The 56069-nt window shown below is 72.2% G+C and carries 52 protein-coding genes and 1 pseudogene; 24 read left to right on the top strand and 29 right to left on the bottom strand.

From position 1 onward, the window contains the following. Positions 1-56: 56 nt before the first annotated feature. Positions 57-809 (bottom strand): glycoside hydrolase family 75 protein, encoded by a 753-nt coding sequence (locus ACIRDU_RS36765; RefSeq protein ID WP_403588261.1) that lies wholly within the window; start codon positions 807-809, stop codon positions 57-59. A 457-nt stretch (positions 810-1266) separates the two neighbouring features. On the opposite strand from ACIRDU_RS36765, the gene ACIRDU_RS36760 reads away from it, so the two are divergent. Continuing rightward, positions 1267-2199, top strand: a complete 933-nt coding sequence (locus ACIRDU_RS36760) for a fibronectin type III domain-containing protein (protein ID WP_403588259.1) — start codon at positions 1267-1269, stop codon at positions 2197-2199. A 170-nt stretch (positions 2200-2369) separates the two neighbouring features. Further along, complete coding sequence (locus ACIRDU_RS36755) at positions 2370-2912, top strand: hypothetical protein (protein ID WP_403588257.1); 543 nt, start codon at positions 2370-2372, stop codon at positions 2910-2912. A 225-nt stretch (positions 2913-3137) separates the two neighbouring features. Here the strand turns inward: ACIRDU_RS36755 and ACIRDU_RS36750 are convergent, their stop codons facing one another. The 3 genes from ACIRDU_RS36750 to ACIRDU_RS36740 form a co-directional block, all read right to left on the bottom strand. Next, entirely contained in the window at positions 3138-3722 is a 585-nt protein-coding gene (locus tag ACIRDU_RS36750) for a PadR family transcriptional regulator (RefSeq protein WP_403588255.1), read from the bottom strand. A 28-nt stretch (positions 3723-3750) separates the two neighbouring features. Then, positions 3751-5766, bottom strand: coding sequence for an FAD-dependent oxidoreductase (locus tag ACIRDU_RS36745; protein WP_403588253.1), 2016 nt, complete (start codon positions 5764-5766; stop codon positions 3751-3753). 681 nt (positions 5767-6447) lie between these two features. After that, on the bottom strand, positions 6448-6816 hold the full coding sequence (locus ACIRDU_RS36740) for a hypothetical protein (protein WP_403588313.1): 369 nt from the start codon (positions 6814-6816) through the stop codon (positions 6448-6450). Positions 6817-7066: 250 nt separating this feature from the next. Here ACIRDU_RS36740 and ACIRDU_RS36735 point away from each other — a divergent pair, with 250 nt between their 5' ends. Then, the gene (locus ACIRDU_RS36735) at positions 7067-9145 is read left to right on the top strand and encodes a SpoIIE family protein phosphatase (RefSeq protein ID WP_403588251.1); all 2079 of its coding nucleotides are present in this window, start codon (positions 7067-7069) and stop codon (positions 9143-9145) included. Between the two features lie 23 nt (positions 9146-9168). On the opposite strand, the gene ACIRDU_RS36730 is transcribed toward ACIRDU_RS36735, so the two are convergent. Beyond that, positions 9169-9972 (bottom strand): putative protein N(5)-glutamine methyltransferase, encoded by an 804-nt coding sequence (locus ACIRDU_RS36730; protein ID WP_403588249.1) that lies wholly within the window; start codon positions 9970-9972, stop codon positions 9169-9171. A gap of 229 nt (positions 9973-10201) precedes the next feature. Here ACIRDU_RS36730 and ACIRDU_RS36725 point away from each other — a divergent pair, with 229 nt between their 5' ends. From ACIRDU_RS36725 to ACIRDU_RS36690, 8 genes are all read left to right on the top strand, one after another. After that, complete coding sequence (locus ACIRDU_RS36725; RefSeq protein ID WP_403588247.1) at positions 10202-10678, top strand: MarR family winged helix-turn-helix transcriptional regulator; 477 nt, start codon at positions 10202-10204, stop codon at positions 10676-10678. A gap of 83 nt (positions 10679-10761) precedes the next feature. After that, positions 10762-11367 carry a sulfite oxidase-like oxidoreductase gene (locus tag ACIRDU_RS36720; protein ID WP_403588245.1) on the top strand — a complete coding sequence of 202 codons (606 nt, stop codon included), beginning with the start codon at positions 10762-10764 and terminating at the stop codon, positions 11365-11367. Further along, positions 11360-12115: a ferredoxin reductase gene (locus ACIRDU_RS36715; protein ID WP_403588243.1), complete on the top strand. Its 756-nt coding sequence runs from the start codon at positions 11360-11362 to the stop codon at positions 12113-12115. The genes ACIRDU_RS36720 and ACIRDU_RS36715 overlap by 8 nt, the downstream gene beginning before the upstream one ends. A gap of 213 nt (positions 12116-12328) precedes the next feature. After that, on the top strand, positions 12329-12913 hold the full coding sequence (locus tag ACIRDU_RS36710) for a hypothetical protein (RefSeq protein ID WP_403588241.1): 585 nt from the start codon (positions 12329-12331) through the stop codon (positions 12911-12913). A 252-nt stretch (positions 12914-13165) separates the two neighbouring features. Continuing rightward, a complete protein-coding gene (locus tag ACIRDU_RS36705) occupies positions 13166-14134 on the top strand; it encodes an acetylxylan esterase (protein WP_403588239.1) in 969 nt (322 codons plus the stop codon). Positions 14135-14246: 112 nt separating this feature from the next. Beyond that, on the top strand, positions 14247-15413 hold the full coding sequence (locus ACIRDU_RS36700) for a serine hydrolase domain-containing protein (protein ID WP_403588237.1): 1167 nt from the start codon (positions 14247-14249) through the stop codon (positions 15411-15413). Positions 15414-15543: 130 nt separating this feature from the next. Next, positions 15544-16353 (top strand): GntR family transcriptional regulator, encoded by an 810-nt coding sequence (locus ACIRDU_RS36695; protein WP_403588235.1) that lies wholly within the window; start codon positions 15544-15546, stop codon positions 16351-16353. Between the two features lie 53 nt (positions 16354-16406). After that, positions 16407-17228, top strand: coding sequence for an alpha/beta fold hydrolase (locus ACIRDU_RS36690; protein ID WP_403588233.1), 822 nt, complete (start codon positions 16407-16409; stop codon positions 17226-17228). Here ACIRDU_RS36690 and ACIRDU_RS36685 read toward each other — a convergent pair. Further along, entirely contained in the window at positions 17194-17961 is a 768-nt protein-coding gene (locus ACIRDU_RS36685) for a class I SAM-dependent methyltransferase (protein ID WP_403588232.1), read from the bottom strand. The genes ACIRDU_RS36690 and ACIRDU_RS36685 overlap by 35 nt on opposite strands. A 4-nt stretch (positions 17962-17965) precedes the next feature. Then, positions 17966-18529: a PadR family transcriptional regulator gene (locus ACIRDU_RS36680; protein WP_403588230.1), complete on the bottom strand. Its 564-nt coding sequence runs from the start codon at positions 18527-18529 to the stop codon at positions 17966-17968. Between the two features lie 69 nt (positions 18530-18598). On the opposite strand from ACIRDU_RS36680, the gene ACIRDU_RS36675 reads away from it, so the two are divergent. The 4 genes and pseudogenes from ACIRDU_RS36675 to ACIRDU_RS36660 form a co-directional block, all read left to right on the top strand. Next, entirely contained in the window at positions 18599-18997 is a 399-nt protein-coding gene (locus ACIRDU_RS36675; protein WP_403588228.1) for a nuclear transport factor 2 family protein, read from the top strand. Between the two features lie 69 nt (positions 18998-19066). Next, entirely contained in the window at positions 19067-19894 is an 828-nt protein-coding gene (locus tag ACIRDU_RS36670) for a class I SAM-dependent methyltransferase (protein WP_403588226.1), read from the top strand. Positions 19895-20144: 250 nt separating this feature from the next. Then, positions 20145-21287: a transcription termination factor Rho gene (gene rho, locus ACIRDU_RS36665; RefSeq protein WP_403588224.1), complete on the top strand. Its 1143-nt coding sequence runs from the start codon at positions 20145-20147 to the stop codon at positions 21285-21287. Positions 21288-21375: 88 nt separating this feature from the next. Continuing rightward, positions 21376-22209, top strand: a pseudogene (locus ACIRDU_RS36660) (D-alanyl-D-alanine carboxypeptidase family protein); the annotation flags it as partial. A gap of 59 nt (positions 22210-22268) precedes the next feature. On the opposite strand, the gene ACIRDU_RS36655 reads toward ACIRDU_RS36660, so the two are convergent. The 15 genes from ACIRDU_RS36655 to ACIRDU_RS36585 form a co-directional block, all read right to left on the bottom strand. Continuing rightward, positions 22269-23648 carry a glycosyltransferase family 87 protein gene (locus ACIRDU_RS36655; protein WP_403588222.1) on the bottom strand — a complete coding sequence of 460 codons (1380 nt, stop codon included), beginning with the start codon at positions 23646-23648 and terminating at the stop codon, positions 22269-22271. Beyond that, positions 23645-25042, bottom strand: coding sequence for a polyprenol phosphomannose-dependent alpha 1,6 mannosyltransferase MptB (gene mptB / locus ACIRDU_RS36650; RefSeq protein WP_403588220.1), 1398 nt, complete (start codon positions 25040-25042; stop codon positions 23645-23647). The genes ACIRDU_RS36655 and mptB overlap by 4 nt, the downstream gene beginning before the upstream one ends. Before the next feature lie 200 nt (positions 25043-25242). After that, positions 25243-26175 (bottom strand): glutaminase, encoded by a 933-nt coding sequence (locus ACIRDU_RS36645; protein WP_403588218.1) that lies wholly within the window; start codon positions 26173-26175, stop codon positions 25243-25245. Between the two features lie 35 nt (positions 26176-26210). Continuing rightward, a complete protein-coding gene (gene aspA / locus ACIRDU_RS36640) occupies positions 26211-27620 on the bottom strand; it encodes an aspartate ammonia-lyase (RefSeq protein WP_403588216.1) in 1410 nt (469 codons plus the stop codon). A 123-nt stretch (positions 27621-27743) separates the two neighbouring features. After that, positions 27744-28760: an asparaginase gene (locus ACIRDU_RS36635; protein ID WP_403588214.1), complete on the bottom strand. Its 1017-nt coding sequence runs from the start codon at positions 28758-28760 to the stop codon at positions 27744-27746. Positions 28761-28792: 32 nt separating this feature from the next. Continuing rightward, complete coding sequence (locus tag ACIRDU_RS36630; RefSeq protein ID WP_403588213.1) at positions 28793-30235, bottom strand: amino acid permease; 1443 nt, start codon at positions 30233-30235, stop codon at positions 28793-28795. Further along, entirely contained in the window at positions 30232-30909 is a 678-nt protein-coding gene (locus tag ACIRDU_RS36625; protein ID WP_403588212.1) for a FadR/GntR family transcriptional regulator, read from the bottom strand. Before ACIRDU_RS36625 ends, ACIRDU_RS36630 begins: the two co-directional genes overlap by 4 nt. Before the next feature lie 165 nt (positions 30910-31074). Further along, on the bottom strand, positions 31075-31911 hold the full coding sequence (locus ACIRDU_RS36620) for an undecaprenyl-diphosphate phosphatase (RefSeq protein WP_403588210.1): 837 nt from the start codon (positions 31909-31911) through the stop codon (positions 31075-31077). A gap of 81 nt (positions 31912-31992) precedes the next feature. Further along, entirely contained in the window at positions 31993-32340 is a 348-nt protein-coding gene (crcB, locus tag ACIRDU_RS36615) for a fluoride efflux transporter CrcB (RefSeq protein ID WP_403588208.1), read from the bottom strand. After that, positions 32337-32717 carry a DUF190 domain-containing protein gene (locus ACIRDU_RS36610; RefSeq protein WP_403588206.1) on the bottom strand — a complete coding sequence of 127 codons (381 nt, stop codon included), beginning with the start codon at positions 32715-32717 and terminating at the stop codon, positions 32337-32339. Before ACIRDU_RS36610 ends, crcB (ACIRDU_RS36615) begins: the two co-directional genes overlap by 4 nt. Beyond that, the gene (gene crcB, locus ACIRDU_RS36605; protein ID WP_403588204.1) at positions 32714-33169 is read right to left on the bottom strand and encodes a fluoride efflux transporter CrcB; all 456 of its coding nucleotides are present in this window, start codon (positions 33167-33169) and stop codon (positions 32714-32716) included. The genes ACIRDU_RS36610 and crcB (ACIRDU_RS36605) overlap by 4 nt, the downstream gene beginning before the upstream one ends. A 198-nt stretch (positions 33170-33367) precedes the next feature. Then, positions 33368-34327, bottom strand: coding sequence for an SMP-30/gluconolactonase/LRE family protein (locus ACIRDU_RS36600; protein WP_403588202.1), 960 nt, complete (start codon positions 34325-34327; stop codon positions 33368-33370). A 49-nt stretch (positions 34328-34376) separates the two neighbouring features. Next, entirely contained in the window at positions 34377-34634 is a 258-nt protein-coding gene (locus tag ACIRDU_RS36595; protein ID WP_403588199.1) for an ArsR/SmtB family transcription factor, read from the bottom strand. A 183-nt stretch (positions 34635-34817) separates the two neighbouring features. After that, positions 34818-36377 (bottom strand): arabinogalactan endo-beta-1,4-galactanase, encoded by a 1560-nt coding sequence (locus ACIRDU_RS36590; RefSeq protein WP_403588196.1) that lies wholly within the window; start codon positions 36375-36377, stop codon positions 34818-34820. A gap of 109 nt (positions 36378-36486) precedes the next feature. Then, positions 36487-38508: a beta-galactosidase gene (locus ACIRDU_RS36585; RefSeq protein WP_403588192.1), complete on the bottom strand. Its 2022-nt coding sequence runs from the start codon at positions 38506-38508 to the stop codon at positions 36487-36489. Between the two features lie 183 nt (positions 38509-38691). Between ACIRDU_RS36585 and ACIRDU_RS36580 the strand changes: the two genes are divergently transcribed. The 5 genes from ACIRDU_RS36580 (at position 38692) to ACIRDU_RS36560 (ending at position 43334) form a co-directional block, all read left to right on the top strand. Further along, on the top strand, positions 38692-40011 hold the full coding sequence (locus ACIRDU_RS36580; protein WP_403588189.1) for an ABC transporter substrate-binding protein: 1320 nt from the start codon (positions 38692-38694) through the stop codon (positions 40009-40011). Next, on the top strand, positions 40008-40934 hold the full coding sequence (locus ACIRDU_RS36575) for a carbohydrate ABC transporter permease (RefSeq protein ID WP_403588186.1): 927 nt from the start codon (positions 40008-40010) through the stop codon (positions 40932-40934). Before ACIRDU_RS36580 ends, ACIRDU_RS36575 begins: the two co-directional genes overlap by 4 nt. Further along, complete coding sequence (locus ACIRDU_RS36570) at positions 40931-41842, top strand: carbohydrate ABC transporter permease (protein ID WP_403588183.1); 912 nt, start codon at positions 40931-40933, stop codon at positions 41840-41842. Before ACIRDU_RS36575 ends, ACIRDU_RS36570 begins: the two co-directional genes overlap by 4 nt. After that, the gene (locus tag ACIRDU_RS36565; RefSeq protein ID WP_403588180.1) at positions 41839-42870 is read left to right on the top strand and encodes a LacI family DNA-binding transcriptional regulator; all 1032 of its coding nucleotides are present in this window, start codon (positions 41839-41841) and stop codon (positions 42868-42870) included. The genes ACIRDU_RS36570 and ACIRDU_RS36565 overlap by 4 nt, the downstream gene beginning before the upstream one ends. Positions 42871-42944: 74 nt before the next feature. Further along, entirely contained in the window at positions 42945-43334 is a 390-nt protein-coding gene (locus tag ACIRDU_RS36560) for a MarR family winged helix-turn-helix transcriptional regulator (RefSeq protein ID WP_403588179.1), read from the top strand. Positions 43335-43384: 50 nt separating this feature from the next. Here ACIRDU_RS36560 and ACIRDU_RS36555 read toward each other — a convergent pair whose 3' ends face one another. Next, positions 43385-43783 carry an SseB family protein gene (locus ACIRDU_RS36555; RefSeq protein ID WP_403588176.1) on the bottom strand — a complete coding sequence of 133 codons (399 nt, stop codon included), beginning with the start codon at positions 43781-43783 and terminating at the stop codon, positions 43385-43387. A gap of 327 nt (positions 43784-44110) precedes the next feature. Between ACIRDU_RS36555 and ACIRDU_RS36550 the strand changes: the two genes are divergently transcribed. The 4 genes from ACIRDU_RS36550 to ACIRDU_RS36535 all read left to right on the top strand — a co-directional run bounded on the left by ACIRDU_RS36550 (position 44111) and on the right by ACIRDU_RS36535 (position 50577). Continuing rightward, positions 44111-45244: an MFS transporter gene (locus ACIRDU_RS36550; RefSeq protein WP_403588311.1), complete on the top strand. Its 1134-nt coding sequence runs from the start codon at positions 44111-44113 to the stop codon at positions 45242-45244. A gap of 34 nt (positions 45245-45278) precedes the next feature. Beyond that, entirely contained in the window at positions 45279-47045 is a 1767-nt protein-coding gene (locus tag ACIRDU_RS36545) for a glycoside hydrolase family 35 protein (RefSeq protein WP_403588173.1), read from the top strand. Then, positions 47039-49426, top strand: a complete 2388-nt coding sequence (locus ACIRDU_RS36540; RefSeq protein ID WP_403588309.1) for a beta-galactosidase — start codon at positions 47039-47041, stop codon at positions 49424-49426. Before ACIRDU_RS36545 ends, ACIRDU_RS36540 begins: the two co-directional genes overlap by 7 nt. Before the next feature lie 86 nt (positions 49427-49512). After that, a complete protein-coding gene (locus ACIRDU_RS36535; protein WP_403588170.1) occupies positions 49513-50577 on the top strand; it encodes a LacI family DNA-binding transcriptional regulator in 1065 nt (354 codons plus the stop codon). Positions 50578-50587: 10 nt separating this feature from the next. On the opposite strand, the gene ACIRDU_RS36530 is transcribed toward ACIRDU_RS36535, so the two are convergent. From ACIRDU_RS36530 to ACIRDU_RS36505, 6 genes are all read right to left on the bottom strand, one after another. Further along, the gene (locus tag ACIRDU_RS36530) at positions 50588-52555 is read right to left on the bottom strand and encodes a heavy metal translocating P-type ATPase (RefSeq protein WP_403588167.1); all 1968 of its coding nucleotides are present in this window, start codon (positions 52553-52555) and stop codon (positions 50588-50590) included. A 95-nt stretch (positions 52556-52650) separates the two neighbouring features. Then, positions 52651-52905 carry a hypothetical protein gene (locus ACIRDU_RS36525; protein ID WP_403588164.1) on the bottom strand — a complete coding sequence of 85 codons (255 nt, stop codon included), beginning with the start codon at positions 52903-52905 and terminating at the stop codon, positions 52651-52653. Positions 52906-52928: 23 nt separating this feature from the next. Beyond that, on the bottom strand, positions 52929-53351 hold the full coding sequence (locus ACIRDU_RS36520) for a hypothetical protein (RefSeq protein WP_403588162.1): 423 nt from the start codon (positions 53349-53351) through the stop codon (positions 52929-52931). Positions 53352-53416: 65 nt separating this feature from the next. Further along, a complete protein-coding gene (locus ACIRDU_RS36515) occupies positions 53417-53677 on the bottom strand; it encodes a hypothetical protein (protein WP_403588159.1) in 261 nt (86 codons plus the stop codon). Continuing rightward, positions 53674-55113 carry an NAD-dependent succinate-semialdehyde dehydrogenase gene (locus ACIRDU_RS36510; RefSeq protein ID WP_403588157.1) on the bottom strand — a complete coding sequence of 480 codons (1440 nt, stop codon included), beginning with the start codon at positions 55111-55113 and terminating at the stop codon, positions 53674-53676. The genes ACIRDU_RS36515 and ACIRDU_RS36510 overlap by 4 nt, the downstream gene beginning before the upstream one ends. Next, positions 55110-56069, bottom strand: a 960-nt coding sequence (locus ACIRDU_RS36505) for a (Fe-S)-binding protein (RefSeq protein WP_403588154.1), incomplete at its 5' end; no start/stop codon positions are given. The genes ACIRDU_RS36505 and ACIRDU_RS36510, both read right to left, overlap by 4 nt.

The raw sequence follows: 56069 nt of genomic DNA, 5'->3' as shown, positions 1-56069 counted from the left end.
CGCCGCGCCGACGGTGTGCCCGGCCGCAGGCGTGTCCATGACGCGCCGTCAGCCGCTCAGCGTCCGGCTGCCCGATTCGCCTCGACGCGTCCGTCCGCCTGATTCGCCTCGACGCGTCCGTCCGCCCGATTCGCCTCGATGAACTGCTCCGCCGCCCGCTCCCCCGTCGCCACGGCCGCGGCGCGGTCCTCGATGGGCGACACCTTGATGTCCTTGAAGACGATGTAGGTGACGCCGGAGCGGGCGCCGCCGCCGTGCGGGTGGGGGCGGATGCCGAGGGCCTTGGCGGTGGCGTAGGACGCCTCTCCGATGATGCCCTGAGGGCCCGTGTCGCCGACGACCGCGTACCGCACTCGGTCGCGGTACACGACGGCCACCACCGAGCCGCCGCCGACGCCGTGGTCCCGGTAGTCCCAGATGCCGCTCGGCGCGGGCACGACGACGAACGGCAGGCGTTCGGCGCTCAACGGACGGCCGTCGGACTGTGTGTAGGCCGTGCTCGCCGCGAAGTACGGGTCGGTGCGGTGGTTGCAGCGGGGCCCGGGGCGGCCGTCGCAGTCGATGTCCATGTCCGCCTTCCAGAACACGGCGTCGCGGGTGCCGCAGACCGGGATGTCAGCGGGGGCGCCGTTGTCACTGCGGTAGCGGCCTCGGGAGACAGGAGTGCAGTCCTGCACCGCGGCGAGCAGCTCGGCGGCGCTCACCGTGCTGTCGCGCCACACCGCGAGCTGGGCAGGGGCGGCGGGGGGTGTGGTCGGGGCGAGCAGGGCGGCGCTGGCCGCGGCCAGCGTGAGCGACTGGACACGCACGATACGGAGCCTCTCCTCGGGGACCTGACGGGCACTCAGCCCAAAATGACCCCGCGACGATCACCCGGCCACCCGTGAGGGGCCGGACGGTGCATGTCCCAAAGTCCGGCAGGGGCCGGGGGCCTGAGTCCGTGTAAGACTCCGGCCCCCGGCCACCCGCGCCGGCGCGGGATCTGCGACGACAGCGGTCCGCGCGACAGGTCCCGAACTCCCTGGTCTCCACCAGGAGTTCGGCCGTGAGGAACGTCAGCATACGTAACTCTTCCGGGTGGTCGCACACGGCGGGGTGACGCCCTCCCGCAAGCAGGACCCGCGCTCGGCCGACGCCCTCTTGATGTGATCGCACCAACGGCGTCATATTGGTCCGGACCATTCCCGTGTGCCACCCCCGGGAGGCAGTGTCGTGCGAAGTCGTTCCGCTTCCTCATCCCTCCTTCGCCACCTGGCGCTCTTCGGGATGCTCTTGCTGGTCGCCTCCTGCGGCCGGGCCGGAGCGGAGGGCGGGAACGGCGGTGGTGCGCCCGGTCCGCCCACGGGCGTCACCGCCGCGGCCGGCAGCGCGACGAGCGTGCACGTCATGTGGAACGCGACCGCACGGGCCGATGCCTACGAGGTGTATCGCGGCACCACGAAAGTGAGGGAGGTGCCGGGTTCGAAGCACATGGTGGATGTCACCAGGCTGCGGCCCTCGACGCGGTACGTCTTCTCCGTACGGGCGCGGGACGCCGACGGGCGGCTCGGGCCCCCGAGCCGCCAGGTCCGGGCGAAGACACCCGCCGCCGTCGCGGACGACCGCTCCGCACCGACCCGCCCGTCGACACCTCGCGGGCGGGCGGCCGGGAGCCGGGCGGTTCAGCTGTCCTGGTCCGCCTCGACGGACGACCGGGGCGTGGTGTCGTACGACATCCACCAGGGAGCCACGAAGATCCACAGCGTGAGCGGAGGCCGGACGGCGACCGTGCTCACGGGGCTGCGGCCCGGCACGGACTACGCGTTCACCGTCCGGGCCAGGGACGCGGCCGGCAACGTCTCCCCCGCCGGCCCCACCGTCCGGCTCACCACCCCGGGCACGGACGACGGCCGCGCCACAGCCCCCACCGGCTTCCGGGCGACGAGCCACCGCGAGGACGGGGCGTACCACGTCGACCTGAGCTGGGTGCCGCCCCGCGTGGACGGGGAGGTCACCGAGTACCAGATCCATCTGGACGGCCGGCCGGCCACGTCCCTCGTGTACGGCGGCGAGGCCCCCCGCGAGCGGGCCACGTACAGCTTCTACGTCGGGCGGACCACCGGTGTCACGCACCGGGTCCGGGTCCGGGCGATGCTCCCGGACGGCACCTGGGGAGGCTTCTCGGCGGAGCGGGCGGTGACGACGGGCGCGGGGCGCTGACGTGCTCCTCGGCGTCGGCCGGCCGACGTGACACGTCACCTGCACGGGGGCGCTTGAAGTGCGGCCGGGGCCGGGGAGGCCTTGGCTGACCCTGAGGCAGCACGGACGTTCCCCGACCCTCGGCGGCGCAAGGGATGTACCGCCAACCGTGCCGCCGGAGGGCAGTCCACATGCGCAACTCATCGCCAGTTCTCCGCTCCGGCCTGACCGTGGCGGCCGCGGCCGCGCTGCCTCTCTTCCCGGCCGCGCTGCCCGCTGTCGCGGGGCCGGGCATCTCCGTGAGGACCACGGGGTCCACGGTGTCGGTCACGACCAGCTCGTGCACCCAGATCAACGGGAGTTGGGGCAGCGCCTCGCTCCTCACCAGCAGCCAGGGCAGTTTCGCCCAGGGCCGCCAGGTGACGCTGTCGGGGACGCAGGTCAGTCAGTCCGCCGCCTGGTCGGGCGTCTCCCCGGGGACGTACACCGTCATCGTCGTCTGCTCGGACGGCACCACGGCGGGCACCCAGTCCATCGTGGTCTCCACCGCCCCCTCCCCCACGCGGTCACCGTCCCCCTCGGCCTCGCCGTCCCGCGGTGTCATGGGCGGGGTCGGCGGCAGCTCGACGGACTACGGAACCGTCACGCTGGTGGCGGGCGGCACGCTGGTCGGGGCCGGCCTCCTCGCGACGGCCTGGTACCTGCGCCGGCGCAACAAGCCGTACCGGCTCTGACCCGGTGCGGACGGCGGCCCGCTCTCCCGAAGCGCTCCGGTCGGGCGGGCCGCCGTCATGTCGTGGACGGGTCCGGCGGAACGGACCGCCTCAGGCCGTGATCGCCCGGGGGGGCCGCCCGACCCCGGCGGACGGGGCGGAGCGGCGGCACACCGCGTCGGGCTCGAGCGGGCGCCCTCACACCCCGGTCACCCCGGCGCGGCCGGCGCCCCGCCCCGGTCGGGCTCACCCCTCACCGTCACGCCGGTCAGGTCCCGGCCCTGTGGGGGCGCCGTCCGGGAGCTCGGCGAAATCCGCCAGGGCGCGCCTGAGCCACTGGGTCCAGAAGGTCTCCAGGTCGATGCCGGCCCGCAGCACCAGATGCCGCAGCCGGACCTCGGCGCCGTCCCGGCCGGGCGGGAAGTCGCGCTTCTCGATCTCCTCGTACTCCGCCAGCTGCCGTTCGTGCAGCTCCAGATGGCGTCGCAGATCGGCCTCCAGGCCCGCCGTGCCGACCACGGCCGCCGCCCTGAGCCGCAGCAGCAGCACGTCGCGGTGCGGCTTGGGGTCCTGGGAGGCGGAGGTCCAGCGGGCCAGTTCGGCGCGGCCCGCGGGCAGGACCTCGTAACTCTTCTTCTGCCCGCGGGCCGGCTGCTCGGCCGGCAGGGCCCTGATGAGGCCGTCGGCCTCCAGTTTCCCGAGCTCGCGATAGATCTGCTGGTGCGTCGCCGACCAGAAGTACCCGATCGACCGGTCGAACCGGCGCGTCAGCTCCAGCCCGGACGACGGCTTCTCGAGCAGGGCGGTGAGGATCGCGTGCGGGAGTGACATGGCCTCATCCTAGGGACGCGTTACCGCACTACAGGGCGGCCGCCAGCTCCGTGCCCTGCTTGATGGCGCGCTTGGCGTCCAGCTCGGCGGCCACGTCGGCACCGCCGATGAGGTGCGTGCTGCGCCCGGCGGCGAGCAGCTCCTCGTAGAGGCCGCGGCGCGGTTCCTGGCCCGTGCACAGCACGATCGTGTCGACCTCCAACACCGTGCTCTCCTCGCCCACGGTGATGTGCAGGCCGGCATCGTCGATCCGGTCGTAGCGCACGCCCGGGACCATGGTGACGCCGCGGTGCTTGAGCTCGGTGCGGTGGATCCAGCCGGTGGTCTTGCCGAGGCCGGCGCCGACCTTGGACGTCTTGCGCTGGAGCAGATGGACGGTGCGCGGCGGGGCGGGCCGTTCGGGCGCGGCGAGCCCTCCGGGGCCGCGGTAGTCCATGTCGACGCCCCACTGGCGGAAGTACGTCGCCGGGTCCTCGTGGGCCTTGTCCCCGCCGTCGGTGAGGAACTCGGCGACGTCGAAGCCGATGCCGCCCGCGCCGAGGATCGCGACCCGGTCGCCGACGGGGGCGCCGTCGCGCAGGACATCGAGGTAGCCGACCACGCTCGGGTGGTCGACGCCGGGGATCTCGGGGGTGCGCGGGGTGACGCCGGTGGCGACGACGACCTCGTCGTAGCCGTCGACGTCCGCGACCGTGACCAGGGTGTTCAGCCGGATGTCGACGCCGTGCCAGTCGAGCTGGGTGCGGAAGTAGCGGAGCGTCTCGTCGAACTCCTGCTTGCCGGGGACCTTGCGGGCGACGTTGAGCTGGCCGCCGATCTCGCTCGCCGCGTCGAACAGTGTCACGTCGTGCCCACGCTCGGCGGCGGAGACCGCGCAGGCCAGGCCGGCCGGGCCGGCGCCGACGACCGCGACACGCTTGCGCAGCCGGGTCGGGGAGAGCACGAGCTCGGTCTCGTGGCAGGCGCGCGGGTTGACCAGGCAGGAGGTGATCAGACCGCTGAAGGTGTGGTCGAGGCAGGCCTGGTTGCAGCCGATGCAGGTGTTGATCGCATCGGGCCGGCCGGCGGCGGCCTTCGTGACGAAGTCGGGGTCGGCGAGCATCGGGCGGGCCATCGACACCATGTCGGCGGCGCCCTCGGCGAGCAGTTCCTCGGCGAGTTCGGGGGTGTTGATGCGGTTGGTGGTGACGAGCGGGACGGACACCTCGCCCATGAGCCGCTTGGTCACCCAGGTGTACGCGCCGCGCGGCACGGAGGTCGCGATGGTGGGGATGCGGGCCTCGTGCCAGCCGATGCCGGTGTTGATGATCGTCGCGCCGGCGGCCTCGACAGCCTTGGCGAGGGTGATGACCTCGTCGAGCGTGGAGCCGCCCGGGACGAGGTCGAGCATGGAGAGCCGGTAGATGACGATGAAGTCCTCGCCGACCGCCTCGCGCACCCGGCGCACGATCTCCAGCGGGAAGCGCATGCGGTTCTCGTACGAGCCGCCCCAGCGGTCGGTGCGCTGGTTGGTCTGCAGGGCGATGAACTCGTTGACGAGGTAGCCCTCGGAGCCCATGATCTCGACGCCGTCGTAACCGGCCTGCCGGGCGAGGCGGGCGGCGCGGGCGTAGTCGTCGATGGTCCGCTCGATGTCGGCTTCGGTGAGCTCGCGGGGCGGGAAGGGGCTGATCGGCGCCTGGACCGGGCTCGGGGCCACGAGGTCCTTGTGGTAGGCGTACCGGCCGAAGTGCAGGATCTGCATCGCGATCCGCCCGCCCTCGCGGTGCACGGCGTCGGTGATGACCCGGTGCTGCTCGGCCTCCGCGTCGGTGGTGAGTTTGGCGCCGCCCTCGTAGGGCCGCCCCTCGTCGTTGGGGGCGATGCCGCCGGTGACGATCAGGCCCACTCCCCCGCGGGCGCGGGCGGCGTAGAAGGCGGCCATGCGCGCGAAGCCGCCCTCCGCCTCCTCCAGGCCGACGTGCATGGAGCCCATCAGGACCCGGTTGGGCAGGGTCGTGAAGCCCAGGTCGAGGGGGGTCAGCAGGTGCGGGTAACGGCTCATGGGGCCCTCCGTGCGCGGTGTCGTGCCTGTAGTTGTAGAGGACTACCGACGGTTTATGCAACTAGTTGCACAAGGTGATGGAGGGCACAGTGGGTCCATGACCAGGGAGCTTGGGCCGCTGACCGCCGTGGTGGACCGCGAGCGTGCGTGCCGGGCGTCGCGACGCTGCGGAGATCCATCAGAAGGCCGCAAGACGCCGACGAGCAGGGGCGGCTTCGGGGGCGCCCGGGCCTGCCTCGCCGACCCGGACACCGGTCCGCCCGGCCGGGGTGATGATCGGCTACCCGGGTCTCGACGAGGTCGTGGTCGGCGGGCGTGGGCTGTGGCGGGCCGGGACCGCCGTGCACGGGACGTCAGGGCACCCCGGGTCACGCCGGACGGTGGTCGGCGCGGTGTCGCGGGCGGCGCATCTCGTCCGGCTGCTGGACGCGCGCGTCCCCGCTGCCCGGGGCGAGCGGGGAGTTCCCGCTGCCGCCGAAGCTGACGGTGACCTACTGCCACGGCGGTGAGGGCTTCTCCGTCCTCCCGGACCGGTGCGAGGTCGGCGCGGACGTGTCCGCGCGGCCGAGGACCCGGTCCGGGCTCCTGTGCGCCGCGGCCGGGCAATCCTGGCGGACCTGCCCGTGGTGCACGCCGTCTACCGGCGGGCCGTCCTCGACCCGCTGACGGGGTGAGGGGCGGTCACCGGCTCTGCAGACGCACGTGCAGTTCCTTCTCCTGGTCGCCGGAGGCCGTGCTCAGATCGTGCACGTCGAACAGCGAGTCCAGGGTCGTGCGGAACCGTTCGATCGCCCAGTAGCCGCCGTGCAGGTCGGCCTCGACGGAGGACGACAGGTGAACGGGTCGCGCGCCTTCGTGCTCGTCGGCGACGTCGAAGGTGCCGAGCCATACGGTCGGGCGGGTCTCGTGCAGTTCCTCGGGCACGTCGTCGGCGCACCGGTCGGACTCGAAGCAGGAGCACAATGCGTCGAACACGATCCGGGCGTCGTACTTGCTGCACCCGCTGATCTCCACCGAGACGGAGTGCGGGTGCGGTCGCTCGTGGTCCATCGCCATCGTGATCGCTCCTCTCGTGGCCACCACATGCCGTGTCCGCCCCTACCCCAGCAAAGCACCACCTTCCGGCGAGCACTACCGGCGGTGCCCGTCTCCCGGTGACGGTTTTGCGGGGCGGCCCGCGCCGTGGTGGGAGATGGTGGAAGGTGACGGAAGGGGCCTCGGACAAGCGGCTCCGCGCGGTGGAACATGGGGTGTCGGCACACGACGGCGTGCCGCGAGGACGGCGAAGGCGGGGCGTGGGATGAGTGCAGCCGGGTCTCCCGAGTCCGCAGGCGACGGTCCGGTACGCGGGTCGGCGCGCCCGAGCGGGCTGCTGGACGTGCTGCGCGTGGCCTCGGTGGTCCTGGACGCCGAGGGCCGCATCGTGCTGTGGAGCCCGCAGGCCGAGGAGCTGTTCGGGTACGAGGCCCAGGAGGCGCTCGGCCAGTACGCCGCCCGGATCATGGTCCACGAGCAGCACGTCGACCTCGTGGTCAAGCTGTTCGCCGACGTCATGGGCACCGGGCAGAGCTGGGCGGGGGCGTTCCCGATCCGCCGCAAGGACGGCGGCACGCGGCTCGTGGAGTTCCGCAACATGCGGCTGCTGGACGACCAGGGCGACGTCTACGCGCTGGGATTGTGCGCCGACCAGGGCACCGTGCACCGGCTGGAGCGGGAGGTGGCGCTGTCGACGCGGATGATCGCGCAGTCCCCGATCGGGCTGGCCGTGCTGGACACCGAGCTGCGGTACGTCTCGGTCAACAGGGCGCTGGAGGAGATCAACGGCGTGCCGGCCGACGAGCACCTGGGCCGCACGGTCCGCGAGGTGGTGCCGCAGATGGACGTCGACGCCCTGGAGACCGCCGCGCGCCGGGTCCTGGACACCGGCCGGCCCGTCGTCGACCAGTCCACGATCGGCCGCACCCCCGCCGACCCGCACCAGGACCACGCCTGGTCGATCTCGCTGTACCGGCTGGAGAACGCCTTCGGGACCGTGCTGGGCGTGGCCGTCTCGATCGTCGACGTCACCGAGCAGTACCGGGCGGGCATCGAGGCCGAGGCGGCGCGGCGGCGCCTGGCCCTGATCGCCGACGCCTCGGGCCGGATCGGTACCACGCTCGACCTGGACCGCACGGCCCGCGAGCTGGCCGAGGTGGCCGTGCCGGAGCTCGCCGACATCGCGGCCGTCGACCTGCTGGACGCGGTGGTGCAGGGCCGCCGAACCAGTCTCGGCCCGGCCGAGGCGGCCGTGATCCGGGCGCTGGCGGTCCAGGGGTACGACTCCGCCGAGGCGCTGGAGGCGGCCGACCCTCCCGGGCAGGTCGCCCGGTACGCCCCCGACCGGCTCGTCACTCAGTGCGTGCGCACCGCGAGCCCGGTGATGCTGCCGGAGGTCAAGGACGAGGACCTGGACCGCATCGCCCGTTCCTCCGAGGCGGCCGAGCTGCTGGGCCGGGCCGGGGTGCACTCCTATCTGGCGGTGCCACTGATCGCGCGCGGCGAGGTGCTGGGCGCCCTGGACCTCAAGCGCACCCGCAATCCGCTGCCGTTCAGCCAGGACGACCTGCTGCTGGCACGGGAGCTGGCCGCCCGGGCCGCCGTGCAGATCGACAACGCCCGCTGGTACCAGAGCGCCCGCGAGACCGCGCTCACCCTCCAGCGCAGCCTGCTGCCCAGCCATCCACCGGTGACGGGCGGACTGGAGGTCGCCTCCCGCTACCAGCCGGCCGGAGCGACCAGCGAGGTCGGCGGCGACTGGTTCGACGTGATCCCGCTGGACGACGGCAAGACGGCGCTCGTCGTGGGTGATGTGATGGGCAGCGGAATCCCCGCAGCGGCGGCCATGGGGCGGCTGCGCACGGCGACCAACACCCTCGCCTCCCTCGACCTCGATCCGCACGTGCTCCTGGAGCACCTCGACAAGATCACCGCCGGTCTGGAGCAGGCCATCGCCACCTGCGTCTACGCCGTCCACGACCCGCATCTGCGGCAGTGCCGGATCGCCAACGCCGGACATCTGCCGCCGGTGCGCGTCCGGGCCGGCCGGCCGCCGGAGCTCCTCGACCTGCCGACCGGGGTGCCGCTCGGCGTGGGCGGTGTCGCCTTCTCCACGACCACCGTCGGCCTCGAGCCCGGCGACCGGCTGGTGTTCTACACCGACGGCCTCGTCGAGACCCGGCGCGACCCGCTCGACGAACGGCTCGACACACTGCTGTCCCTGCTCGACGGGCCGGACCGGCCACTGGAGGAGGTCTGCGACCTGCTGCTGCGCACGCTGCACGAGCCCGACAACTTCGACGACGTGGCACTGCTCATCGCGCGGGCGACCGCACCGGACTGAGGGGCTGAGAGGCGGACGAGGCCCTACGGCCTGACGCCGATCACCACGTGGGCGTACCACTCCTGCGACACGGCCAGCTCGGTCGTGAGGCCGTTGCGTTCGAAGGCCTCGACGGCGGCCGGGGCCTGGTGCCGGCTCGTCTCCACCAGGACGCAGCCGCCGGGGGCGAGCCAGCTGGACGCCCCGGCCGCGACCCGGCGCAGCACGTCGAGGCCGTCCGTGCCGCCGTCGAGGGCGACCAGCGGCTCGTGGTCCCGGGCCTCCTGCGGCAGCAGGCCGATCTCGTCGCTGGGCACGTACGGCACGTTGGCCGCGAGGATGCCGACGCGGCCGCGCAGCGCGGCGGGCAGCGCTTCGAACAGATCGCCCTGGTGGACGTGGCCGCCGGCGGCGGCGATGTTGCCGCGGGCGCACCGCACGGCGGCCGGGTCGATGTCGGCGGCGTGCAGTTCGACGCGGCCGAGCGCGGCGGCGAGCGCCGCTCCCACCGCACCCGAACCGCAGCACAGGTCCACGACGACGGTGGTGCCGTGCGCCCGCTGAAGGGCCTGCTCCACCAGGAACTCGGTGCGTCGGCGGGGCACGAAGACGCCGGGGGCCACGGCGATCCGCAGGCCCCTGAACTCGGCCCAGCCGACGACGAGTTCGAGCGGCAGGCCCGCGGCACGGCGTTCGGCCATGGCGGCGGCTTCGGCCGGGGTGCGCGCGGTGGCGAGGATCAACTCGGCCTCGTCCTCGGCGAAGACGCACCCCGCGGCGCGCAGGGCGGCGACGACGGAGTCACGGGAGGGCGGGGTGGACGGGGGGACGGCGGACACAGACGGCATGAAGCCAAGAGCCTTTCGAGAACCGAAGGGCGCTCCGGCGATCGCCTACGACCGGCGATCCGCGCGACATCGGGAGGAGAGCACCCGCGCTGACACAGCGGTAATGGGTCTCACCTCCTCGGCTTCCGACGGCCGGGTCCCTGCCCGGCCGGACGGCAACCCTACCCGACGGGCCGGCCGCCCGTACGGTGACCGGCCCCGCCCCGTCAAGTGGTTGAGTTATGCAACCATGGAAGGAGCTGAGCCGTATCCGGTGAGGGAGGTCCCGTTGCACACCGCCGACGCCGTGGAGACCATCCAGCGGGAGATGACGGTCTTCGCCCGTCGCGCCCGTGCCGCCGCGGGCCGGATGCACCCCGAGCTGTCGCTGGTGTCGTACACGCTGCTGGGGCACCTGGAGGAGCGCGACGGGTGCCGGGCCACCGACCTGGCCGCCCACTACGCCCTGGACAAGTCCACCGTCAGCCGCCAGGTGGCCGGACTGGAGCGCGCCGGCCTGGTCGAGCGCCGCCCCGACGCGCAGGACCAGCGCGTCCAGGTGCTGCACCTGACACAGGCCGGGCGGCACATCCTGGCTCAGGTCACCGAGAGCCGCCGGGCGGCCTTCCGGGAACGTCTGGCCGACTGGCCGGCGCAGGACCTGAGCCGCTTCGCGGACTACCTCGTGCGCTACAACGCCTGGCCCGGTCCCGGCCCGCGGGACTAGGGGACCACGTACGGTTGACTGCGCACACACTGATCACACCGGTCCGGCGGGGCACCGTCGGCCCGGCCCGGAGGCACCCCCGCATGCACATCACCCGAGGCTTCACCGGGCGCCCACGCGTCGCCGACCCCGGCCTGCCGCCCGGCCAGTACGACGCGGGCGACGACTGGCCCGTGCTGTCCGCCGAGGTCACTCCCGAGCTGGCACCCGCCGACTGGACCTTCCGCATCGACGGGCTGGTGGCCGAGCCCCGCACCTGGGACTGGGACGAGGCGCACCGGCTGCCGCCGTCGGCGTACGAAGGCGCCATCCACTGTGTGACGAGCTGGTCGAAGTTCGGGGTGCGGTTCTCGGGCGTGTCCCTGGACGCGTTCCTGGACGTGGTCCGGCCCCATGGGTCGGCCACCCATGCCGTCGCCTACTCGCACACCGGCTACACCGCCAACCTCCCGCTCGCCGACCTCACGGGCGGGCGGGCCTGGATCGCCTGGGAGTACGACGGAAGGCCCCTCGCCCCCGAGCACGGGGGCCCGGCCCGGCTGCTGGTGCCGCACCTGTACTTCTGGAAGAGCGCCAAGTGGATCGCGGGCCTGCGGATCCTCGACCACGACGAGCCGGGCTTCTGGGAGCAGAACGGCTATCACGAGCGGGGCAACCCGTGGGAGGAGCAGAGGTACTCCGGTGACTGAGAGCTTCGTGCCTCCCTCACGGTTCGCCGTGCCCGGGCGCATCGAGGTGAGCGGGCAGACCGCCTCCGAGTGGCAGTCCGCCACGCTCATCGAGATCCGCCGGGAGACCCCGCGCGCCGCCACGTTCCGGCTCGCCGTGCCCGGCTGGCCGGGGCATCTGCCCGGCCAGCACCTGATGGTGCGGCTGACCGCCGAGGACGGCTATACGGCCCAGCGCCACTATTCGATCGCGTCCGCGCCGGACGACTCGGGGCATGTCGAGCTGACCCTGGACCACGTCGAGGGCGGCGAGGTCTCGGGCTGGTTCCACACCGTCGCCCGGCCCGGCGACCGGGTCGAGGTGCGGGGCCCGGTGAGCGGCTTCTTCGCCTGGCCGGGCGACCGGCCCGCGCTGCTCATCGGCGCCGGCTCCGGCGTCGTACCTCTGATGTCGATGATCCGGCACCACCGGGCCCGGAACCTGGCCGTGCCGCTTCGGCTGGTGGTGTCCGCGCGGAGCCCCGAGGAGCTCATCTACGCCCGGGAGTTCGGCGCCGAGACGACACCCGTCTTCACCCGGAGCGCACCGGAGGGTGCGGCGGTGGGACGTATGGCGGCCGCACATGTGGCGCCGCTCCTGACCGAGCGGCCTTCCGGTGGGTGGGAGGCCTATGTGTGCGGCTCGAACTCCTTCGCCGAGCACGCCTCCCGGCTGCTGGTGACGGCCGGTCAGCCGGTGGACCGGATCCGCATCGAGCGTTTCGGCTGACCTCGGCGTTTCGCGGCAGTCGCACAGGGCACCCTGCCGGCGTGTTCCGGCACGCCGTTCCCGCCGTGCATCAGGCCCTGGAGCGATCGACGGGCGCCGGAGGGGGTACCCCGAGAGTGTGGGCACTCGCACGTGTGGCGTGACGTGGAGGGAGCGGCGCCGTCACCGCGGCCGGTCCGGACCTCCGGCCGCGGTGACGGCGAGGAGGTGGGCATGCGAACCCGGGTGCGCGGCTGGCGTTGGCGGCGCAGTGCGCTGCGGCGCCGGTCGGATGTCGTCGAAGCGTGGACGGTGCTGGTGGTCGCCGTCCTCATCCTGGTGGGCGCGCCCCTGGCGGGGGCGGCGGCCGCCTCGTGGGCCCATGGCGAGGCCCGTTCGGTGTCGATGGAGCAGCGGGCCGAGCGGCATCGCGTCCGGGCCGAGGTGGTCGGCAGGAAGGGCGACTCGCTGCCGTCGGTGCAGGCCGGCGGGCAGCACGCGTACCGGGCGACCGTGCGCTGGACGGAGCCGGGCGAAGGCACGCGCACCGCGACGGCCCGGGTCCCCGCGGACGCCCGGCGGGGCGAGAGAGTGGACGTCTGGTTCGACGACCAGGGGCGGAACGTGATGCCGCCGGTGGACGAGGCGGCGGTCCGGCAGCACACCCTCACCATCGGCACCTTTGCAGCGGGCGGTGCGGTGCTGGTGGTGCTCTTCGGTCACTTCCTCGTGCGCCGGGTGGCGCTGCGCCGCCGGCTGGCCGAGTGGGACCGGGCGTGGGCCCGCACGGAACCGCAGTGGACCCACCGCCGTGCGTGAGGCGCGGCGGCGTCCGGACGGGCCGCACCCAGTCATGAATGCCAGGTGACCCGACCACCCACGCTTGACACCAGCCTCGGAACCCTCGCCCGTGATGGCGCTTTCCACGCCCGTGACCAGCGCCTCACCCGCTCCGAGCGGACAGCGCCCGACAGACGGACCACATCAAAACCCTGGCCAGTCCTCCGACCACCCCCGTAGTGTGATCGTCCGCACTGCCCCGTAGCTGCTCCTCACCCAAGGCGGTCCTGCATGGCCCTGTTCGACCTTCCTCTCGACGAACTCCGCGAGTACCGCAGCGCGGCCACCGAGCCCGAGGACTTCGACGCGTTCTGGTCCAAGACCCTCCAGGAGGCGCGCGAACACGACCTGGACGCCCGTTTCGAACCGGTCGACACGGGCCTGTCCACCGTGCAGGTGTTCGACGTGACGTATGCGGGCTTCGGCGGTCATCCGGTCAAGGGCTGGCTGACCCTCCCGGCCGGGGCGGACGGCCCGCTGCCGCTGGTCGTGGAGTTCATCGGCTACGGCGGAGGGCGCGGGCTCCCGCACGAGCACCTGCTGTGGGCGTCCACGGGCCGGGCCCACTTCGTGATGGACACCCGCGGGCAGGGCAGCGCCTGGGGCGGTGGCGGCGGCACGGCGGATCCGGTGGGTGGTGCGCCCGCGTACCCCGGTTTCATGACGCGCGGCATCGACGCCCCGGAGCACTACTACTACCGCCGGGTCTACACGGACGCGGTGCGCGCGGTGGAGGCGGCCCGCTCGCACCCCCTCACGGACCCGGCGCGCACGGTGGCTGTCGGTTCCAGCCAGGGCGGCGGCATCACGATCGCGGTCGGCGGCCTGGTCCCGGACCTGGCGGGCATCGCGCCGGACGTGCCGTTCCTGTGCGACTTCCCGCGCGCGGCGACGATCACGGACCGGCACCCCTACCGGGAGATCGGCCTCTACCTCAAGACCCACCGCGGCCGCACCGAGGACGCCCTGCGCACGGTGAACTACTTCGACGGCGTCCACTTCGCCGCCCGCGGCCGGGCGCCGGCGCTCTTCTCGGCCGCCCTGGAGGACCAGACCTGCCCGCCCTCGACCGTCTTCGCGGCCTTCAACGCCTGGGGCCACGAGGACAAGGCCATCGAGGTCTACGACTTCAACGACCACGAGGGCGGCGGGCCCTTCCAGCAGGCGGCCAAACTGCGCTGGATGCGCTCGTACATCTGATCCGGCCGTTCACCCCCCGCGGGCTTCCACCCGGTCCGACCAGTCGGTACGTTCATCGCGCCCGGGCCGCGACACTTCGACCCGGGCCGGAGACGGTCGGCGGAGGGGGCTCATGTCCGGGAACGGGACACAGGTGCACGGTCACTGCGACGCGCGGTTCACGGCGGTACGCACGGCGTTCGAGGATAACTTCCGGGAGCGGGGCGAACTGGGCGCCGCGGTGGCCGTCACCGTCGGCGGCGAGACCGTGGTGGATCTGTGGGGCGGCTGGGCGGACGCGGCGCGCTCCCGGCCCTGGGAGCGGGACACGCTGGTCAACGTCTGGTCCACGACCAAAGGGCCGGTGGCGCTGTGCGCGCACATCCTGGCCGACCGGGGACTGCTGGACCTGGACGCGCCGGTGGCCGTGTACTGGCCCGAGTTCGCCGCGGCGGGCAAGGAGAAGGTCCTCGTCCGGCATCTGCTGTCCCACCGCGCCGGTCTGGCCGGCCTGCGGGAGCCGCACTCGCTGGAGCAGCTCTGCGACTGGGAGCTGACCACGCAGCGGCTCGCGGCGACCGAGCCGTGGTGGGAACCCGGCACCCGGTCCGGCTACCACGCGCTGACCTACGGCCATCTGGTCGGCGAGGTCGTACGACGGGTGTCGGGCCTGCGGCCGGGGGCCTTCCTGGCGCGGGAGGTGACGGGGCCGCTCGGCATCGACTTCCGCATCGGCCTGCCGGTGCGGGACTTCGGCCGGGCGGCCGAGCTGGTCCAGCCGGCGGTCACTGCGAGCAGCGAACAGGCAGCCGTCTTCGCCCAGTTGGCGCCCGCGGCGATCGCCGCGCTGACCAACCCGGCGGTGTCAGCCGCGGCGGCCGGCACATCCGAGTGGCGGGCCGCCGAGATCCCGGCGGTGAACGGGCACGGCACCGCACGTGCGGTGGCGTCGCTGTACGGCGTCTTCGCGGGGCTCGGCTCCTACGGAGGGCACCGTCTGCTGTCCCGCGAGGCGGCCGAGCGGGTGCGCGAGGGGCAGGGCGGCTGCCGGGACCTGGTGCTCGGCGCGGGGTTCGAGCACGAGACGGAGGTGGGGCTCGGGCTCTGGCTCAGCGGACCCGACGGCTCCTACGGTCCCAATCCGCGCGCTTTCGGACACGACGGCTTCGGCGGCTCCTGTGGGCTCGCCGACCCGGAGGCGGGGGTGTCCCTCGGCTATGTGATGAACCGGATGGGGTCCCGCATCGCCAATGATCCACGGAAGACGGCCCTGGTCGACGCCCTGTACGGCGTGCTGTGAGGGCGGTCGTGGGCGGGCCGGTTTCAGCCGAACCGTCCGGCTGCCCTTCCCTGCTGGTTTAGACCAATGCTAGATCTGGTGGCGCACCGAGCCCGTACGGCTACCGCACGTCACCAACAGGAGGGGCGGCATGGCCCGCACCACCCCGCACGACCACCCGCCGGCCGAGGGAGAGCCCCTGTACCGGCGGATCGCGACGGAGTTGCTCGGCGAACTGCGCGACGGCACCGTCCCGCCCGGGGAACGGCTGCCCGGGGAACGGCGGTTGGCCGGCCACTTCGGGGTCAGCCGGGAGACCGTACGGCAGGCGCTGGAGCTGCTGCGCCGCGACGGCCTCGTCGCCACCGACCGGCGCGGCAGCCACGCCACCCTGCCCGGTGCGCCGGTCGGGACCCCGGCGTCGCTCACCTTCCCGGTCGGTGCCCGGGCCGCGACCCCGGGCACCGTCGCCCGCGCCACCGTCGCCTGGGAAGCTCCCCCGGCGGACCACGCCGAAGCCCTGGGTCTTGCCCCGGGGCGCCCGACCCTGATCCACCGCTACCGTTGCGCGACCGCCGACGGACAGGGCCTGCGATCGGCCGTGACCTCGTTCTCCGCCGTGGCGCTGGCGGAGGTGGAGGAGCTGGCCCGCTACCGCGACCGTGCCGACGGCACCGCCGCCGCACATCTTCGGCAGGCCTACGACTGGATGCGCCGGGCCGGTCTCACCCTGCACCACCGCGATGCGATCACCCCTCTCGCGAGCACGCCGTCGGTGCGGGTCACCCGGCGGGTGCACGACCAGTACGCCCGCCCGCTGGAGATCACCGACCTCGTGGTCGACGCCCGACAGGACGCACTCGTCTACGAGTTCACCCTGCCGGGCCGGGCGGCGCCGCCCGCAGCCGACAGCCGTCGGTCACTCGTTCGGCGGACTGCCGGCGCCGGTTCCCGCAGATGACGGAGACCATCGAGACACGGCACGGCTCCCCCACGACTCCCGAGAGGACCCCCATGACCACCTTCACGACCTCCGACGGAACCGAGCTCTACTACAAGGACTGGGGCGAGGGGCAGCCCGTGGTGTTCAGCCACGGCTGGCCCCTCAACGCGGACGCGTGGGACGGCCAGGCCCGGCTGGTCGCCGAGCACGGTTTCCGGGCGATCGCGCACGACCGCCGCGGGCACGGCCGCTCGGGCCAGCCCTGGCGGGGCAACCACATGGACCGCTACGCCGACGACCTGGCCGAGCTGATCGAGGCGCTGGACCTCACAGACGCGGTCCTGGTGGGCCATTCGACCGGTGGCGGCGAGGTGGCCCGCTACATCGGGCGGCACGGGACCGCGCGGGTCGCGAAGGTGGTGCTGCTGGGTGCGGTGCCGCCGCTGATGCTGCGGACCGAGGCCAATCCAAAGGGCACACCGAAGGACGTCTTCGACGGGATCCGCGCCGGCGTCGCGGCCGACCGTTCGCAGTTCTACTGGGAGCTGAGCGAGAGCTTCTACGGCTTCAACCGGCCCGGTGCCGCCGTGTCGGAGGGCGTGCGGCGGGCGTTCTGGATGTGGAGCATGCAGGCCGGACTGAAGGGGGCCTACGACTGCGTCGCGCAGTTCTCGGAGACCGACTTCACCGAGGACCTGCGGCGCATCGACGTGCCGACGCTCGTCGCGCACGGGGACGACGACCAGATCGTGCCGATCGCCGCCTCGGCCCACCGGACCTCCCAGCTCGTCAAGGGCGCGACGCTGAAGGTGTACCCGGGCGCGCCGCACGGCCTGGTCGGTGACTACGAGAAGGCGTTCAACGACGATCTGCTGAACTTCCTGCGCGGCTGACCGGCCCGGGCAGCCGGGCCATGACGAGCCGCACCCGGGGGCTGCCGTCGGAGCGCCGCCCGAACTCCTCCAGCGGGTGGAGCTCCACCCGGAAGCCGGCCTCCGCGAGGTCGCGCTGCACGTTCCCGAGGCGGAACGCGCGGTAGTACATGACGAACGGAGGCCGCCAGAGCGCGTTGCGCACCCGCATCACGGTGTCGAAGCCCAGCAGCATCCAGTAGCCGAGCGAGCCCGGGCGGGGCGGAGCGACCAGCGGGAACGCGAAGCAGCCGCCCGGCCGCAGGACGGAGCGGACCTGCGCGAACAGTCCGGGCAGTTCGCTGGGCAGGAAGTGCCCGAAGGCCCCGAAGCTCACCACCAGGTCGAAGGCGGGCGCGAAGGGCAGGGCGCGGGCATCGGCGCGGACCCAGGAGACCGGCGGGCTCTGCCCCTCAGGCACGGTCCGCTCACGCGCGACGTCGAGCATGCCCGCGCTGAAGTCGACGCCGGTGACCCGTTCCCCGCACACCCGCGCGAGCACGCCGACGCCCGCGCCGGTGCCGCAGCACAGGTCGAGTCCGGCGCCGAAGGGCCCCGTCCGCCGCAGTGCCGAGCCGACGGCGTCGAGGACGGCGTCGGGTGTCCGGAAGGGCGTGTGGTCGAACTTCGGCGCGAGGAGGTCGTAGCCGCGCTCGACGGACGACAACGCCTGGACGGCGAGCTCGCGCAGAGTGGGGCCTTCGGGGCTGAACATCGGATCAGCCTAGGGGAGCCCGCTGCTTCAGGACGGTGAGTACGCGCTCGCACCAGCGGAGGTTCTCCTCCTCGAAGCCGATGCCTCCCATCAGGGTGAGGTACGGGCCGACGCGGTCGGCTTCCCGGAGGTACTCCTCCTCGCTGCGGCCGGCCAGGAGGCGCTCGCGTACGCGCCGGTATCGGGCGAGCTTGCCGCGGGCCCAGGCCTCGCGCTCCTCGACCAGCGCACGGGTCGCCCCGGGATCCGCGCCGTCCATGGCCTGGATCTTGATGAGGAGTTCGTCGCGGATGGCGGTGGGCCGCCGCGGCGGTGTGGCGGCGAACCCGCGCAGATCCTCGCGGCCGGCCTCGGTCAGCGTGAACAGGCGCTTGTCGGGCCGCCGTTCCTGGCGTACCACCCGGGCCTCGATCAGTCCGTCCTGCGCGAGGCGCTCCAGTTCCCGGTAGAGCTGCTGGGGGGTCGAGGCCCAGAAGTTGGCCAGCGACACGTCGAACACCTTGGACAGCTCGTACCCCGAGGCCTCGCCCTCCAGGAGCGCCGCCAGCACGGCGTACTTGAGAGACATGTGGACACCGTATCAATGGGTGACTAATCTACTCCACACCTACTCAACAAATTGACTAAGGCGGATTCGATGCGTGCATTCCGTGAGGCGGTCGAGAAGCTCGACCTCGACGCCGCCGAGGCGCTGCTGGCGCCGGACGTCGTCTTCACCAGCCCGGTCGTGTTCAAGCCGTACGCCGGAAAGGCGATCACAGCGGCGATCCTGCGCGCCGTGTCCGGGGTCTTCCAGGACTTCCGCTACGTGCGCGAGATCGACGACGTGGGCGGCCGCGACCACGCCCTGGTCTTCACCGCGCGCGTGGGCGACCGGGAGATCAACGGCTGTGACTTCATCCACGTCGACGAGGACGGTCTCATCGACGAATTCACGGTGATGGTGCGCCCGTTGTCGGCCGCCCAGGCGCTCGCGGCGGCCATGGGCGAGCAGTTCGAGCGGATCGCCGAGGAGGCGCGGGCCCGCTCGGTCTGAGCGACACGTCCTGAGATCCGTTGCCGCGTTCTCCCGGCGCCCGCGGCCGGTTCACGGTTGGATGTCCTCATGACGTCCGCCGAGCACGACCGGCTGATGCGGGCCAACCAGGCGAACTGGGACGCCCGCACGCCCGTCCATCTCGCCAGCCGGTTCTACGGTTGCGACCAGGACCTCGACCCAGAGCGCTGGTTCGCCCCGTTCGAGTGGGAGGACCTCGGCGAGCTGGCCGGGCGCGACGTGCTGCACCTCCAGTGTCACCTCGGCACGGAGACGATCGCCTTCGCGCGGCGCGGCGCCCGGGCCGTCGGCCTCGACTTCTCCGAGGCGTCCGTGGCGGCCGCCCACGACATCGCCGCGCAGTCCGGCACGGACGTGACGTACGTCCGGGCGAACGTGTACGACGCCGTCGAGGCCCTGGACGGACGGCGGTTCGACGTCGTCTACACCGGCAAGGGCGCCCTGTGCTACCTCCCCGACCTCGGCCGATGGGCGGAGATCATCAGCCAACTCCTGCGCCCGGGTGGCCGGTTGTACGTCGTGGAGTTCCATCCCCTGCTCAACTCGCTCGGGCCGAAGCCCGCGGCGGGCGAGGGCCCGGAGCTGCTTCTGCGTCACGACTACCTGGGCGGCGCCGGTCCGGTGCACCGCGACGGGACCCACACGTACACGGACGGCCCGGCCGTCGAGGGCGCCACGGACAGCTACGAGTGGATGCACGGCATGGGTGAGGTCGTCAACGCGTTGACGGATGCGGGGCTCGCCGTGCGGCGGCTGCGGGAAGCCGACGAACTTCCCTGGCCGCGCTGGCCGCAGATGGTCCGTACGGACTCCGGCTGGTGGCGGCTGCCCGAGCCGCGGATCCCGTTGTTGTACGGGCTGCTGGCCACTCGCTGAGGTAGCCGGCTCACATCCACCGCTTTCCGTGGTACATTGCGAGCAGCACTCGTGCACGCCCCCTTTGTGGGCGCCGGTGCCGGCTTCTTTCTCCCTCTCCTTCATTTCCAGCACCACGACGCGTTTCGTCGTATCCGAAGGTGCTGTTCCCCGCCGCCCGGAGGCGTGCCACAGGCCCTCCCCTCGCGGCTCTCTCCCCCTTCCCTTCGCATGTCTCATGCCTGCCGTCCGTGAAAGGACACCCACCACCATGACCACCACGCTCGAACACCCGCTCGTACAGCAGCAGTCCCCGGTCCGGACCGTGTCCGGGGTCCTCGACATCGACGCGAACGGAAAGGGGCACCTTCGCGCCGAGAACTGCCTGCCCACACCCATCGAGGCCGCGGTCCCCGCCACGCTCATCCGCCGGTACGGCCTGCGCAAGGGGGACCTCGTCGAGGGCGTGCCCGGCGACCGGCGCGGACTGACCGACGTCACCCGGGTCGACGGCCGTGCGCCCGGGGACCTGCGCGGCCGGCGCCACTTCCGGGACCTGACGCCGCTGCATCCGCACGAGCGGCTGCGGCTCGAACACCCAGCCGCCGGACCGGCCGGACGCGTCGTCGACCTGATCGCACCGGTCGGCAAGGGCCAGCGCGGGCTCCTCGTGGCCCCGCCCAAGACCGGCAAGACCGTGCTCCTCCAGCAGATCGCGGCCGCCGTCACCGGCAACCATCCCGAGTGCCGGCTGATGATGCTGCTGCTCGACGAGCGGCCCGAGGAGGTCACCGACATGCGGCGCTGCGTGCGGGGCGAGGTCTACGCCTCGACCTTCGACCGCAGCGCCAAGCAGCACATCGCGCTCGCCGACCTCGTGATCGAGCGCGCCAAACGGCTCGTCGAGGCCGGCGAGGACGTCGTCGTCCTCCTCGACTCCCTGACCCGGCTGTGCCGGGCGCACAACAACGCGGCCGCGTCCGGTGGCCGCATCCTCACCGGTGGCGTCGACGCGTCCGCGCTGACCGGCCCCAAGCGGTTCTTCGGTGCCGCCCGGTCGGCCGAGGAGGGCGGTTCCCTCACCATCCTCGCGACCGCCCTGGTGGAGACCGGCTCCCGGGCCGACGACTTCTACTTCGAGGAGCTGAAAAGCACCGGCAACATGGAGCTCCGCCTGAGCCGTGACCCGGCGTCCCGGCGCGTGTTCCCGGCCGTCGACATCACCGGCTCCGGCACGCGCCGGGAGGAACTCCTGCTGCCTCCGGCCGAGTTGGCGGCCGTCCACGGACTGCGGCGGGTGCTGCAGGGCCGGGACGGGCAGGGTGGTCTGGAGACCCTCCTGGAGCGGATGCGTGAGACACCGGACAACGCGACGTTCCTGCGGCGCATCCGGCCCACGCTGCCCTCGGGCTGACCCGGGGGAATCATCCATCCGGGTGCTGGCGCGCGGCGCGCGGCCCCGCCGTCGCCGCGTGGCACGTGTCCGTTCCTACGTTGATCATATGATCATCGGATTCTCTTCCCGGGTGGCCGTGTCGGCCGGTGCGCTCTGCGTGGCGGGGCTCCTGGCACTGACGCCCGCGGCGGCCGGCCCCGGCGGGACGGAGCCCACTCCGCCGGGCGGGCCGAGGGCCGCGGCCCCGCACCCTTCGCTGCTGTACCGCCCCGGCACCCAGGTCCGCCCGCGCGCCGGGGCGCCTCGCGTCCCGGCGGTCTCCGCCCTGTCCTGGCTGGTGGCCGACGCCCGGACCGGTGAGGTGCTCGCCGCCCACAACGCCCACCGCAGGCTGCCCCCGGCCAGCACCCTGAAGACCCTGTTCGCCCTGACCGTGCTGCCCGCGCTGCCGGCGGGCATCCAGCACACGGTCCGCGCGCGGGAGTTGCGGGGCATCGGTGCCGGCAGCAGCCTGGTCGGAGTCGCCGAGGGCCGTACGTACCAGGTCGCCGACCTGTGGCGCGGTGTCTTCCTCAACTCGGGCAACGACGCCGTGCGCGTCCTGGCCGAGCTCAACGGCGGCTGGCGGGTCACGGCCGAGCGGATGCAGGCCAAGGCCCTGTCCCTCGGCGCCCTCGACACCCGCGTGGTGTCACCCGACGGCTACGACGCACCGGGCCAGGTGTCGTCGGCGTACGACCTGGCGGTGTTCGGCCGGGTGGGGCTGCGCAACCCCGACTTCGCCCGGTACTGCGCCACCGTCGAGGCCCGCTTCCCCGGTGGCGGCGGCCGGTCGTACTCGATCCTCAACACCAACCGGCTGCTGAGCGGCGCCCGGGGCGTGAAGCCGTACCGGGGGCTGATCGGGATCAAGAACGGTTACACCAGCAAGGCCGGGAGCACGCTCGTCGCGGCGGCGCGGCGGGACGGGCGCACCTTGGTCGTGACGGTGATGAATCCTCAGGAGGGCGGCGGGTCGGCCGTGTACGAGGAGGCGCGCTCGCTGCTCGACTGGGGCTTCGGGTCGGCCGGGAGGGTCGAGGCGGTGGGCTCGCTCGGCGCGCCGCGGACCCCCGCCAGGCCGGCGGCGACCCCCGCGGTCGCGGCGGCGGTGCCGGAGGAGCCCGGCTCCGTCTGGACGGAGGCGGGGCTGATCGCGGGTGCCGCCGGTACGGGCGCGGCGGTCGTGGTGCTGGTGCTGCGGCTTCCCGTGCGCAGACCCGGACGGAGCTGACCCACCGGCAGCCACAGCAGCAGCCCCAGGGTGATCCAGGCATAGGTGTTGCTGCCCAGGAACCCGTCGACGCCGGACGCGTCGTCGAACCACAGCCACACCACGCTCGTGCACAGCACCGCGTAGAGGGCACTCGCGATCCGGGGGCGCCCCGCGCGGAACAGCACGGCGAAGGACGGCAGCAGCCACACGAGATGGTGCACCCAGGTGATCGGGCTGACGAGACAGGCGGCGAGGCCGGTCAGGGCGAATGCCGCCGTCCAGTCCCCCGCGGCGACCGCCCGGCGCGTCCGCAGCGCCCACACGCCGAGGATCAGCAGGACCGCCACCGCCCACACCGCCCGGTCCGGTTCGCCGAGCCGGGCCAGGATGCCCTGCACGGACTGGTTCGAGACGTAATCGAGGCGCCCGACGCGGTCGGTGTCCCACAGCGCCTCGGTCCAGTAGAAGCGCGAGGCGTCCGGGTCCACCCAGGCCGCGAGGGCCGTGGCCCCGAGGGCCACAGCCGTGGCGACCGCGGCCGCGCGCCACCGCCTGGCCACCAGCAGCAGACCGATGAACAGCGCCGGCGTGAGCTTGATCGCGGCCGCGAGCCCGATGCCGACGCCCGCAAGGCGTCCGCGTCCGGTGGCGAGCAGCGTCGCGTCGGAGAGGACGAGCGCCAGCAGCAGCAGGTTGACCTGGCCGAAGCTGAGGGTGTCGCGGAGCGGTTCGAACAGGGCGAGCAGGCAGGCGATCAGGGCCCAGCCGTACCAGCCGTGGCGCCGCCGGTCCGGTCCGGCGAGCAGGCGCAGGATCACGGCCAGGGCGGCCAGGTTGAGGAGCAGGGCGGCGGCGATGGCGGTGTGCAGGCCCAGCAGGGCCATCGGCAGCATGGCGACCGCGGCGAACGGCGGGTAGGTGAAGCCGTACGTCGTGCCGGGCACCCGGTAGTCGTAGACGCTGCCGCCGTGGTGGACCCAGGTGTCGATGCTTCCGTAGTAGACGCGCAGATCGAACCAGTCGCGCAGCAGGGGCACGGTCGCGGTGAAGACGGTCACCACGGTGGCGAGGGCGAGCACCAGCAGCATCCGGCCCCGGTCGGTGCGCGGCAGGGCCGGGGTCATGCCGCGCGTCCCATGGCCGGGGCGAGCTCGGCCTGGTGGGCCTGGCACAGCACGACGACCGCGAGCGCGCCGCCGGAGACGGCCAGCAGGAGTTGCCCCGTGTCCGCCGGGCCGCCGCTGGGCAGGACGCACAGCGCGAGCACGCCGGTCACCCCCGCCATGCGGTGGCGTACGGACGTACTGGTGGGGGCGGTTGCGGCGATCAGGAACAGGCCCCACAGGGCGTACCAGGGGCGGATCGCCGGGCCGAGCGCGGCCACCGCCGCCAGGGACAGGCCGAGCGCGTACACCGGCCGGGGGCGCAGCCGCACCCAGATCAGCAGAATCGCGGCCACGGCGGCCCCGATGCCCAGCGCGTGCCAGGCGGGGATCGCCAGGGGCGCGAGATCGCTGCCCAGGTGCTCCAGCAGGGCCTGGGTGGCGCGGCCGAGGAGGGTGGTCAGGGCCCAGTTCTGGGGTGAGACGGGGGTGTTGAGGGCGCCGACCCAGCCGTATCCGGTGCCGGCCGCGGCCGTCGCGGCGACGGTGGTCACCGTGGCCGCGACGGTGGTGGTCACGAGGGCCTTCGCCGGGCTGCGGCCCGCGCGGACCTGGAGGACGACGACGGCGGCCAGACCGAGCACGGCGGGCACCTTGACCAGGGCGGCGAGGGTGACGAGGACGGCTCCGATCACCGGCCACCGGCCGAGCGCCGCCACCAGGCCGACACCGAGCAGGCCGAGCATGACGGCGTCGTTGTGGGCGCCCGCGACCAGGTGCAGCAGGACCAGCGGGTTGAGGGCGCCCAGCCACAGCGCGGCGGACGGGTCGGCGCCGCCGTGCCGGGCGAGACGGGGCAGCGCGGCCGCCATCAGGGCCACACCGGCGAGGGCGACGAGCCGCATCCCGAACAGCCCGGCGGGCAGTTCGCCGCGGGTCAGACCCGACAGGGCCGCCGCGACGGCGAGGAACACCGGGCCGTACGGGGCGCCGGTGTGCCGCCAGAGCGGGGCGACCTCGTCGGCGAGCGGGCCGCCGAGCCGGGACGGCCCGTGCGCGTACACGTCCATGTGCGCCTCGACCATCGCGCCCTGGGCGAGGTAGCTGTAGACGTCCCGGCTGAACAGCGGAGGGGCGAGCAGCAGCGGGGCCGCCCAGGCGGCGAGGACGAGCAGCAGGGCGCGGGGAGAGGGTGGCCGGGGCCCTCGCACCAGCCGGCCCAGCAGCGCCCAGGCCGCGATCAGCAGGACCACGCCGAAGTACGCGCCGACCAGCCCGAGGGCGGCACGAGCGGAAGCCGGGTGGAGGAGGTCCCCCACGGGCAGGGCACCGGCCGTCTCACCGCCCAGGGCGAGGCAGGCGGTACCGGCCAGTCCGAGTATCTGGCAGCGGCGGAGATCGACGGGGAAAGCCATGGCCAACACTCGGGCAGCGTGTCAACGCGGGGTGGCTGGAAGTTGACGCGGTGCCCTCCGGGGGGAGACCGGGGTGTGATCGGCCGGTGATCAGGTGCGGGGGGTCTGGTCTACCGGGGAGCGTCTGCCGGGGGCGGTGGAGCGCGGAGTGCGGGCCGGTAGGGGCTGGTCGCGCAGTTCCCCGCGCCCTTGGGGAGCGTTCAGAACACCGACAGACCCGTCAGCGTCGTGAATCTGTCGAGCGCCGCCACGCCCGCCACGGAGTTGCCCCGCTCGTCCAGGCCCGGGCTCCACACGCACAGGGTGCAGCGGCCCGGGACGACCGCGATGATGCCGCCGCCCACACCGCTCTTGCCGGGCAGGCCCACGCGGTACGCGAAGTCGCCCGCCGCGTCGTACGTGCCGCAGGTCAGCATGATCGCGTTGATCTGCTTGGCCTGGCTGCGGGTGAGCAGGCGGGTGCCGTCGGCGCGGATGCCGTGCCGGGCGAGGAAACTCGTGGCGAGCGCGAGGTCGGCGCAGGACGCGGCGATCGAGCACTGGCGGAAGTACTGCTCCAGAAGCGTCGGCACGGGGTTGTCGATGTTGCCGTAGGACGCCATGAAGTGGCCGAGCGCGGCGTTGCGGTCGCCGTGGGCGGTCTCGGACGCGGCGACCTCCTTGTCGAAGGTCAGGTCGGGGTTGCCGCTCTCCGCCCTCAGGAAGGCCAGCAGTTCGCCCGACGCGTCGCCGGTACGGGTGTGCAGCCGGTCGGTGACGACGAGGGCACCGGCGTTGATGAACGGGTTGCGCGGGATGCCGTTCTCGTACTCCAGCTGCACCAGGGAGTTGAAGGGGTTGCCGGAGGGCTCTCGGCCCACGTGCTCCCACAGGGCGTCGCCCTCGCGGGCCAGGTCGAGGGCGAGGGTGAAGACCTTGGTGAGGGACTGCGCGGAGAACGGCTGCCGCCAGTCCCCCACCCCGTACACCGTGCCGTCGAGGTCGGCGACGGCCATGCCGAAGCGACGCGGGTCGCAGGCGGCGAGCGCCGGGATGTAGTCGGCGGGCCGGCCGCGGCCGGGGGTCCGCTCGATCTCCTCGGCGATGCGCTCCAGGACCGGCTGGAAGGTCGTCGACGGCGTCATGATCGCCATTCTCCCTCCCGGCCGGTCCCGGCGCGCTCGGCGGGTCAGGCCGGGGCCCGGCCGCTGCCGGCCAGGACCTCCGGGCGCAGCAGGCCGGCGAGCGTCTCGGCGGGCAGGAGGCCCTTCTCCAGGACCAGTTCGGCCACGCCCCGGCCGGTGGCGAGGGCCTCCTTGGCGATGTCGGTGGCGGCCGTGTAGCCGATGTGCGGGTTGAGGGCGGTGACCAGGCCGATGGAGTTCTCGACGGTGGCGCGCAACGCCTCGGTGTTGGCGGTGATGCCGGCCACGCAGCGGTCGGCGAGCGTGAGGCAGGCCGCGCGCAGGTGTGTGATGGACTCCGACAGGGAGTGCAGGATGATCGGCTCGAAGGCGTTGAGCTGGAGCTGTCCGGCCTCGGCGGCCATGGTGATGGTGACGTCGTTGCCGATGACCTCGAAGGCGACCTGGTTGACGACCTCGGGGATCACCGGGTTGACTTTGCCCGGCATGATGGACGAACCGGCCTGCACGGGCGGCAGGTTGATCTCGCCGAGGCCGGCGCGCGGACCGGAGGACAGCAGCCGCAGGTCGTTGCAGCTCTTGGAGAGCTTGACCGCGATGCGCTTGAGCACGCCGGACATCTGTACGAACGCGCCGCAGTCCTGGGTCGCCTCGACCAGATTCGCCGCCGTCACCAGGGGCAGTCCGGTGATGGCCGCGAGGTGACGCCGGGCCGCCTCGGCGTATCCGGCGGGGGCGTTGAGGCCGGTGCCGATCGCGGTCGCGCCCAGGTTGATCTCATGGATCAACAGGACGGCCTCAGCAAGACGGGACCGGTCCTCGTCCAGCATGACGGCATAGGCCGAGAACTCCTGGCCCAGCGTCATCGGCACCGCGTCCTGCAACTGGGTACGGCCCATCTTGAGCACGTCGCGGAACTCGACGGCCTTGGCCGCGAACGCGTCCTGGAGGACGGACATCGCGTCGAGCAGCCCACGCACCGCGAACACCGTCGCGATCTTGACGGCGGTCGGGTAGACGTCGTTGGTGGACTGGCCGAGGTTGACGTCCTCGTTCGGGTGCAGGAAGCCGTACTCGCCCTTGGCGTGCCCCAGCAGCTCCAGCGCCCGGTTCGCCACGACCTCGTTGGCGTTCATGTTGGTGGAGGTTCCGGCGCCGCCCTGGACGACGTCCACGACGAACTGGTCGTGCAGCTCGCCGTCGCGGATCTCGCGGCAGGCCTCGACGATGGCGGCGGCCTTCTTCGGGTCCAGAAGGCCGAGCTCCTCGTTGGCGAGGGCGGCGGCCTCCTTGACTGCGGCGAGGGCGTCGATCAGGTGCGGGTAGGCGGAGATGGGCATGCCCGTGATGGGGAAGTTCTCCGTGGCCCGCAGGGTGTGCACACCCCAGTACGCCTCGGCGGGAACGTCACGGTCGCCGAGCAGGTCGTGCTCGGAGCGGGTGGCGGCGGTCATGACGGTGAGGGGCCTCTTTCTGCGTGGAACTGAGGATGGGGCGCGCCCTTCAGGGGCGCGGGGGAACTGCGCGACCAGCCACATGCGCCCCGCAGCCGACGGACGCGAGAACGCGGCACATCGTCAGGCACGGGCCGCACCGGCGACCGGCTCCAGCGAGCGGACGGGCCGCACTCGCCCGACCTCCCGCCCGCCTCCGAGCAGCGGCTCTCCCTGGAACTCGGTGAGCAGCCCCGGGTCGACACCGGCCCAGGCCAACGCGGCGGCAGCCACCGGCACCCGCGCCCGGTTCGCACCGTCCGCGATCTTCACCGCCACGGCCCGCCCGTCGGGCAGCGCGGCGACCTGGACGCCCTCGAAGCCGTCCTTGGACAACAGCCCCGGCACGGCCCGCATCAGCGCGGCGACGTCCCGGCCGGAGCCGGAGGCCATCTCGGCGTGCTCACGCATGGCGTCGGCGACCCGGGCCTCGGGTGTGCCCGGCGCGGCGGTGACGATCCGGGCGGTGGCGCGGGCCAGGCCGTGCAGGGAGAGGGAGAACAGGGGCGCCCCGCAGCCGTCGACGGTGACCCGGGCGATGCGCTGCCCGGTGAGGTCCTCGACGATCTCGGCGATGGCCTGCTGGAGCGGGTGACCGGGGTCGAGGTAGTTCTCCAGGGGCCAGCCGTTGAGGGTGCAGGTGTAGAGCATGGCGGCGTGCTTGCCGGAGCAGTTCTGGGCGAGCCGTGAGGGCAGCCGGCCCTCGCGCACCCAGGCGTCCCGGACGACCGGGTCGAACGGCAGGTCGGGGACGTTGCGCAGGTGGTCCTCGGTGAGCCCGGCGAGTTCGAGGATGCGCCGGGCGCCGGCGAGGTGGCGTTCCTCGCCGGAGTGACTGGCGGCCGTCAGCGACAGCAGCTCGCCGTCGAGCGGCAGTCCCGCCCGGACCATGGCCACGGCCTGGACGGGCTTGATCGCGGAACGGGGGTAGAAGGCGGCCTCGATGTCTCCGATCTGGAGCGAGACCTCTGCGTCGGCGCCGAGGACGACGACGGAGCCGTAGTGGATGCCTTCGACGATCCCGCCGCGGATGAGGTGGGCGACGGGGGCGTGGACGGGTTCACGGACAAGGGGTGCGTCCGCGAGGGAACTGCTGAACATCACTGCCTGCTTCTCGTGGAGCGGCGCGTTCCTCACGCGTCGGCCCCGGTGGTGGACTTGCGCGCGATACGGCCGCGGATGGCGAACCATCCGGCGACCAGGGCCCCGACGATCAGCGGCAGGCACAGCACGGTGGTGCGTCCCGCGCCGCCGTCGGCGTACATGAGGACCAGGACGGAGGCGAGGAAGGCCAGCGTCACGATCTCGGTCCAGGGGGATCCCGGGAGCCGGTAGCCCGGGCGGGTCAGCTCGCCCCTCTGGGTCTTCTGCCAGAAGAGGAGGTGACAGATCATGATCATGCCCCAGGTGGCGAGGATGCCGATCGCGGCGAAGTTCAGCACGATCTCGAACGCCTCGGCGGGCACGACGAAGTTGAGGCCGACGCCCAGGACGCAGATGCCGCTGGTGAGCAGGATGCCGCCGTAGGGGACCTGGCTGCGGCTCATCACGGAGGTGAACCTGGGCGCGGATCCGGACATGGCCATGGAGCGCAGGATGCGGCCGGTGGAGTACAGGCCGGAGTTGAGGGAGGACATCGCGGCGGTGAGGACGACCAGGTTCATCACGCCGCCGGCCGCCGGGACGCCGATGTTGGACAGCACCGTCACGAAGGGGCTCTCACCGGCGGTGTACTTGTTCCAGGGCAGCAGCATCGACAGCAGCACGACCGAGCCGACGTAGAACACGGCGACGCGCCACATGATCGAGTTGATCGCCTTCGGCATGATCTTTTCGGGGTTCTGGGTCTCGCCGGCCGCGACGCCGACCAGTTCCACGGAGGCGTAGGCGAAGACGACGCCCTGGATGATCAGCAGCATGGGCAGCAGGCCGTGCGGGAAGACACCGCCGCTGTCGCCGATCAGGGACGGGCCCGGGGTGTGGCCGTCGACGGGGTGCTGGGTGACCAGCAGGAAGATGCCGATGCACATGAAGACGACCAGTGCGCCGACCTTGACGATGGCGAACCAGAACTCCAGCTCGCCGAAGATCTTCACCGAGATCAGGTTCACGGTGAGCACCACGGCAAGGGCGATCAGCGCGATGACCCACTGGGGTATGTCGGAGAACATGCCCCAGTAGTGGGTGTAGGTGGCGACGGCGGTGATGTCGGCGATGCCGGTGGTCGCCCAGTTGAGGAAGTACATCCAGCCCGCGGTGTAGGCGCCCTTCTCCCCCATGAACTCGCGCGCGTAGGAGACGAAGGCGCCGGAGGAGGGCCGGTAGAGCACGAGTTCGCCGAGGGCACGCACGACGAGGAAGGCGAAGAGACCGCAGACCGCGTAGGCGATGAAGAGGGAGGGGCCGGCTTCGGCGAGGCGGCCCCCTGCGCCGAGGAAGAGCCCGGTGCCGATGGCGCCGCCGATGGCGATCATGTTGACGTGCCGGGACTTCAGGGACTTGCTGTAGCCCGCGTCTCCGGCATCGACATGGGTGGAACGTTTCTGCACATCGTCGTGCAGGGACTGCTCGCTCACGCCTCGGTTCCGCCTTCCGTGGGGGTGTCCGTGTGCGACGAACGCACGATGTCGGTGAGGGTCGTCTCGACGCGGTCGAGGTGGTGGGCCATGGCCTCCACCGCGTCGTTCTCGGAACCGTCGACCAGCGCCTCGACGATCGCCCGGTGCTCGCGGTTGGACTGCTCGCGGCGACCGCCCAGCTCGTTGAGGAACGCGGACTGGCGTGCCAGCGCGTCCCGGATCTCCTCGATGACCCGGCGGAAGACCGGGTTCTGGGCGGCCTCGGCCACGGCGAGGTGGAACAGCGTGTCCATGGCGACCCACGCGGTGGTGTCCGTCTCCCGCTCCATCCGGTCCAGCAGGTGGGCCAGGTGGTCGAGGTTCTCCGGGGTGCGGCGCCGGGCCGCGTACCCCGCGACCGGGATCTCGACGTGGCGGCGCACCTCCAGCAGGTCACTGGCCGCGTAGTCGCCGAAGGTGGGGTCCTCGACGGTGCTGGCGACGACGAAGGTGCCCTTGCCGGTCCTGGACACGGTCAGGCCCATGGTCTGCAGGGCCCGCAGCGCCTCGCGCAGCACGGGCCGGGAGACCTCGAGGGTGCGGCACAGCTCCGCCTCGGAGGGGAGCTTGTCGCCGATGGCGTACTCGCCCCGTTCGATGGCGCCGCGCAAGTACGCCAGTACCGCTTCCATGGCACTGACCCGACGCACAGGCTGTCCGGCTGTCCGGCTGTCTGACAGGTTCACGGGAGTGATCCTGCGGGGCCCGCGCGGCCCCTGTCAAGGGGCCGGAACGAAACGTTCGTGGGGGCCTTGAGCCCGCGTGCGGACTGCCTGCCCCGAGGCCGCGAGGGACGGTCAGCTGCTCAGCACACCCGCTCCGAGCAGGCCGAACAGCAGCACTCCCACGACGATCCGGTAGATCACGAAGGCGTTGAAGGAGTGCTTGGCGACGAACTTCAGCAGCCAGGCGATGGAGGCGTAGGCCACGACGAACGACACGGCCGTGCCGACAGCGAGCGGGGCCGCGCCCACCCCGGTGCCCAGGGCGTCCTTGAGCTCGTAGAGGCCGGCGCCGGTCAGGGCGGGGATGCCGAGGAAGAAGGACAGCCGGGTCGCGGCGACGCGGTCCAGGTCGAGGATCAGCGCGGTCGACATGGTGGCACCGGAGCGGGAGAAGCCGGGGAAGAGCAGGGCGAGGATCTGGGAGCTGCCGACCAGCATCGCGTCCTTGAACGAGGTGTCGTCCTCGCCTCGCTTGTGCCGGCCCATCTGGTCCGCCGCCCACATCACCCCGCTGCCGACGATCAGCGAACCGGCGACCACCCACAGCGAGGCGAGGGGGCCCTCGATGAGCGGCTTGGCGGCGAGTCCGACGGCGACGATCGGGATGGTGGCGTAGATGACCCACCAGGCGAACTTGTAGTCGTGGTGGTAACGCTCCTCGCGGTCGCGCAGGCCCCGCCCCCAGGCGGAGACGATCCGCACGATGTCCTTGAAGAAGTACACGAGCACCGCGGCGATCGCGCCGACCTGGATGACGGCCGAGAACCCGACCACGGCGTTGTCGTCGACCGGGATCCCCATCAGCCCCTCGACGATCTTCAGATGGCCGGTGGAGGAGACGGGCAGGAACTCGGTCACCCCCTCGACGGCTCCGAGGACGACGGCCTGACCGACGCTGATGACGCTCATGGGATCCAGTTCTGCTCGGGGGCGGGAGCGGAGGGGACCGTCTTACTACACCCGGACGAGAACGGATCTCATGGACGCGCCTCACATACGCACCAGCGCCGCCCCCGCGAAGGCCGCGGCAAGACCGGCCGCCACGCTGACCGCGACGTTGAGGGCGGCCGGGAGACGTGCCCCGGTCTCCGCCAGTCGCAGCGTCTCGTAGGAGAACGTCGAGTACGTCGTCAGAGCCCCGCACAGGCCGGTGCCGAGCAGGAGCTGCAGCTGTGCGGTGGCGCCGGTGAGCAGCCCGAGGATCAGGCAGCCGGTGACGTTCACCGTGAAGGTGCCCCAGGGGAAGACCGAATCGTGCCGCGCCTGGACCGCCCGGTCGGTGAGGTAGCGGAGCGGGGCACCCACCATCGCGCCGCCGACGACCAGCAGCCAGTTCACGACGACTTCTTACCCTTCGTGTCCGATGTGCCGGGATCGTCCCCACGTCCGGCGTACCGGATCACTTCGCAGTCCTCGAGGGTCACGAGCCCCTCGGTGACGATGTCGTCGAGTTGCGCGAGGAAGGCGCGGACGCGTGGCTCGGTGTCGACGATCACCACGGCGATCGGCAGGTCCTCGCTCAGGGACAGCAACCGCGAGGTGTGGATCAGGGAGGACGCGCCGAAGCCCTCGATGCCGCGGAAGACGCTGGCACCCGCGAGGCCCGCCGCGTGGGCCCGGTGGACGATCTCGGAATAGAGGGGCTTGTGGTGCCAGGTGTCGCTCTCGCCGATGAAGACGGTCAGGCGCAGAGCGCTGCCGGTCAGTCTCGTCATCGTCGCCTCCCTTTCAGGACGCGGCGGGTCGTTCCGGCTGCGAGCCACACCGCTGTGAGCGCCGCGAGCGGGGTCGCGACGAGGTAGGCCAGACCGGTGCCGGCATGGCCGCCGTCGATGAGTTTCTGGATGTCGACGGTGTACGTCGAGAAGGTCGTGAAGCCGCCGAGGACGCCGGTGCCGAAGAAGGGCCGCACGAGGGGGTGTGCGGGCCGGATCTCGGTGATGACCACCATGAACACGCCGATCACGGCGCAGCCGGCGATGTTGACCCAGAGGGTCGTCCAGGGGAAGCCGCCCGGGGGCATGGGCCACCAGAGGGAGGCCGCGTACCGGGCGGCCGCGCCCACTGCTCCGCCGAGCGACACGACCGCGACGACGGGCGCCTGGGCACGCCAGGAGGACGGACGGGAGGTGGTCGCCGGAGCGCGGAGGCTCTCAGGGGCTGTCATGGCGTGGGACTCCTACTCGCCGGGGCCCGGGGTCGTACGGGCTCGTGCCGTCGCAAGTAGGGACCGTTGGCGGCGTCGCTGCCGCGGTTCGGGTACGGCGGGCCCCACCGCCGCGCCGCGAGAGGATCGCGGCCGGGGTTCAGGTTAACCCCGGGGGCGCCGCGAGGTCACTCCGGAGCGAGGTGAGGATGGCTCGCGTCACTTCGGAGCCGGCGGTTCGCAGACCGCCACGCCCCGTTCCCGGATGCTGCCCAGGATCAGGTGCCCGCCCGCTTCACAGACGCTGGTGGGCATGCGGTAACCGGAGTGGCGGCGGGCGAGGTGGTGGACGACGCGGCCCTCGTCGTCGAAGGCCTGGAGGGCGATCGTGCCGGTCGGCCGGAACGGGGCGCGTACGGCCACGCGGGCGGCGGCGGCGCGGACGCCGGGCGCGCTGCGGTGGAGCAGGTCGAGGGCGGGCCCGCGGGGTCCGGCGAGCGCGACCCAGATCGGTCCGTCGGGCGCACCGCGCCACAGGTTGTCGGGCATGCCCGGGAGGTTCTCGGCGAACGGCTCGCTCTGCCCGGCCTTCGGCCCGGTGAGCCAGTGGCGCAGGAGCCGGCAGGCACCGGTCTCGGCGACGACGAGGAAGGACTCGTCCGCGCCGACGGCGACCCCGTTGGCGAACTGAAGGCCGTCCAGCACCACCTCGGGTGTGTCATCGCCGGGGGCGAGCCGCAGCAGCCGTCCTGTTCCGGTGTGTTCGACGATGTCGCCGATCCAGTGCTCCAGGGGGTACCGGCGGCTGGAGACGGTGAAGCAGACGCTGCCGTCGGAGAGGGACACGGCGTTGCTGCAGAACCGCAGCGGCTCCCCCGCCACCGAGTCGGCGAGGATCCGCACCGTGCCGTCGCCGGTGTCGACGCGCAGCAGGCCGCGTTCGGCGTCGCACACCAACAGGTCCCCGTCCGGGAGGAGTTCCAGCCCGAGCGGCCTGCCACCGGTCTCGGCGATGACCTCGACGCGGGCCGCGACCGGGTCGGCGAGAGCGTCGAGTCGCAGGATGCGGCCGTCCGCGACGCCGGTGAGGACGCGGCCGCGTGGGTCGGCGACCACGTCCTCGGGGCCGGGGCCCACCGCGACGTAGTGGCGGGGAACGAGTGCCGTGGGACGGTCCATTGCGCGGGTGTCCTTCACCATCGGGGGCGATACCGCTGTACCGGGTCGCCTACCAGCCCTTCTCAAACATCCGGGCGACCTCGGCGATCCGCATGTCGTCGCGGTGGTAGTGCACGCGGCCCCCGGACCTGCCGGCGCACAGCATGCCGGTGGCCTCCAGCAGCCGGAGGTGGGTGACGGCGACCGGGCGCGGTATCGAGAACCGCTCGGCGACTGCGTCCGCGGTGACACCGTCCGCCGCGGGGCCGGGTTCCTTCAGCCAGGCCAGGATCCGCAGCCGCGTCTCGTCCGTGGGAGTCCTCAGCATGTCGTGCCCCTGCCTCGCGGCTTCGCCCTCTCACCGAGCCTTCCCACTGTCTCGCGGCGCAAGCCGTCCTGTCCGGCACTCGGCATCGTTGACCGATACCGAACTGCCCTCAGCGGTGGCGGAGTTCAGGCCGGGGGCGTGCTGATGGGGAGGGACGCGCCCCGCACGCCCCTCCCCCTGCACTCAGCGGTGCCGGAACCAGGACATCGACGACAGCGCCCGGTCGTCGTAGCCGAACAGCGCCTGGTTCTCCCAGGCGTTGCCGGAAGCCGCGTCGGTCGGGTCCCAGCCGTTGCCGCCCACCGCGGTCCAGGTCGCCTCCCAGTAGAAGATGCCCAGGCCGCGGCCGTTCGGGACGGCCTCCACGATGCTCGCCATGTCGTTCATCCACCGGGTCTGGCCGGCCACGCTCGCCGGGTAGCCGGGGACCAGTTCGCCGCTGGTGTCGATGATGTTCTCGTGCGCGTCCTCGCTGTCGAGGCGGAACGGGTAAGCGGTCTCGGCGACGAAGACCGGCTTGCCGTAGCGGGCGGCCGCGTCGTCGAGGGTGGTCTGGAAGTCGGCCAGGGTGCCGTGCCAGTAGCCGTAGAACGACAGGCCGATCGCGTCGAACTTCACGCCGTTGGAGCGGGCGCTGTCGAACCACCAGCGGGTGCCCTCCACGTCACCGCCCTCGGCGAGGTGCAGGGCCACGGTGGCGGACGGGCTGACCGCCTTGACCGCGTCGTAGCCGGAGTTGAGCAGACCGGCCAGCTGCGTCCAGTTGGAGGTGGATCCCTCGTTCCAGAGCATGCCGCCGTTGATCTCGTTGCCGACCTGGACCATGTCGGCGGTGGTGCCCTGCGCCTTCAGGGCGTTCAGCACGTCGTACGTGTGGTTGTACACGTCCGTCTTCAGTTGAGCGTAGGAGTGTCCGGCCCAGGCGGCGGGCTTGTCCTGGCGTCCCGGGTCGGCCCAGAAGTCCGAGTAGTGGAAGTCGACCAGCAGCTTCATGCCCTGCGCCTTGACCCGCTTGGCCGTGGCCAGGACGCGGGCCTTGTTGTTGTAGCCGTCGGCCGGGTTCACCCACACCTTGAGGCGCGCGTAGTTCATGCCGTTCGACTTGAGGACGGCCAGGGCGTCGCCGGCGGTGCCCGAGCCGGTGCGGTAGACGCCGCCCTTGGCCTCGCTCTTGGCCAGGGACGAGATGTCGGCACCCTTGATCGACGTACCGGACGTGCCGGAGGTGAAGGTCAGGTCGTCGACATTGATCCAGTTGCCCGCGTTCGCGTCACTGTTGATGCTGATCGTGCACTGGTTGCCGGTCACGGTGACCGGCACGACGATCCTGATCCACCCACTGGCCGAGACCGGCAGGTCGGTGCGCTGCTCGGCGCCGCCGCAGTTCTTCAGCGCCAGGTAGGCGGACTTCTGCCCGCCACCGGAGCGTACCCAGGCGGTGAGCTTGTGGTTGCCGTTGGTGAGTCCGGACAGGTACTGGTACGTCTCCACCTTGTAGGCCGACGCGGACCAGTGACTGAGGCGGTGGCTCCCGCCGTGGCCGCCGGACTCGGTGAACGAGGCGCCGGTGTCGCCGTACTCGGACCAGCCGCTCGGAGTCGCGGCGCCCGCGCCGCCGGTCTCGAAGCCGCCGTTGGTCAGCGTGCTCGCGGCGTGGGCGGAGGTGGCGGGCAGGGCGGTGAGGGCGAGGCCCGCGGCGAGCGGGAGCAGCAGGGCCCTGAGGGTGCGTCTGGGATGGAACATCGTCGTCCGTCGTCCCTTCGACGTGGGGTTGGGGAGCGCCTCTCACGCGGAGGCGGGTGAGGATCCCTCCGCCCGCGGCTCGTGGCTCGCGCGGGCGGAGGGAGTCGGTTCAGCCGTCGAGCCGGACGACCCGGACGGCTCCGGCCGGGACCGCCAGGCGGCCGGCGGCGCGTTCACCGGTCAGCAGCTCGGTGCCGGGGACCTCCAGTGGCACCTTGGCGTCCGAGCCGGTGTGGTTGACGGCGAACAGATAGGTGCCCGACTCGCCGGTGCGGCGGACCACTTCGACGTCCCGGGGCAGATCCGCGCGCGGGGCGAGTCGCGCGTCCTGGCTCGCCCGGCCGAGCAGCGCGTCGAGACCGTCGGCGCCGAGCCGGGTGGAGACGTACCAGGCGGTGCCCTGCCCGAGGCGGTGCCGGGTGACGGCGGGCAGACCGGCGGCGAGACCGTCGGCGTAGGTCAGGACGGTCTCGGCGCCGCGCGGCACCACGAACTCCGTCCACACGTCGGCGGACAGCTCGGTTCCGTCGGGGCCGGTGACCCGCACCCGTTCGCCGGGCAGCAGCGGGGAGAACTCCTCGACGGTGAGGCCGAGAACGTCCCGCAACGGGCCCGGGTAGGCGCCCTCGTGGACGGCGTCGTGCTCGTCGACGATGCCGGAGAAGTACGAGACGACGAGTGTGCCGCCGTTCTCGACGTACGCCGTCAGGTTGCGCCCGGCCGCCTCCGTCATCAGGTACAGGGCCGGTACGACGACAAGGGGATACCTCGACACGTCGGCTTCCGGGTGGGCGAAGTCGACGGTGAGGTGGCGGTCGTAGAGGGCCTCGTAGAAGGCGTCGGCGCGTTCGCGGGCCTCGTGGTCGACGCTGGGGCGCCAGTCGAGGGTCTGCGCCCACCAGGAGTGCCAGTCCCACAGCACGGCCACGTCGGCCTGCGTGCGGGTGCCGCGGATCTCGCGCAACGCCTCGACGCAGGCGCCGAGTTCGACGACCTCACGCCATACGCGGGTGTCGGTGCCGCCGTGCGGGACCATCGCCGAGTGGAACTTCTCGGCGCCGCGCCGGGACTGGCGCCACTGGAAGAACATGGCGCCCTCGGAGCCGCGCGCCACGTGCGCCAGGGAGTTGCGGGCCATCTGGCCGGGAGCCTTGGCGGGGTTGCGGGGCTGCCAGTTGACGCCCGAGGTGGAGTGCTCCAGCAGCAGCCAGGGGGCGCCGCCCGCGACGGACCGGGTGAGGTCGGCGGCCATCGCCAGGTTGACGTGGGTGCGGCGGCCGTCGGTGATCAGGTAGTGGTCGTTGGTGACGAGGTCGACCTCGCGGCCCCAGGCCCAGTAGTCGACCGAGTCGCACTGGCTCAGCGCCGTCATGAAGTTGGTGGTGACCGGGACGCCCGGCGAGCGGCGGTGCAGGATGTCCCGCTCCATACGGAAGTTCTCGCGCATGGTGGCGTCGGCGAACCGCTTGTAGTCCAGCGCCTGACTCGGGTTGACCGCCGCGGGGGTGAGCCGGGGCGGGTTGATGTCCTCGAAGCCGGCGTAGTGCTGGCCCCAGAAGGCCGTGCCCCAGGCCTCGTTGACGGCGTCGACCGTGCCGTACCTGGTCGCCAGCCAGCGGCGGAAGTGGGCGGCACAGGACTCGCAGTAGCAGGCCGAGACGGGGACGCCGTACTCGTTGTGCACGTGCCACATCGCCAGGGCCGGGTGGTCGCCGTAGCGCTCGGCGAGCTTCTCCGTGATGGAGGCCGCGGCCGCGCGGTAGTCGGCGTTGCTGTGGCAGATGGCCGCGCGGGAGCCGAACTCGTAGCGCACGCCTTCGGCGGTCACGGGCAGCGCTTCGGGGTGGGCCCGGTAGAACCAGACGGGCGGCACGACGGTGGGGGTGCCGAGGTCGACGCGGACGCCGTGCTCGTGCAGCAGGTCCAGGAGCCGGTCCAGCCAGCCGAAGTCGTAACGGCCGGGTGAGGGCTCCAGCAGCGCCCAGGAGAAGATTCCGACGCTCACCAGGGTGACGCCGGCTTCCCGCATCAGCCGGACGTCCTCCTGCCACACGCTCTCCGGCCACTGCTCGGGGTTGTAGTCCCCACCGAAGGCGAGCCTGGTGAGGCCCTTGGGGCTGGTCTCCGGCATGGATGGTCTCCCGGTCGATCGACAAATGGGAACGTGCACACACGACGGTGCGGTGCGGAGGCCAACATAACCGCACAGCAACAACCATTGACAAGTGTCGTGAGGGTTTCTCTACTGTGAACGCTCACAGAAGCATGGCAGGGTCCCGCAGCAGGCGAGGACCCCAGGTCAGGGGAGAGATCCATGCCGTACACGAAGCGCCGCCGCCTCGTGACCACCGCCGTCGCCGTCGCGCTCGGCGCCACCACCCTCGCCGCCTGCGGCTCGGGGTCCGGGGACAGCGAGACCGAGTCGGGGCCTGTCTCGCTGACGTACTGGACCTGGACGCCCGGCATGGACAAGGTCGTGGACCTGTGGAACAAGGGGCCGGGCAAGAAGGACCGGATCACCGTCACAGTGAAGAAGCAGGCGTCCGGTGACACGCTGGTCACCAAGATCCTCACCGCGCACAAGGCGGGCAAGGCGCCCGACCTGGTGCAGGCCGAGTACCAGGCGCTGCCGACCCTGGTCAGCAACGACGCCCTCGCGGACATCTCGAAGAACGCGGGTGAGGCCAAGGACCGATTCGCCGACGGCGTCTGGCAGCAGACGACGCTGGGCACCGACGCGGTCTACGCGGTCCCGCAGGACATCGGGCCGCTGATGTTCTACTACCGCGAGGACCTGTTCAAGGAGTACGGCCTGACCGTGCCGACGACCTGGGACGAGTTCGCCGAGACCGCCCGCAAGCTGAAGAAGGCCGCTCCCGGCAAGGACCTCACCACCTTCTCCGCCAACGACTCCGGTCTCTTCGCGGGCCTCGCCCAGCAGGCGGGCGCGAAGTGGTGGACGACCTCCGGCGACCAGTGGAAGGTCTCCATCAACGACGCGGCGACGCAGAAGGTCGCGAAGTTCTGGGGCGACCTGGTGAAGGAGGGCGCCGTCGACAACCAGCCGATGTACACCCCGGCCTGGAACAAGGCGCTCAACACCGGCAAGCAGATCGCCTGGGTCAGCGCCGTGTGGGCACCGGGCACGCTGACCACCGCGGCTCCCGACACCAAGGGCAAGTGGGCCATGGCCCCGCTCCCCCAGTGGTCCGCGAGCGAGAACCGCACCGGCAGCTGGGGCGGCTCCTCCACCGCCGTCACGACCGACTCCGAGCACCAGGAGGCCGCCGCCGAGTTCGCCACCTGGCTGAACACCGACGGCGAGGCCCTGAACGCGCTGGCGAAGGAGAGCGGCATCTACCCGGCCGCCACCAACGCCCAGACCAGCGGCGCCTTCCTCAAGCCGCCGGCGTACTTCTCGAACCAGGCCGACTTCTACACCAAGGCCGCCGATATCGCGAAGACCACCGCGCCGTCCGCCTGGGGCCCGAACGTGAACGTCGCCTACACCACGTTCAAGGACGCCTTCGGCGCGGCCGCGAAGAGCAAGTCGGACTTCGGCGCCGCACTGGACAAGATGCAGGCCGACACCGTCGCCGACATGAAGAAGCAGGGCTTCGGGGTCGCGGAGTGAAAAGCACGGCACGTCGGCAGCCGTACGGGGTGAAGGGCGCCCCGTACGCCTTCCTTGTTCCCGCGACGGTCCTGTTCGCCCTGTTCTTCGCCCTGCCCATCGGCTACGCGCTCTGGCTCAGCTTCCGCAAGGTCAAGGTCTCGGGTCTGGGCCTCGGCTCCGGCGCCCGCAAGGAGGTCTGGGCCGGCCTGGAGAACTACACCGACGCCCTCTCCGACAGCGAACTGCTGCACGGCGCCCTGCGCGTGCTCGGCTACGGGTGCATCGTCGTACCGGTCATGCTCGGCCTGGCCCTGCTGTTCGCGCTGATGCTCGACTCGGAGAAGGTGCGGCTCGCGCCCTTCACCCGGCTCGCGATCTTCCTGCCGTACGCCATCCCCGGCGTGGTGGCGGCCCTGCTGTGGGGCTTCCTCTACCTGCCGGACGTCAGCCCCTTCTACTTCGTGCTCGGCAAACTGGGATTGCCGCAGCCGGACCTGCTGGACGGCGGGCCGCTGTACCTGGCCCTGTCGAACATCGCGGTCTGGGGCGGCACCGGATTCAACATGATCGTCATCTACACCTCGCTCCAGGCGATCCCGGCGGAGGTGTACGAGGCCGCGAAGCTGGACGGCGCCACGCCGACGCAGATCGCGCTGCGGATCAAAATCCCGATGGTGGCGCCCTCGCTGGTGCTGACCTGCTTCTTCTCGATCATCGCGACGCTCCAGATGTTCAACGAGCCGACCACCCTCAAGCCGCTCACCAACTCCGTGTCCACGACCTGGAGTCCACTGATGAAGGTGTACCGGGACGCCTTCGGCGAGGGTGACATCCACGGGGCCGCGGCGCAGGCCATGATCATCGCCTTCGCCACGCTCCTCCTCTCCTTCGGCTTCCTGCGGGCCGTGAACCGTCGTCAGAAGCAGGAGGCCGCTCGATGAGCTCCCTCGCCGTGCCCCAGGCAGAGCCGAGGGCAGGCAGCACGCCAGGCACCGCCCAGGACCACCGCCCGCCGCTGCGCCGCCGGATCGCCCTGGTCCCCACGGTCACCCTGCTGCTGGGCGCGCTCTACTGCCTGCTTCCGGTCGCCTGGGTCGTCATCGCCGCCACCAAGTCCGGGCGTGAGCTGTTCTCCACCTTCACGTTCCTGCCGGGCACGGGCTTCGCCGACAACGTCAGGGACCTGAACGCCTACCGCGGCGGCGTCTACTGGGAGTGGATGGCCAACTCCGCCCTGTACGCCGGCCTCGGGGCCCTGCTGTCGACGGGCGTGTCGGCGTTCAGCGGGTACGCGCTCGCGATCTACCGTTTCCGCGGCCGCGAGACGATCTTCAACGTGCTGCTCGCGGGGGTGCTGATGCCGCCGGTGATCCTGGCCGTCCCGCAGTACCTGCTGCTGGCGAAGGCCGACCTCACCGACTCGTACCTGTCCGTCCTGCTGCCGCAGATCCTCTTCCCGTACGGCGTCTACCTCGCGCGGATCTACGCCGCCGCCGCGGTGCCCGCCGACGTGGTCGAGGCCGGGCGCATGGACGGGGCGAGCGAGTGGCGGATCTTCACGCGGATCGCGCTGCCGATGATGATCCCCGGGATGGTGACGGTGTTCCTGTTCCAGTTCGTGGCGATCTGGAACAACTTCCTGCTGCCGTACATCATGCTCAGCGACGACGAGAAGTTCCCGATCACGCTCGGCCTGTTCACCTTGCTGGAGCAGGGCGCCAACACCCCGGCGCTGTACACCCTGGTGATCACGGGCGCGTTCCTCGCGGTCCTCCCGCTGGTCGCCCTCTTCCTGGTCATCCAGCGGTTCTGGAGTCTGGATCTGCTCTCCGGAGCCGTAAAGTCATGACCATGAACGCTGCGGGAGGCAGGCGCAGGCCGCCCACGATCCACGACGTGGCGCGCGAGGCGGGGGTCTCGCGCGGCACCGTCTCGCGCGTCCTCAACGGCGGCCACTACGTCAGTCCGGCCGCCCAGGAAGCCGTCAACGCGGCCATCCGCAGAACCGGTTACGTGGTCAACCGGCACGCCCGCTCGCTGATCACCGGGCGCTCCGACTCGATCGGTTTCCTGCTCACCGAGCCGCAGGAGCGGTTCTTCGAGGACCCCAACTTCAACGTCCTGCTGCGCGGCTGCACCCAGGCGCTCGCCGCGCACGACATCCCGCTGCTGCTGATGCTGGCGGGCACCGAGGACGAACGGCGGCGGATCACGCGCTACATCACCGCCGGGCACGTCGACGGGGTGTTGCTGGTCTCCAGCCACTCCGGTGATCCCGTTGCCGAGCAACTGCGCGAGGCGGGGGTGCCGCTGGTCGCGTGCGGGAAGCCGATCGGGCTGGCCTCCAAGGTGAGTTACGTGGCCGCCGACGATCGTGACGGCGCCCGCGACATGGTGCGCCACCTGCTGTCGCTCGGACGCCGCCGGGTGGGCACCGTGACCGGTCCGCTGGACACACCCGGAGGTGTCGAGCGCCTCGCCGGCTACAAGGAGGTGCTCGCGGAAGCGGGCCTGGCATTCGACGAGCGGCTGGTCGTCTCCGGCGACTACAGCCGGGCGAGCGGTGAGGCGGGCGGCGAACGGCTGCTGGCGCAGGCCCCGGACATCGACGCGGTCTTCGTGGCCTCCGACCTCATGGCGCAGGGAGTGCTCGCGGCCCTGCAACGGGCCGGGCGGCGGGTGCCCGGGGACGTGGCGGTCGGCGGTTTCGACGACTCACCGGCCGCCGTGGCCTCCAGCCCCGAGCTGACGACCATCCGGCAGCCGTGGGACCGCATCAGCAACGAGATGGTGCGGGTGCTGCTCGCGCAGATCGGGGGCGAGGATCCGGCGGCGGTGATCCTGCCGACGGAGCTGGTGAGACGGGAGTCGACCTGAGGCCGTGGAGCCCGGGCCACGAGCCGTACTCCATGCACGGTCATCGAACCCTGCACCGGTGTTACCGTTCCCCTATGGCGTCGGAAACGGCTGGTGGGCAGCTCGAGGAGCGGTGGCGGGACATCCTCTCGGCGCACGCGCGCACGATGTGCGAGATCGACCGCGCGCTGCATCCGCACGGTCTCGGCGCGTCCGACTTCGAGGTCCTGGACATGCTCGCCACCGCGGCGCCCGAGGAGGGCGAGCAGTGCCGGGTGCAGAACCTCGTGGGGCGGGTCCACCTCAGCCAGAGCGCGCTGTCGCGGCTGATCGCCCGGCTGGAGAAGGACGGGCTGGTGACGCGGTCCGTGTGCGTCGAGGACCGGCGGGGCGTGTGGGTCTCCCTGACGCCCAAGGGCCGTGACCTGCACGCCGAGGTGCTGCCCCTGCAACGGGCGGCGCTGACCCGGACGCTGGGCGGCTGAGCCACCCAGGCCCGGACCGGGTCGGTCGCCTCACCGGCCGGCGGACACCCCTAGCGTGCCAGCAGGGTGCGGACTCCCTCCGAGGTGAGTGTCAGGCGGTGCTCCGAGCTGCCGTCGATGGTGAGCGACAGGTCGTCGGCCGGCCACTGGGCGGCGAGGGCGCCGAGGGGCACCAGGCGGTAGCGGGAGACGAACGGCAGCAGCCCGGCCATCTCCACCTCGGAGGTGAACACGGGCACCACCGGTTCGCCGCCCGGCTGCTCCAGCACCGGGAGCGCCACCGCCGACGGATTGGCGGCTTCGGAGTCGTTGGCGTCGTCGGGCACGGGGATGAGCACGTCGCTGTTGGCGAGCGCGTCCAGAGCCGCCGCGTCCTCGGTGTTCTCGGCGAGGACGTCCAGAGCCCGCTGGGCGGGCGTGGGCGTGGGGTCGTTTGCGGGTGTCTCCATGGCAGATTCCCTGGTAGCGGCGGTCGTGCGGCCCACCCGGGACAAGATCCGCCCCGGGTGCGGTCCTGCTCGCGTACCCGAACGGGAACAGGGCAACCCTGGTGGATCTCCGGGGTTCGTGGGAGCGCGGGGGAGATCTCGTGGGGACCAGGGGGACGACGGGCGTGCCGAGGGGATGTTGACGAGCGTGATGTTACCGGTAACATCGCTCCTCTGATCCAGACGTAGGCGCCTGTGCCCTCCGCCCACCCACACGGTGGCCCGTCCTCCGGAGTCCGCGTGACCGAAGAGCGCGTAGCTCGTCTCTCCCCCGCGCCGCCCGGCCCCGTGTTCAGCAGGGCCGCCGTGGTCGCCTCCTGCGTGGGCTTCGTCCTCATCGGGGTGCTGCAGGCCTTGTACGGACCGGCGATCCCGGCCTTCCGCGCGGAGTTCGGGCTCTCGCCCTCCGCGGCGGGGCTGGGACTGAGCGCGCATTTCGTCGGTGGTGTGGGCGGCGTGCTGCTGTTCGACCGGCTCTACGGGCGGGTCGGCAACCGGCGGATCCTCGGCAGTTCGTATCTGCTGATGGCCGTCGGCGCGGCCGGCTTCGCGCTGGCGCCCGACTGGCCCACCGCGCTGACGGCGGCCCTGCTCGCCGGGTTCGGCTTCGGCGGTATCGACTACGGCCTCAACCAGCTGTTCGCCGTGGGCTTCGGCCACCGATCGACCGCGATGCTGAACATCCTCCACGCGCACTTCGGCATCGGCGCCATCCTCGGCCCCGCCGTGATCGGCGCGGTCGGCTCCGCCCACTACCCGGCGGTCTTTCTCGTCTTCGCCCTCGCCAACCTGCCGTTGCTGCTGTGCCTGCGAGGCGTACAGAGCCAGGTTCCCGTACCGCCCGCAGAACGGACCGGCGGGGGGCCCGTCCTCGGGCGGAGCCTCGGTTCCGTGCTCGCCGTCTTCGTCGTCCTCTACGTGCTGCACGTCGGCGTCGAGGCCGGTGTCGGCGGCTGGGAGCCCACGCACCTGGAGACCGTCGGCTACGGGGCGGGCGTCGCCGCCACCGCCACCTCCGTGTACTGGCTGATGCTGACCGCCGGCCGCTTCCTGGTCGCCCCGCTCGCGCTGCGTTTCTCCGCCCAGGCCATCATCACCGTCTCGTGCGCGGGCATGACGGTGTGCCTGCTGGCCGCGACCGTCCCGGCCTTCGCGCCCTACGCTTACGCCGGTGTCGGTCTGTTCATCGCACCGATCTTCCCCACCGGGCTGCCCTGGCTGAACCGGGCGGCTCCGCGGGCCCGGCGGGCCGGTGCCCTGGTCATCGCGGCTTCCATGGTCGGCGGTGTCGCCGCGGGGCCGGCATTGGGCAAGGCCATCGAAGGTTCCGGGGTTCGCGCCGTGCCGCTCCTGCTGTGCGGCGTCTCGGCGCTCTGCCTGGCCGCCACGCTCTGGCTGATCCGCGCCACCCGCTCCCGCTGACTCCACTCCCCCTCTCTCGAAGGGAAGCTTCCGCATGCCCGCTCTGACGACGACGCCCGACGGATTCCTGCTGCACGGCGAGCCGTTCCGGATCATCTCCGGCGCCCTGCACTACTTCCGCGTCCATCCCGGGTTGTGGTCCGACCGGCTGCGCAAGGCGCGGCTGATGGGCCTCAACACGGTGGAGACATACATCCCGTGGAACCACCACCAGCCCGGCCCCGAGGGCCCCCTGGTCCTCGACGGCTTCCTCGACCTGCCCCGGTTCCTCCGGCTCGCGCAGGACGAGGGACTGCGGGTGCTGCTGCGTCCGGGGCCGTTCATCTGCGCCGAGTGGGACGGCGGCGGCCTGCCCGACTGGCTGACCTCCGACCCGGACATCCGGCTGCGCACCAGCGATCCCCGCTTCACCGGGGCCGTGGACCGCTACCTCGACCTGCTGCTGCCCGCGCTCCGGCCGCACATGGCAGCGGCGGGCGGCCCCGTCATCGCCGTACAGGTGGAGAACGAGTACGGGGCCTACGGCGACGACAGCGCCTATCTGAAGCACCTCGCCGACGCCTTCCGCTCCCGCGGTGTCGAGGAGCTGCTGTTCACCTGCGACCAGGCCGACCCCGCGCATCTGGCCACCGGCAGCCTGCCCGGCGTCCTGACCACCGGCACTTTCGGCAGCCGCGTCGAGCAGTCCCTGGCCCGACTGCGCGATCATCGGCGCGAAGGCCCGCTGTTCTGCGCCGAGTTCTGGATCGGCTGGTTCGACCACTGGGGCGGTCCGCACCACGTGCGGGACGCGGCCGACGCCGCCGCCGACCTGGACCGGCTGCTGTCCGCCGGGGCGTCCGTCAACATCTACATGTTCCACGGCGGAACGAACTTCGGCTTCACCAACGGCGCCAACCACAAACACGCCTACACGCCCACCGTCACGTCCTACGACTACGACGCCGCGCTCACCGAGTGCGGTGACCCGGGTCCGAAGTACCACGCCTTCCGCGAGGTCATCGCCCGCCACGCCACCGTGCCCGACGAGCCCGTCCCCGCACCGGGCCCCAAACTCCCGTCCACCGCGGTCGAGTTGAGCAGCCGGGCGTCTCTGCTGCCGCTGGCCGGTTCACTCGCCGCAGCCGTGCACACCGACGCGCCCGTGACCATGGACGAGCTCGGGCGCCGCACCGGCTACGCGCTCTACCGCACCGCCCTCCCGGAGGAGGGTGACGGCCTGCTGCACTTCGCCCGGGGTGTGGGCGACCGCGCCCAGGTCTTCGTCGACGGCGCGCCCATCGGCGTGCTGGAGAGCGAACGTCACGACGAGTCGCTGCCCGTGCGCGTGCCACGTCCCGGCGCGACGCTGGAGGTCCTCGTCGAGAACCTGGGCGGCGTCAACTACGGCCCCCGCATCGGAGCGCCCAAGGGCCTGCTCGGACCCGTCTCCCTCAACGGCACGGACCTGACGGGCTGGGACTGCCGCCCACTGCCGCTGGACGACCTGGACGCGGTGCCGTTCGCCCCCGCCGGCGAGGCGCCGGTCACCGTGCCGGCCTTCCACCGCGGCACCTTCGACGTCGGCACCCCCGCCGACGCCTTCCTCTCCCTGCCCGGCTGGTCGAAGGGCCAGGCCTGGATCAACGGCTTCCACCTGGGCCGCTACTGGAACCGCGGCCCGCAGCGCACGCTCTACGTCCCCGCGCCGGTGCTGCGCCCGGGCACGAACGAACTCGTCCTGCTGGAACTGCACGGCAGCACCACCACCCGCGCCCTGCTCACCGACACCCCCGACCTCGGCCCGGAGAACACCTGGTGACACATCTCCTGCGCGTTCCCCCGCCCGCCGCTCCCCCGCTGACCGGCCACCTGCCCTTCGCGGACGCGCCCGGCGTGCCCGACCCGATCGGGATCACCAGCCGCTGGCTCACCCGGGGCGGGCGCCCCTGGTTCCCGGTCTCCGGTGAGTTCCACTACTCCCGCTACCCGAACGGGGAATGGGAGGAGGAGCTGCTGAAGATGAAGGCGGGCGGGGTGACCGCCGTCGCCTCCTACGTCGTCTGGATCCACCACGAGGAGGCCGAAGGCCGGGTCCGCTTCGACGGCGACCGGGACCTCAGGCGCTTCGCCGGGCTGTGCGCGCGCCACGGCCTGGACTTCATTCCCCGTATCGGCCCCTGGTCCCACGCGGAGGTACGCAACGGCGGCCTGCCCGACTGGCTCCTGGCCCGGACCCGTGCCCCGCGCACCGACGACCCGGCCTATCTGGCACCGGTGCGCGCCTGGTTCACCGAGATCGGGGGGCAACTGAGGGGCCTGGAGCGGGCGAACGGCGGCCCCATCGTCGCGATCCAGATCGAGAACGAGCTCTACGACCAGCCCGGCCATCTGCGCACGCTGAAGCGCCTGGCCCAGGAGGCGGGGCTGAGCGCGCCGCTGTGGACGTCGACCGCCTGGGGCGGGGTCCGGCTCCCGGGCGAGGACCTCCTTCCGCTGTACGGCGGCTATCCGGAGGCGTTCTGGACGGAGGCCGACGGCGGCTGGCCCGACACCTGCCGCAAGCACTTCTTCTTCACCCACGAGCGCGACGACGAGGCCATCGGCGCCGATCTGCGGCCCGCGCGGATGCCCGACAGCGCCCCTTCGGCGGATCGATTTCCCTGGGTCACCTGCGAGTTGGGCGGTGGCATGGCGGTGGCTTACCACCGGCGGCCCCGGGTGGAGGCCGGCGATGTCGGTGCCCTCGGGCTCACCAAGATCGGCTGCGGCTCCGTGTGGCAGGGCTACTACATGTTCCACGGTGGCACGAACCCGGCCGGCGAGCTGACTTCCCTCCAGGAGTCGCACGCCACCGGCTACCCCAACGACCTGCCCGTCCTGACCTACGACTTCCAGGCCCCGCTCGGCGAGTACGGCCAGGTGCGGCCCTCGTACCACGAACTGCGCCTCCAGCACCTGCTGCTGGCCGAGATGGGGCACCGGATCGCGCCCATGCGGTCCGTGCTGCCCGAGCAGTCGCCGACCGGGCAGCACGACCGGGACACTCTGCGCTGGGCGGTACGCACCGACGGCACCTCGGGCTTCCTCTTCGTGACCAACCACCAGCCGCACGAGCCGCTGCCGGACCATCCGGACACGGCCTTCACGGTCGAGTTCCCGCACGCCTCCTCGCTGTCCCTGCCGAGCACTCCCGTCACGGTCCCCGCCGGCGCGTACTTCTGCTGGCCGCTCCGGCTGGACGTGGCCGGGCTGCGGCTGGAGTGGGCCACGGCGCAGCCCGTGTGCACCGTCGAGGCGGACGGTCGTACGGTCCTGGTGCTGGCAGCGATCGACGGCATCGCGCTCGAACTCGCCCTGGACGCGGACACGGTGGCGTCCGTCGCCGCGCCGTCAGGGGAGATCACGCCGATCGCCGGCCGGGTCCTGGTCACCGGGGTGCGGCCCGGCACCGACGCCTTGGTCGAGGTGGAGGCGGCCGACGGTTCGCGCGTCGGCCTGCTGGTCCTGGACGCGGCGACGGCCCGCACGGTCTACCGGGGACGGGCGTGGGGTGCCGAACGGCTGGTGCTGTGCGAGGACGGTGTGGTCTTCGACGAGCGCCGTCGCGAGGTGCGGCTGCACAGTCCGGCCGCCGAGCCGTCGTTCGCCGTGCTGCCCGCACCGGAAACGGCCCTGGTGGCGGAAGGGGCCCAGGCTCGGGAGGCGGCCGACGGTGTGTTCACGCGTTTCACGATCGAGGCCGGTCCCCTCGCGGACACCACCGCCACCGTCACCTCCGTCAGGCCCGGCGGCCCGGCACCCGCACCGGTGACCGGCGTACAGGGCAGGGCGAGCGTGCCGGCCGACAAGTGTGCGGACGCTGCGGCCGCCGAGTACCGGATCGACGTACCGGAGGACCTGCTGCGCAACCCCTCGGGTGTGCTGCTGCGGCTGCGCTGGACGGGGGACCTGGCGCGGGCCTACGCGGGAGAGGTGCTGGTCGCCGACCAGTTCTTTTCGGGGCGCGTCTGGGACATCGGGCTGGACCGGCTGCCGGCCCGGGCCCTGCGCGCGGAGGGACTGCGGCTGAAGGTGCTGCCGCTGGCCCCGGACGCCGCCGTGTACGTACCGGGGCAGCAGCCGGGTGATGCCTGGCGTGAGGCTCGGGTGCTGGACGCCGAGTGGGTGATCACGCGCCGCTGGACGGTCCGGACCGGCTGAGGGCCCCCGGGCACCGCCCGGCCTATGCTGTGCTCCTGCCGGGGCGGGTTCAGGACCGCCGTACCGACCTCGAGGAATCACCCGCCATGACACCCAGCGCCACCGACGGCCCTGTGCCCAAGCGCAGCAGGCGCAACTTCGCGGGGGCGCGGCCGGTGATGGCCGACGTGGCCCGGATGGCAGGCGTGTCCAAGCAGACCGTCTCGCGGGTGCTCAACGACCATCCGGCCGTGCGCCCCGAGACGCGCGAGGCGGTCCTGGAGGCCATGCGCACGCTCGGCTACCGGCCCAGCCGCAGCGCGCGGTCCCTGGCCAGTGGCAGGACCCGGATGCTCGGGGTCATCTCCTTCGACGCCGCCCGGTACGGGCCCGCCTCGATCCTGACCGGGATCAACACGGCGGCCCAGAAGGCCGGTTACCTCGTCAGCTCCATCGCCCTGGACACGGCCGACCGCGACACCGTCGTCGAGGCCGTGAACCGGCTGTCGGCCGAGGGCGCGGACGGTGTGATCGCGATCGCGCCGCAGCTGTGGGTGGGCCGGGCGCTGGCGGAGACGACCGACCTGGGCACTCCCCTGGTGGTGCTGGAGAACGCGCTCGACGACGAAACCCCCCTGGTCACCGGCGATTCCCGGGCCGGCGCCCGCAAGGCCACCGAGCACCTCCTCGACCTCGGGCACACCACCGTGTGGCACATCGCGGGCCCCACCGGCTGGACCTCCGCAGACCATCGGCTGGCGAGCTGGCAGGCGACCCTCCGGGCCGCCGGTGCCGTCGTTCCGGCCCCTCTCGTGGGGGACTGGAGCGCCGGCTCCGGCTACGACCTGGGCCGTCGGCTGGCCCGCAGCCCGGAGGTGACGGCGGTGTTCGTCTCCAACGACCAGATGGCGCTGGGGGTGCTGCACGCCCTGCACGAGTCCGGGCGGTCCGTGCCCGGGGAGGTCAGCGTCGTCGGCTACGACGACATCCCCGAGGCCGCGCATTTCCTGCCGCCGCTGACCACCGTCCGCACCGACTTCGCGGAGATCGGCACCCGTTCGCTGCGGCTCCTCCTCGACCGGATCGACGGCCCGGGCGAGCCGCGCGTCGACACCCTCGTGCCCGTGGACCTGGTGGTGCGGGCCAGCAGCGGTCCCCCGCCGGTGCGCTGACGGGCGTGCGTCAGTCGGCTCCCTGGGTGGCGGCCCGCTGCCAGGCGCTCTCCCGCAGCAGCCGCAGCCCGTTCAGGCCGACCAGGACGGTGGAGCCCTCGTGGCCCGCGACGCCCAGCGGCAGCGGCAGATCACCGGCGAGGTCCCAGACGACCAGGCCGGCGATGAACACCCCGGCGATGACGAGGTTCTGCACGACCAGCCTGCGGGCGCGGCGGGAGAGGGCGACGGTGGCGGGAACCGCGGCGAGTTCGTCACGCACGATGACGGCGTCTGCGGTTTCCAGGGCCAGGTCGGAGCCGGCCCGGCCCATGGCGATCCCGGTGTGCGCGGCGGCCAGGGCGGGTGCGTCGTTGACGCCGTCCCCGACGACCAGCACCTTGCGGCCCGCGCTCTCCATGGCCTGCACGGCCGCCAGCTTGTCCTGCGGCAGCAGCCCGGCGCGCACGTCGTCGATGCCGGCCTCGGCAGCGACGTGTGCGGCGGCCCGGGGGTTGTCGCCGGTGAGGAGCACCGGGGCGGTGCCCGTGAGCGTGGCGAGGGAGGCGACGGTGGCGGCGGCGTCGGGGCGCAGCCGGTCGGCGATGCCGAGCAGCCCGGCGGGGGTGCCGTCGACGACGACCAGGACGGCGGTGCGGCCTGATTCCTCCAGTTCCCCGGCCACACCGACGGCGGCGTCCAGAAGCCGGGCCGGTGCGCCCACCGCGACCGTACGGCCGTCGACGACGGCGGTGACTCCCACGCCGGGCGCGGAGGTGAAGTCCTCCGCTTCGGGCAGGTCGAGGCCGCGCTCGCGGGCCGCGTCCACGACCGCCCGGGCCAGCGGATGCTCGCTGGGGCGTTCGGCGGCGGCCGCCAGCGTCAGCAACTCGCCGTCGTCCAGGCCGGATCCGGGCAGCGGCCGGACATCGGTGACCCGGGGGCTGCCCTCGGTGAGCGTTCCGGTCTTGTCCAGCGCGACCGCGTCCACCTGACCGAGCCGCTCCATCACCACGGCCGACTTCACCAGCACGCCGTGCCGTCCGGCGTTGGCGATGGCGGACAGCAGGGGCGGCATGGTGGCCAGCACGACCGCGCACGGAGAGGCCACGATCATGAACGTCATGGCGCGCAGCAGCGCGTCGGTGAGCTGTGCGCCGAAGGCGAGCGGCACCAGGAAGACGGCCAGGGTCGCGGCCACCATGCCCAGCGAGTAGCGCTGTTCGACCTTCTCGATGAACAACTGCGTGGGCGCCTTGGTCTCGGACGCCTCCTGCACCATGCGGACGATCCGGGCGATCACGGAGTCGGACGCGTCGCGCTCGACCCGGATCCGCAGCGCCCCGGTGCCGTTGAGGGTGCCCGCGAAGACCTCGTCACCCCGCTCCTTCGGCACGGGCAGCGGCTCGCCGGTGATGGTCGCCTGGTCCACCTCGCTCGCCCCGTCCAGCACCCGGCCGTCGGCGCCGACGCGCTCCCCGGGGCGCACGAGTACGGTGTCGCCGACCACCAACTCCTCGACAGACACGGCCTGTTCACCGCCGTCGGAGCTCAGCCGGGTGGCCGTGGCGGGGGCCAGGTCGAGCAGGCCGCGGACGGAGTCGGCGGTGCGAGCCGTGGCCAGCGCCTCCAGCGCACCGGAGGTGGCGAAGATGACGATGAGCAGGGCGCCGTCCATGACCTGCCCGATCGCGGCCGCGCCCAGTGCGGCGACGACCATCAGCAGGTCGACGTCGAGGGTGCGGTCTTTCAGCGCCTTGAGCCCTTCCCAGCCGGGCTCCCAGCCACCCGTGACGTACGACAGGGCGTACAGCGGTCCCCATGCCCAGGCCGGGGCACCGGTCAACTGCAAGGGCAGCGCGAGCAGGAAGAAGACGGTGGCCGCGGCGGCCCAGCGTGCCTCGGGGAGCGCGAGGACGCGGGTGCGCCGCCGGGCCATCGGCCCGGTGCGTGCGGGATTCGCCCGTTCGACCGGGTGCGGCGTGAGGGTGGAGGTCATCGGGGGTCCTTATGGCGGGGTGCGTGGCCACCCCACCATACAGGAACACATGAAGACTGATTCATGTCTTCATTCCCCGCCTGGGGCACCGAGGGTCAGCGCAGCTTGTCCTTCGCCTTGTAGTAGGCGCCGCCGAACGGCAGGAACCAGGGCGTGCCGTTGTAGAAGGGGACCGGGACCTTCGGGAAGCCGAGGCCGCGCAGCGGGTTGGCCTCGGGGCGGCCGTCCATCATCTCGGCGACCGCGCGGCCCGGGATGCCGAGCTCCACGCCGTAGGTGCTGGTGCCGACCGGGATCAGACCCTGGGCGCGCTCACCGGGGGCGACGGTCAGGGAGCCGATGGAGTGCATGTCGTTCCTGTCGAGAAGGTGGATCAAAGGCGGGCGGAGGCCTCGTCGAGGGGGTCCGCGATGATGTCGGCGATACGGTCCAGAAGTGCGCGTTCGCTGATCAGCGGCGGCGTGATCTGCACGGCCTCCACGTCGGCGAGCAGATACTCCGTGAAGGCCGCCTCGTCGAAGGGTTCTTCCAGGGCGGTCCGGTTGGTGTTGGCGACGAAGTGGGTCTCCACGGCGGGCGGTCCGTACGGCTCCGTGAGGCCGAGGTCCTCCGTGAAGGACAGTGCGCCGAGGGTCAGGCCGAGGTAGGCGCCGCGCCTGGCGATGGCCTTGGTCCGGCCCGCCTCGCCGCGCAGGGTGTGGTACCTGCGGGCGACGCCGGCCGGCTGCCCGAGTGGGGCCGCCTGGTCGGCGACACGGCGTCCGGCATCAGTGAGCGCCGACTGGGCGGGTGACAACCCGGCACACACATGACAGGGCCCCCTGCTGCCGACCGGCGGCAGGGGGCGTGACGCGTTCCACGTCAGGAGCGGCCCGCGCTCTGCTTCTCCACCACTTCCGCGAGTGCCTCCACGAAGCGGTCGAGCTCGCTTTCGCGCATGTAGATGTGGGGCGACACGCGCATGCGCTTTTGGTGCCGTACCTCCCGGTACTTCACATCCACCTGGTGCTCGTCCCGGAGCTCCTGTTCCACCGCTCTGGCGTCCAGGCCGTCGACAGAGAAGACGGTGTGGGGTCCCGCCATGGTGCTCAGCTCCGGTGTGTTGTACCGGGAGGCCGTCATCGCACGGGCACCGCGACGTACTGGTACTCCAGGAACTCGTCGATCCCGACCCGCCCGCCCTCACGGCCGAGCCCGGACTGCTTGACCCCGCCGAACGGCGCGGCCGGGTTGGAGACGAGGCCGGTGTTCAGCCCCACCATGCCCACCTCCAGACCCTCGCTGACGCGCAGCCCGCGGTCCAGCCCCTGGGTGAAGACGTACCCCACCAGACCCCACGGGGTGTCGTTGGCCCGGCGCAGCACCTCGTCCTCGTCGTCGAAGGTGAGGATCGCGGCGACCGGGCCGAAGATCTCCGTGTCCATCAGGCGGCTGCCGGGATCGACGTCGGCGAGCACGGTCGGCGGGTAGAAGCAGCCGGGCCCCTCGGGCGTACGGCCCCCGACGAGCACGCGGGCGCCACGCTCCACCGCGTCGGTGACGAGTTCCTGGACCTTGGCGCGTCCGGCGGCGTCGATGAGCGGGCCGACCTCGACGCCCCCCCGGGTACCGGGGCCGACGACAAGCGCCCCCATGCGCTCGGCGAGGCGGCGTGCGAACTCCTCGGCCACCGACCGGTGCACGAAGAAGCGGTTGGCAGCGGTGCAGGCCTCGCCCATGTTGCGCATCTTGGCGACCATCGCGCCGTCCACGGCCACGTCCAGGTCGGCGTCGTCGAAGACGATGAAGGGCGCGTTGCCGCCCAGCTCCATCGAGGTGCGTACGACGGTGTCGGCGCACTGCGCGAGCAGCAGCCGGCCGACGGCGGTGGAGCCGGTGAAGGAGAGCTTCCTGATCCGGCCGCCGCGCAGGAGGGGCTCGCAGACCTCCCCGGCGCGAGAGGTGGTGACGACGTTCAGCACGCCGTCGGGCAGCCCGGCCTCCTTCAGGATTCCGGCCAGCGCCAGGCTGGACAGGGGGGTCTGCGGCGCGGGCTTGAGAATCATCGTGCAGCCCGCCGCGATGGCCGGGCCGATCTTGCGGGTGCCCATGGCCAGCGGGAAGTTCCACGGCGTGATCAGCAGGCAGGGGCCCACCGGGCGGCGGGAGAGCAGCATGCGGTTGCGGCCGTCGGGCAGGGTGCCGCAGCCGCCGTCGATGCGGACGGCTTCCTCGGAGAACCAGCGGAAGAACTCGGCGGCGTACGCCACCTCTCCCCTGGCCTCGGCGAGTGGCTTGCCCATCTCGGACGTCATCAGGTGGGCGAGTTCGTCGGTGCGCTCGAGGATGAGCTCGTGGGCGCGGCGCAGGATCTCGCTGCGGGCCCGGGGTGCCGTACGGGCCCATTCGGCCTGGGCCTGGACGGCGGCCTCCTCCGCGAGGCGGGCGTCCTTGGGGCCCGCGTCGGCGACGTGGCAGAGGATCTCGCCGGTCGCGGGGTCGTCGACGGGCATGGTGGCGCCGTCCGCGGCGTCCACCCAGGCGCCGCCGATGAACAGCTGGGTCAGTACCTCGGTCATGATGTCTCTCCTGTGTGATCGGCGGCGGGGTCGAGGAGTTCGGCGAGGTGCAGGGCGCGGATGTCCCGGTCGCCGGCGAGGTGGTCGATCTGGGTGGCGCAGCTGAAGCCGTCGGCGACGACGGGGCGTTCGTCGAGGTTGTCGAGTCGGGGTGTGAGGGCCAGATCCGCGACGGCGATGGAGGTGTCGTAGTGCTGGGCCTCGAAGCCGAAGTTGCCGGCCAGTCCGCAGCAGCCCTCGGCCTCGTCGACGCCGCTGACGCCGAGCCGGCGTAGCAGGTCGGCGGGGCGGCGGCCTTTGAAGGTGGCGTACTCGTGGCAGTGGGTCTGGAGCACGACGTTCTCGGGCAGCGGAGGCGGGCTCCAGTCCTGGTCGGCCAGGTCGGTGAGGGCGCCGGTGAAGGTGTGGACGCGGTCCGCGACGCGCTGGGCGGCCTCGGTGCCCAGCAGTTCGGGCACGTCGCGTTTCAAAGCGGCCGCGCAACTCGGCTCGGCCACGATGATCGGCCGGTCGTCACCGTCGTCGAGGGCGGCGACCGTGCGGGTCATGATTTTGCGGGCCACGGACAGCTGACCGGTGCTGACCCAGGTCAGCCCGCAGCACAGCCCGTCCTGCGGCGTGCAGGAGATACCGGCGTCGGCGAGCACACGGCTCGCGGCTCCCGCGACCTGGGGGCGGAAGGCGCGGGTGAAGCTGTCGACGAAGAGGATGGCCTTGGCGGGCCCTGTGGGTTTCGCCGCGCGGAGGGTCTTGCGCAGGGCGCGGCGGGAGGCGAAGGCGGGGATCCTGCGCTTGGTGGTCACGCCGCCTAGGCGTGCCAGGAGCTTGCCGATCGGTCCGCGCAGCAGGGCGTTGACGGGTCGGGCCGCGTATCCGGCCAACGCCGAGGTCAGCGGCAGCCAGCCCAGCGAGTAGTGGGAGCGGGGGCGCAGGCGGCCCTTGTAGTGCTGGTGGAG

The organism is Streptomyces sp. NPDC093598 (genome assembly GCF_044764825.1).
In the GTDB taxonomy this organism is placed as follows: domain Bacteria; phylum Actinomycetota; class Actinomycetes; order Streptomycetales; family Streptomycetaceae; genus Streptomyces.
This window is presented reverse-complemented; position numbering and strand designations above follow the sequence as displayed.

Coding starts and splice junctions, on each gene's coding strand:
- ACIRDU_RS36760 (WP_403588259.1), top strand. CDS start 1,267: ATGCTCTTGCTGGTCGCCTCCTGCGGCCGGGCCGGAGCGGAGGGCGGG.
- ACIRDU_RS36755 (WP_403588257.1), top strand. CDS start 2,370: ATGCGCAACTCATCGCCAGTTCTCCGCTCCGGCCTGACCGTGGCGGCC.
- ACIRDU_RS36750 (WP_403588255.1), bottom strand. CDS start 3,722: ATGTCACTCCCGCACGCGATCCTCACCGCCCTGCTCGAGAAGCCGTCG.
- ACIRDU_RS36745 (WP_403588253.1), bottom strand. CDS start 5,766: ATGAGCCGTTACCCGCACCTGCTGACCCCCCTCGACCTGGGCTTCACG.
- ACIRDU_RS36740 (WP_403588313.1), bottom strand. CDS start 6,816: ATGGACCACGAGCGACCGCACCCGCACTCCGTCTCGGTGGAGATCAGC.
- ACIRDU_RS36735 (WP_403588251.1), top strand. CDS start 7,067: ATGAGTGCAGCCGGGTCTCCCGAGTCCGCAGGCGACGGTCCGGTACGC.
- ACIRDU_RS36730 (WP_403588249.1), bottom strand. CDS start 9,972: ATGCCGTCTGTGTCCGCCGTCCCCCCGTCCACCCCGCCCTCCCGTGAC.
- ACIRDU_RS36725 (WP_403588247.1), top strand. CDS start 10,202: ATGGAAGGAGCTGAGCCGTATCCGGTGAGGGAGGTCCCGTTGCACACC.
- ACIRDU_RS36720 (WP_403588245.1), top strand. CDS start 10,762: ATGCACATCACCCGAGGCTTCACCGGGCGCCCACGCGTCGCCGACCCC.
- ACIRDU_RS36710 (WP_403588241.1), top strand. CDS start 12,329: ATGCGAACCCGGGTGCGCGGCTGGCGTTGGCGGCGCAGTGCGCTGCGG.
- ACIRDU_RS36705 (WP_403588239.1), top strand. CDS start 13,166: ATGGCCCTGTTCGACCTTCCTCTCGACGAACTCCGCGAGTACCGCAGC.
- ACIRDU_RS36700 (WP_403588237.1), top strand. CDS start 14,247: ATGTCCGGGAACGGGACACAGGTGCACGGTCACTGCGACGCGCGGTTC.
- ACIRDU_RS36695 (WP_403588235.1), top strand. CDS start 15,544: ATGGCCCGCACCACCCCGCACGACCACCCGCCGGCCGAGGGAGAGCCC.
- ACIRDU_RS36690 (WP_403588233.1), top strand. CDS start 16,407: ATGACCACCTTCACGACCTCCGACGGAACCGAGCTCTACTACAAGGAC.
- ACIRDU_RS36685 (WP_403588232.1), bottom strand. CDS start 17,961: ATGTTCAGCCCCGAAGGCCCCACTCTGCGCGAGCTCGCCGTCCAGGCG.
- ACIRDU_RS36680 (WP_403588230.1), bottom strand. CDS start 18,529: ATGTCTCTCAAGTACGCCGTGCTGGCGGCGCTCCTGGAGGGCGAGGCC.
- ACIRDU_RS36675 (WP_403588228.1), top strand. CDS start 18,599: ATGCGTGCATTCCGTGAGGCGGTCGAGAAGCTCGACCTCGACGCCGCC.
- ACIRDU_RS36670 (WP_403588226.1), top strand. CDS start 19,067: ATGACGTCCGCCGAGCACGACCGGCTGATGCGGGCCAACCAGGCGAAC.
- rho (WP_403588224.1), top strand. CDS start 20,145: ATGACCACCACGCTCGAACACCCGCTCGTACAGCAGCAGTCCCCGGTC.
- ACIRDU_RS36655 (WP_403588222.1), bottom strand. CDS start 23,648: ATGACCCCGGCCCTGCCGCGCACCGACCGGGGCCGGATGCTGCTGGTG.
- mptB (WP_403588220.1), bottom strand. CDS start 25,042: ATGGCTTTCCCCGTCGATCTCCGCCGCTGCCAGATACTCGGACTGGCC.
- ACIRDU_RS36645 (WP_403588218.1), bottom strand. CDS start 26,175: ATGGCGATCATGACGCCGTCGACGACCTTCCAGCCGGTCCTGGAGCGC.
- aspA (WP_403588216.1), bottom strand. CDS start 27,620: ATGACCGCCGCCACCCGCTCCGAGCACGACCTGCTCGGCGACCGTGAC.
- ACIRDU_RS36635 (WP_403588214.1), bottom strand. CDS start 28,760: ATGTTCAGCAGTTCCCTCGCGGACGCACCCCTTGTCCGTGAACCCGTC.
- ACIRDU_RS36625 (WP_403588212.1), bottom strand. CDS start 30,909: ATGGAAGCGGTACTGGCGTACTTGCGCGGCGCCATCGAACGGGGCGAG.
- ACIRDU_RS36620 (WP_403588210.1), bottom strand. CDS start 31,911: ATGAGCGTCATCAGCGTCGGTCAGGCCGTCGTCCTCGGAGCCGTCGAG.
- ACIRDU_RS36610 (WP_403588206.1), bottom strand. CDS start 32,717: ATGACGAGACTGACCGGCAGCGCTCTGCGCCTGACCGTCTTCATCGGC.
- crcB (WP_403588204.1), bottom strand. CDS start 33,169: ATGACAGCCCCTGAGAGCCTCCGCGCTCCGGCGACCACCTCCCGTCCG.
- ACIRDU_RS36600 (WP_403588202.1), bottom strand. CDS start 34,327: ATGGACCGTCCCACGGCACTCGTTCCCCGCCACTACGTCGCGGTGGGC.
- ACIRDU_RS36595 (WP_403588199.1), bottom strand. CDS start 34,634: ATGCTGAGGACTCCCACGGACGAGACGCGGCTGCGGATCCTGGCCTGG.
- ACIRDU_RS36590 (WP_403588196.1), bottom strand. CDS start 36,377: ATGTTCCATCCCAGACGCACCCTCAGGGCCCTGCTGCTCCCGCTCGCC.
- ACIRDU_RS36585 (WP_403588192.1), bottom strand. CDS start 38,508: ATGCCGGAGACCAGCCCCAAGGGCCTCACCAGGCTCGCCTTCGGTGGG.
- ACIRDU_RS36580 (WP_403588189.1), top strand. CDS start 38,692: ATGCCGTACACGAAGCGCCGCCGCCTCGTGACCACCGCCGTCGCCGTC.
- ACIRDU_RS36570 (WP_403588183.1), top strand. CDS start 40,931: ATGAGCTCCCTCGCCGTGCCCCAGGCAGAGCCGAGGGCAGGCAGCACG.
- ACIRDU_RS36565 (WP_403588180.1), top strand. CDS start 41,839: ATGACCATGAACGCTGCGGGAGGCAGGCGCAGGCCGCCCACGATCCAC.
- ACIRDU_RS36560 (WP_403588179.1), top strand. CDS start 42,945: ATGGCGTCGGAAACGGCTGGTGGGCAGCTCGAGGAGCGGTGGCGGGAC.
- ACIRDU_RS36555 (WP_403588176.1), bottom strand. CDS start 43,783: ATGGAGACACCCGCAAACGACCCCACGCCCACGCCCGCCCAGCGGGCT.
- ACIRDU_RS36545 (WP_403588173.1), top strand. CDS start 45,279: ATGCCCGCTCTGACGACGACGCCCGACGGATTCCTGCTGCACGGCGAG.
- ACIRDU_RS36535 (WP_403588170.1), top strand. CDS start 49,513: ATGACACCCAGCGCCACCGACGGCCCTGTGCCCAAGCGCAGCAGGCGC.
- ACIRDU_RS36530 (WP_403588167.1), bottom strand. CDS start 52,555: ATGACCTCCACCCTCACGCCGCACCCGGTCGAACGGGCGAATCCCGCA.
- ACIRDU_RS36525 (WP_403588164.1), bottom strand. CDS start 52,905: ATGCACTCCATCGGCTCCCTGACCGTCGCCCCCGGTGAGCGCGCCCAG.
- ACIRDU_RS36515 (WP_403588159.1), bottom strand. CDS start 53,677: ATGACGGCCTCCCGGTACAACACACCGGAGCTGAGCACCATGGCGGGA.
- ACIRDU_RS36510 (WP_403588157.1), bottom strand. CDS start 55,113: ATGACCGAGGTACTGACCCAGCTGTTCATCGGCGGCGCCTGGGTGGAC.